This is a genomic window from Sphaerisporangium sp. NPDC004334, assembly GCF_053602655.1.
The window spans coordinates 339,797-392,535 of sequence record NZ_JBSGDZ010000004.1; the positions used below are offsets into that span (position 1 = coordinate 339,797).

General features: G+C 70.9%; 50 protein-coding genes and 1 tRNA gene (1 of these 51 cut by a window edge). 20 read left to right on the forward strand and 31 right to left on the reverse strand.

What is annotated here, in order from left to right:
* Both ACWEN6_RS06980 and ACWEN6_RS06985 read left to right on the forward strand, forming a co-directional pair.
* On the forward strand, nucleotides 1-5 hold the 3' end of the coding sequence (locus tag ACWEN6_RS06980) for an HD domain-containing protein (protein WP_354837719.1). 607 nt of this gene lie to the left of the window's left edge; only the last 5 of its 612 coding nucleotides appear in the window; the start codon falls outside the window, past its left edge; its stop codon occupies nucleotides 3-5.
* Between the two features lie 67 nt (nucleotides 6-72).
* A complete protein-coding gene (locus ACWEN6_RS06985; protein WP_452569342.1) occupies nucleotides 73-1,017 on the forward strand; it encodes a Rieske 2Fe-2S domain-containing protein in 945 nt (314 codons plus the stop codon).
* A gap of 24 nt (nucleotides 1,018-1,041) precedes the next feature.
* Here the strand turns inward: ACWEN6_RS06985 and ACWEN6_RS06990 are convergent, their stop codons facing one another.
* From ACWEN6_RS06990 to ACWEN6_RS07005, 4 genes are all read right to left on the reverse strand, one after another.
* Entirely contained in the window at nucleotides 1,042-1,269 is a 228-nt protein-coding gene (locus tag ACWEN6_RS06990; RefSeq protein WP_452569343.1) for a hypothetical protein, read from the reverse strand.
* Nucleotides 1,270-1,299: 30 nt separating this feature from the next.
* Nucleotides 1,300-2,055 (reverse strand): sulfite exporter TauE/SafE family protein, encoded by a 756-nt coding sequence (locus ACWEN6_RS06995; RefSeq protein ID WP_452569344.1) that lies wholly within the window; start codon nucleotides 2,053-2,055, stop codon nucleotides 1,300-1,302.
* 197 nt (nucleotides 2,056-2,252) lie between these two features.
* A complete protein-coding gene (locus ACWEN6_RS07000; protein WP_452569345.1) occupies nucleotides 2,253-3,197 on the reverse strand; it encodes an SPFH domain-containing protein in 945 nt (314 codons plus the stop codon).
* 206 nt (nucleotides 3,198-3,403) lie between these two features.
* Nucleotides 3,404-4,198, reverse strand: coding sequence for an ABC transporter ATP-binding protein (locus tag ACWEN6_RS07005; protein WP_354837709.1), 795 nt, complete (start codon nucleotides 4,196-4,198; stop codon nucleotides 3,404-3,406).
* A 133-nt stretch (nucleotides 4,199-4,331) separates the two neighbouring features.
* On the opposite strand from ACWEN6_RS07005, the gene ACWEN6_RS07010 reads away from it, so the two are divergent.
* Nucleotides 4,332-5,078: a hypothetical protein gene (locus tag ACWEN6_RS07010; RefSeq protein ID WP_452569346.1), complete on the forward strand. Its 747-nt coding sequence runs from the start codon at nucleotides 4,332-4,334 to the stop codon at nucleotides 5,076-5,078.
* A 49-nt stretch (nucleotides 5,079-5,127) separates the two neighbouring features.
* On the opposite strand, the gene ACWEN6_RS07015 is transcribed toward ACWEN6_RS07010, so the two are convergent.
* Together ACWEN6_RS07015 and ACWEN6_RS07020 are read right to left on the reverse strand one after the other, a co-directional pair.
* On the reverse strand, nucleotides 5,128-5,769 hold the full coding sequence (locus ACWEN6_RS07015; RefSeq protein ID WP_452569347.1) for a response regulator: 642 nt from the start codon (nucleotides 5,767-5,769) through the stop codon (nucleotides 5,128-5,130).
* A gap of 169 nt (nucleotides 5,770-5,938) precedes the next feature.
* Nucleotides 5,939-7,096, reverse strand: a complete 1,158-nt coding sequence (locus ACWEN6_RS07020; protein ID WP_452569348.1) for a GAF domain-containing protein — start codon at nucleotides 7,094-7,096, stop codon at nucleotides 5,939-5,941.
* A gap of 125 nt (nucleotides 7,097-7,221) precedes the next feature.
* On the opposite strand from ACWEN6_RS07020, the gene ACWEN6_RS07025 reads away from it, so the two are divergent.
* The 3 genes from ACWEN6_RS07025 (at nucleotide 7,222) to ACWEN6_RS07035 (ending at nucleotide 10,206) form a co-directional block, all read left to right on the forward strand.
* Nucleotides 7,222-7,965, forward strand: a complete 744-nt coding sequence (locus ACWEN6_RS07025) for an SDR family NAD(P)-dependent oxidoreductase (protein ID WP_452569349.1) — start codon at nucleotides 7,222-7,224, stop codon at nucleotides 7,963-7,965.
* Entirely contained in the window at nucleotides 7,962-9,098 is a 1,137-nt protein-coding gene (locus ACWEN6_RS07030; RefSeq protein WP_452569350.1) for an S-adenosylmethionine:tRNA ribosyltransferase-isomerase, read from the forward strand. Before ACWEN6_RS07025 ends, ACWEN6_RS07030 begins: the two co-directional genes overlap by 4 nt.
* A 451-nt stretch (nucleotides 9,099-9,549) precedes the next feature.
* On the forward strand, nucleotides 9,550-10,206 hold the full coding sequence (locus ACWEN6_RS07035) for a hypothetical protein (RefSeq protein WP_452569351.1): 657 nt from the start codon (nucleotides 9,550-9,552) through the stop codon (nucleotides 10,204-10,206).
* 118 nt (nucleotides 10,207-10,324) lie between these two features.
* Here ACWEN6_RS07035 and ACWEN6_RS07040 read toward each other — a convergent pair whose 3' ends face one another.
* Together ACWEN6_RS07040 and ACWEN6_RS07045 are read right to left on the reverse strand one after the other, a co-directional pair.
* The gene (locus tag ACWEN6_RS07040) at nucleotides 10,325-11,203 is read right to left on the reverse strand and encodes a lysophospholipid acyltransferase family protein (protein ID WP_452569352.1); all 879 of its coding nucleotides are present in this window, start codon (nucleotides 11,201-11,203) and stop codon (nucleotides 10,325-10,327) included.
* On the reverse strand, nucleotides 11,200-12,261 hold the full coding sequence (locus ACWEN6_RS07045) for a GNAT family N-acetyltransferase (protein ID WP_452569353.1): 1,062 nt from the start codon (nucleotides 12,259-12,261) through the stop codon (nucleotides 11,200-11,202). Before ACWEN6_RS07045 ends, ACWEN6_RS07040 begins: the two co-directional genes overlap by 4 nt.
* A gap of 106 nt (nucleotides 12,262-12,367) precedes the next feature.
* On the opposite strand from ACWEN6_RS07045, the gene serB reads away from it, so the two are divergent.
* Complete coding sequence (gene serB, locus ACWEN6_RS07050) at nucleotides 12,368-13,615, forward strand: phosphoserine phosphatase SerB (RefSeq protein ID WP_452569354.1); 1,248 nt, start codon at nucleotides 12,368-12,370, stop codon at nucleotides 13,613-13,615.
* A gap of 183 nt (nucleotides 13,616-13,798) precedes the next feature.
* On the opposite strand, the gene ACWEN6_RS07055 is transcribed toward serB, so the two are convergent.
* The 4 genes from ACWEN6_RS07055 to ACWEN6_RS07070 form a co-directional block, all read right to left on the reverse strand.
* Nucleotides 13,799-14,281, reverse strand: coding sequence for a SixA phosphatase family protein (locus ACWEN6_RS07055; RefSeq protein ID WP_452569355.1), 483 nt, complete (start codon nucleotides 14,279-14,281; stop codon nucleotides 13,799-13,801).
* A 135-nt stretch (nucleotides 14,282-14,416) separates the two neighbouring features.
* Nucleotides 14,417-16,753, reverse strand: a complete 2,337-nt coding sequence (locus ACWEN6_RS07060; RefSeq protein WP_452569356.1) for a sodium-translocating pyrophosphatase — start codon at nucleotides 16,751-16,753, stop codon at nucleotides 14,417-14,419.
* Nucleotides 16,754-17,747: 994 nt separating this feature from the next.
* Nucleotides 17,748-18,218: an ATP-binding protein gene (locus tag ACWEN6_RS07065; protein WP_354837686.1), complete on the reverse strand. Its 471-nt coding sequence runs from the start codon at nucleotides 18,216-18,218 to the stop codon at nucleotides 17,748-17,750.
* A 2-nt stretch (nucleotides 18,219-18,220) separates the two neighbouring features.
* Nucleotides 18,221-18,571: an STAS domain-containing protein gene (locus ACWEN6_RS07070; RefSeq protein ID WP_114029683.1), complete on the reverse strand. Its 351-nt coding sequence runs from the start codon at nucleotides 18,569-18,571 to the stop codon at nucleotides 18,221-18,223.
* Between the two features lie 155 nt (nucleotides 18,572-18,726).
* Here ACWEN6_RS07070 and ACWEN6_RS07075 point away from each other — a divergent pair, with 155 nt between their 5' ends.
* Nucleotides 18,727-21,093, forward strand: a complete 2,367-nt coding sequence (locus ACWEN6_RS07075; RefSeq protein WP_452569357.1) for a DEAD/DEAH box helicase — start codon at nucleotides 18,727-18,729, stop codon at nucleotides 21,091-21,093.
* Nucleotides 21,094-21,383: 290 nt separating this feature from the next.
* Here the strand turns inward: ACWEN6_RS07075 and ACWEN6_RS07080 are convergent, their stop codons facing one another.
* From ACWEN6_RS07080 to ACWEN6_RS07115, 8 genes are all read right to left on the reverse strand, one after another.
* A complete protein-coding gene (locus ACWEN6_RS07080; protein ID WP_452569358.1) occupies nucleotides 21,384-21,764 on the reverse strand; it encodes an Rv3654c family TadE-like protein in 381 nt (126 codons plus the stop codon).
* A 455-nt stretch (nucleotides 21,765-22,219) separates the two neighbouring features.
* A complete protein-coding gene (locus ACWEN6_RS07085; protein WP_452569359.1) occupies nucleotides 22,220-22,708 on the reverse strand; it encodes a TadE family type IV pilus minor pilin in 489 nt (162 codons plus the stop codon).
* Between the two features lie 3 nt (nucleotides 22,709-22,711).
* Nucleotides 22,712-23,008, reverse strand: a complete 297-nt coding sequence (locus ACWEN6_RS07090; protein ID WP_452569360.1) for a DUF4244 domain-containing protein — start codon at nucleotides 23,006-23,008, stop codon at nucleotides 22,712-22,714.
* 551 nt (nucleotides 23,009-23,559) lie between these two features.
* Nucleotides 23,560-24,588, reverse strand: coding sequence for a type II secretion system F family protein (locus ACWEN6_RS07095; RefSeq protein ID WP_452569361.1), 1,029 nt, complete (start codon nucleotides 24,586-24,588; stop codon nucleotides 23,560-23,562).
* A 334-nt stretch (nucleotides 24,589-24,922) separates the two neighbouring features.
* Nucleotides 24,923-25,642, reverse strand: coding sequence for a type II secretion system F family protein (locus ACWEN6_RS07100; RefSeq protein ID WP_452569362.1), 720 nt, complete (start codon nucleotides 25,640-25,642; stop codon nucleotides 24,923-24,925).
* 66 nt (nucleotides 25,643-25,708) lie between these two features.
* Nucleotides 25,709-26,866 (reverse strand): TadA family conjugal transfer-associated ATPase, encoded by a 1,158-nt coding sequence (locus tag ACWEN6_RS07105; RefSeq protein WP_452569363.1) that lies wholly within the window; start codon nucleotides 26,864-26,866, stop codon nucleotides 25,709-25,711.
* 166 nt (nucleotides 26,867-27,032) lie between these two features.
* The gene (gene ssd, locus ACWEN6_RS07110; RefSeq protein WP_354837673.1) at nucleotides 27,033-28,073 is read right to left on the reverse strand and encodes a septum site-determining protein Ssd; all 1,041 of its coding nucleotides are present in this window, start codon (nucleotides 28,071-28,073) and stop codon (nucleotides 27,033-27,035) included.
* A gap of 1,457 nt (nucleotides 28,074-29,530) precedes the next feature.
* Nucleotides 29,531-30,460 carry an oxidoreductase gene (locus tag ACWEN6_RS07115; RefSeq protein ID WP_452569364.1) on the reverse strand — a complete coding sequence of 310 codons (930 nt, stop codon included), beginning with the start codon at nucleotides 30,458-30,460 and terminating at the stop codon, nucleotides 29,531-29,533.
* A 407-nt stretch (nucleotides 30,461-30,867) separates the two neighbouring features.
* On the opposite strand from ACWEN6_RS07115, the gene acs reads away from it, so the two are divergent.
* The 4 genes from acs (at nucleotide 30,868) to ACWEN6_RS07135 (ending at nucleotide 35,417) form a co-directional block, all read left to right on the forward strand.
* Nucleotides 30,868-32,844: an acetate--CoA ligase gene (acs, locus tag ACWEN6_RS07120; RefSeq protein ID WP_452569365.1), complete on the forward strand. Its 1,977-nt coding sequence runs from the start codon at nucleotides 30,868-30,870 to the stop codon at nucleotides 32,842-32,844.
* Between the two features lie 391 nt (nucleotides 32,845-33,235).
* Nucleotides 33,236-33,832 (forward strand): phage holin family protein, encoded by a 597-nt coding sequence (locus tag ACWEN6_RS07125; protein ID WP_452569366.1) that lies wholly within the window; start codon nucleotides 33,236-33,238, stop codon nucleotides 33,830-33,832.
* A gap of 8 nt (nucleotides 33,833-33,840) precedes the next feature.
* Entirely contained in the window at nucleotides 33,841-34,767 is a 927-nt protein-coding gene (locus tag ACWEN6_RS07130; RefSeq protein WP_452569367.1) for an alpha/beta fold hydrolase, read from the forward strand.
* 44 nt (nucleotides 34,768-34,811) lie between these two features.
* Nucleotides 34,812-35,417 carry a DUF309 domain-containing protein gene (locus tag ACWEN6_RS07135; protein WP_452569368.1) on the forward strand — a complete coding sequence of 202 codons (606 nt, stop codon included), beginning with the start codon at nucleotides 34,812-34,814 and terminating at the stop codon, nucleotides 35,415-35,417.
* A gap of 27 nt (nucleotides 35,418-35,444) precedes the next feature.
* Here the strand turns inward: ACWEN6_RS07135 and ACWEN6_RS07140 are convergent, their stop codons facing one another.
* Nucleotides 35,445-36,635, reverse strand: coding sequence for a MarP family serine protease (locus ACWEN6_RS07140; RefSeq protein WP_354837661.1), 1,191 nt, complete (start codon nucleotides 36,633-36,635; stop codon nucleotides 35,445-35,447).
* Nucleotides 36,636-36,696: 61 nt separating this feature from the next.
* Here ACWEN6_RS07140 and ACWEN6_RS07145 point away from each other — a divergent pair, with 61 nt between their 5' ends.
* Complete coding sequence (locus ACWEN6_RS07145; RefSeq protein ID WP_452569369.1) at nucleotides 36,697-37,344, forward strand: HEAT repeat domain-containing protein; 648 nt, start codon at nucleotides 36,697-36,699, stop codon at nucleotides 37,342-37,344.
* 63 nt (nucleotides 37,345-37,407) lie between these two features.
* Here ACWEN6_RS07145 and ACWEN6_RS07150 read toward each other — a convergent pair whose 3' ends face one another.
* The gene (locus tag ACWEN6_RS07150; protein ID WP_354837657.1) at nucleotides 37,408-38,055 is read right to left on the reverse strand and encodes an NUDIX hydrolase; all 648 of its coding nucleotides are present in this window, start codon (nucleotides 38,053-38,055) and stop codon (nucleotides 37,408-37,410) included.
* Nucleotides 38,056-38,133: 78 nt separating this feature from the next.
* A complete protein-coding gene (gene nth, locus ACWEN6_RS07155; protein ID WP_452569370.1) occupies nucleotides 38,134-38,856 on the reverse strand; it encodes an endonuclease III in 723 nt (240 codons plus the stop codon).
* 127 nt (nucleotides 38,857-38,983) lie between these two features.
* Between nth and ACWEN6_RS07160 the strand changes: the two genes are divergently transcribed.
* Nucleotides 38,984-39,664, forward strand: a complete 681-nt coding sequence (locus ACWEN6_RS07160) for a Crp/Fnr family transcriptional regulator (RefSeq protein ID WP_354923040.1) — start codon at nucleotides 38,984-38,986, stop codon at nucleotides 39,662-39,664.
* Nucleotides 39,665-39,824: 160 nt separating this feature from the next.
* Here ACWEN6_RS07160 and ACWEN6_RS07165 read toward each other — a convergent pair whose 3' ends face one another.
* From ACWEN6_RS07165 to ACWEN6_RS07180, 4 genes are all read right to left on the reverse strand, one after another.
* A complete protein-coding gene (locus ACWEN6_RS07165) occupies nucleotides 39,825-40,631 on the reverse strand; it encodes an MBL fold metallo-hydrolase (RefSeq protein WP_452569371.1) in 807 nt (268 codons plus the stop codon).
* A complete protein-coding gene (locus ACWEN6_RS07170; RefSeq protein WP_452569372.1) occupies nucleotides 40,628-41,521 on the reverse strand; it encodes an NUDIX hydrolase in 894 nt (297 codons plus the stop codon). The genes ACWEN6_RS07165 and ACWEN6_RS07170 overlap by 4 nt, the downstream gene beginning before the upstream one ends.
* Before the next feature lie 72 nt (nucleotides 41,522-41,593).
* Complete coding sequence (locus ACWEN6_RS07175; RefSeq protein WP_354837647.1) at nucleotides 41,594-42,055, reverse strand: RidA family protein; 462 nt, start codon at nucleotides 42,053-42,055, stop codon at nucleotides 41,594-41,596.
* On the reverse strand, nucleotides 42,052-42,207 hold the full coding sequence (locus tag ACWEN6_RS07180) for a DUF4177 domain-containing protein (protein WP_248962398.1): 156 nt from the start codon (nucleotides 42,205-42,207) through the stop codon (nucleotides 42,052-42,054). Before ACWEN6_RS07180 ends, ACWEN6_RS07175 begins: the two co-directional genes overlap by 4 nt.
* A gap of 183 nt (nucleotides 42,208-42,390) precedes the next feature.
* On the opposite strand from ACWEN6_RS07180, the gene ACWEN6_RS07185 reads away from it, so the two are divergent.
* Nucleotides 42,391-43,395, forward strand: coding sequence for an ArsA-related P-loop ATPase (locus ACWEN6_RS07185; protein WP_452569373.1), 1,005 nt, complete (start codon nucleotides 42,391-42,393; stop codon nucleotides 43,393-43,395).
* A gap of 139 nt (nucleotides 43,396-43,534) precedes the next feature.
* Nucleotides 43,535-44,635: an ArsA family ATPase gene (locus ACWEN6_RS07190; protein WP_380830000.1), complete on the forward strand. Its 1,101-nt coding sequence runs from the start codon at nucleotides 43,535-43,537 to the stop codon at nucleotides 44,633-44,635.
* Nucleotides 44,636-44,766: 131 nt separating this feature from the next.
* Here the strand turns inward: ACWEN6_RS07190 and ACWEN6_RS07195 are convergent, their stop codons facing one another.
* Nucleotides 44,767-45,063 carry a WhiB family transcriptional regulator gene (locus tag ACWEN6_RS07195; protein ID WP_114029663.1) on the reverse strand — a complete coding sequence of 99 codons (297 nt, stop codon included), beginning with the start codon at nucleotides 45,061-45,063 and terminating at the stop codon, nucleotides 44,767-44,769.
* A 269-nt stretch (nucleotides 45,064-45,332) separates the two neighbouring features.
* Between ACWEN6_RS07195 and ACWEN6_RS07200 the strand changes: the two genes are divergently transcribed.
* On the forward strand, nucleotides 45,333-47,597 hold the full coding sequence (locus tag ACWEN6_RS07200) for a transglycosylase domain-containing protein (protein WP_452569374.1): 2,265 nt from the start codon (nucleotides 45,333-45,335) through the stop codon (nucleotides 47,595-47,597).
* Nucleotides 47,598-47,833: 236 nt separating this feature from the next.
* Here ACWEN6_RS07200 and ACWEN6_RS07205 read toward each other — a convergent pair whose 3' ends face one another.
* Nucleotides 47,834-48,289: a GatB/YqeY domain-containing protein gene (locus ACWEN6_RS07205; protein WP_380829999.1), complete on the reverse strand. Its 456-nt coding sequence runs from the start codon at nucleotides 48,287-48,289 to the stop codon at nucleotides 47,834-47,836.
* Between the two features lie 153 nt (nucleotides 48,290-48,442).
* Here ACWEN6_RS07205 and ACWEN6_RS07210 point away from each other — a divergent pair, with 153 nt between their 5' ends.
* Both ACWEN6_RS07210 and ACWEN6_RS07215 read left to right on the forward strand, forming a co-directional pair.
* Entirely contained in the window at nucleotides 48,443-49,348 is a 906-nt protein-coding gene (locus tag ACWEN6_RS07210) for a metallophosphoesterase (RefSeq protein ID WP_452569375.1), read from the forward strand.
* A 97-nt stretch (nucleotides 49,349-49,445) separates the two neighbouring features.
* Nucleotides 49,446-49,519: transfer RNA gene (locus ACWEN6_RS07215), tRNA-Pro, on the forward strand.
* Between the two features lie 79 nt (nucleotides 49,520-49,598).
* On the opposite strand, the gene ACWEN6_RS07220 is transcribed toward ACWEN6_RS07215, so the two are convergent.
* Both ACWEN6_RS07220 and ACWEN6_RS07225 read right to left on the reverse strand, forming a co-directional pair.
* Nucleotides 49,599-49,781 carry a hypothetical protein gene (locus ACWEN6_RS07220; RefSeq protein WP_452569376.1) on the reverse strand — a complete coding sequence of 61 codons (183 nt, stop codon included), beginning with the start codon at nucleotides 49,779-49,781 and terminating at the stop codon, nucleotides 49,599-49,601.
* A 463-nt stretch (nucleotides 49,782-50,244) separates the two neighbouring features.
* The gene (locus ACWEN6_RS07225; protein WP_452569377.1) at nucleotides 50,245-50,685 is read right to left on the reverse strand and encodes a type II toxin-antitoxin system PemK/MazF family toxin; all 441 of its coding nucleotides are present in this window, start codon (nucleotides 50,683-50,685) and stop codon (nucleotides 50,245-50,247) included.
* Nucleotides 50,686-52,061: 1,376 nt separating this feature from the next.
* Here ACWEN6_RS07225 and ACWEN6_RS07230 point away from each other — a divergent pair.
* Nucleotides 52,062-52,457 (forward strand): hypothetical protein, encoded by a 396-nt coding sequence (locus ACWEN6_RS07230; protein WP_452569378.1) that lies wholly within the window; start codon nucleotides 52,062-52,064, stop codon nucleotides 52,455-52,457.
* Nucleotides 52,458-52,739 lie beyond the last annotated feature (282 nt).

Sequence of the window (52,739 nt, forward strand, 5' to 3'; positions counted from 1 at the left end):
CGTAGCCGCCTCCGCGGTGTTCTCCACGGCTCAAGGGGGGTAGGTCCCCCCTAAGGGCGAGAGGGGGCGAAAGTGGAGGAAACTTCGAAGTCCATCAACTCGCGAGGCCGGACGCTCCGGCGATCCCTGGGGCTGGCGCGGATGTCCCTGCCGGTGGGGATCACCGATCGCATCGAGCACATGCGGGCCCTCGATCGCGTCGTCGTCCCGCTGGCCAAGCTGATCAGGCGCAGGCTGCCACTGGGAAGCCCGACGCGGGACGTCCTGCACGGCGTGCCCACCGGCCATCCTCTCCACCCTCCGCTGGCCACCGTCAGCCTGGGGTGCTTCACCGCCACGGCGGTGCTCGACGTCATCGACGTGGACCCCCGCGCCTCGCAGGCCGTGCTGGCCACGGGCCTGGCCGCCGCGGTCCCCGCCGCCGCCGCGGGGCTGACCGACTGGTCGGTGCTGCACCTGGAGCAGCAGCGGGTCGGCCTGGTCCACGTGCTGGTCAACATGGCCGCCATCGGCCTGTACTCGGGGTCGCTGATCCTGCGGCTGTCGGGCCGGCACCGCACCGCGCGGGCGCTCGCCTTCGCCGGACTCGGCGCCGCGGGCATCGGCGGCAACCTCGGCGGGCACCTGGCCTACCGCATGGCGGCCGGCCCGAGCCACGCCGAGCAGACCACCCACCTGGTGCCGCTGGGCTGGCACGACCTGTGCCGGCTGTGGGACCTGCCCGACGGGCGCCCCGTGTCACGCCGTCTGGGTTACATCCAGCTGTTCGTGCTGCGCCACGGGACCAACGTCACGGTCCTGGCCGACCGCTGCTCGCACCTCGCCGGGCCGCTCCACCAGGGACGGCTGGTCATGGACGACGACGAGCCCTGCGTCGTGTGCCCGTGGCACGGCAGCACGTTCCGGCTGGAGGACGGCGGGGTCGTGCACGGCCCGGCGACCGCGCCCCAGCCGTCGTTCGAGGTCAACGTGCGGGGCGACGGCGTCGTCCAGGTGCGCCCGCGCGAGCTGACCTGAGGCGCGCGAGCCGGCGCGGCCGGCTCAGTCCTTCTCACCGTCGGCGGCCGGGTGCTCGACGAGGGCGAGGATGCGGCTGGCCATGAAGCGGGCGGTGCGCACCGGGGTGCCGCTCCTGGTCACCTCGCTGACCTCCACGAGCCCTCTGCGGGTGGCGACGTCGACGCGCCTGCCGGCCTTCGTCGCCACGATCTCGTAGATACGCGGATTGCCTCCCGCGTCTATGACGATTTCGACCCGGTCACCCTTCATGACCAGGTAAATACCCACATATGGCAATGGCTACCCGTACACCAGTTTGATAATCGCGACGATCCCGACGCAGACGATCACCGCGCGCAGCACCCGGGCGGGCAGCCGGCGGCCGACCCTGGCCCCGAGGAAACCGCCGAGCATGGAGCCCAGCGACACCAGCAGCACCGCCCACCAGTCGACCGGGGCGATGAGAACGAACACGACGGCCGCCGTGGAGTTGACCAGCAGCGACAGCATGTTCTTGGCCGCGTTGACCCGCTGCAGGTGCTCCTCCAGGAAGATGCCGAGCAGCCCGATCAGCACCACCCCCTGCGCGGCGCCGAAGTACCCGCCGTAGACGCCGGCGCCGAACACTCCCAGCCACAGCCACGGCCCTCCGTGCGGGTGCTGGGTCCCCTGCCGCTGGGACAGCCAGGCGTTGAGCCTGGGCTGGACCACGACGAGCACGCAGGCCAGCGCGATGAGCACGGGGACGATCATCTGGAAGGCCTTGGCGGGCAGCTGGAGCAGCAGCAGCGCCCCGGCGAGCGAGCCGAGCACCGAGGCCGCGCCGAGCCGCAGGAGCCGCTGCCGCTGCCCCCTGAGCTCGTCCCGGTAGCCGAGCACGCCGGTCACGCCGCCGGCCACCAGCCCGACGTTGTTGGACACGTTCGCGACGATCGGCGGATAGCCCAGCGCCAGCAGCGTCGGGAAGGTGATCAGCGAACCCGATCCGACGACGGCGTTGATGCCTCCCGCCGCGACCCCGGCCACCAGGACCGCGACGACCTCCCACGGAGTCAAGACCCCACCTTTCGTACGGCTGCGCCCGATGTTAGGCGGCAACCGTACCCACCCTGCGCCGTGCCGCTCACCGCCCGCCCCGGACGGAGCGCCGCGTCACCGGCGTGGAGCCGGCCGACGACGGTCAGTGCGGCTAGGGCCGGCGAGGTCAGTGCGGCTCGGGCCGAGGACGGTCGGTGCGGCTCGGGCCGGCGAGGTCAGTGGGGCTCGGGGGCCGAGTTCCGGTTGGCGGACGGAGCATCCCTGCCCGGGCCGAACAGGCTGCCCAGGCCCTCCAGAGCCTTGCCCATCTCGGACGGCACGATCCACACCTTGTTGGCGTCGCCCTTGGCGATCTCGGGCAGCGTCTGGAGGTACTGGTAGGCCAGCAGCCGCTGGTCGGGATTGCCCTCGTGGATGGCGCGGAACACCATGGCGATCGCGTCCGCCTGGCCCTTGGCCCGCATGGCCTGGGCCTCGGCGTCGGCCTGGGCGCGCAGCACGGCGGCCTCCGCCTCGCCGCGCGCCTTGAGCACCGCGGCCTGGCGCTCGCCCTCGGCCGTCAGGATCGCCGACTGCTTCTGGCCCTCGGCGGACAGGATGGAGGCGCGCTTGTCGCGGTCGGCCCGCATCTGCTTCTCCATCGAGTCTTGGATGGACGCGGGCGGGTCGATGGCCTTGAGCTCCACGCGGTTCACCCGGATGCCCCACTTGCCGGTGGCCTCGTCCAGCACCCCGCGCAGCTCGGAGTTGATCTCCTCGCGGGAGGTCAGCGTGCGCTCGAGGTCCATGCCGCCGACGACGTTGCGCAGGGTGGTGACGGTGAGCTGCTCGACGCCGGTGAGGAAGTTGGCGATCTCGTAGGTCGCGGCCTTGGGATCGGTCACCTGGAAGTAGATGACGGTGTCGATCGACACCACGAGGTTGTCGGAGGTGATCACCGGCTGCGGGGGGAAGGAGACCACCTGTTCCCGCAGGTCCACCATGGTCTTCACCCCGTCGATGAACGGCACGACGATGTTCAGGCCCGGAGTGAGGGTGCGGTGGTAGCGCCCCAGCCGCTCGATGATGAACGCCTGCGCCTGGGGGACGATGCGGATGGTGCGGTACAACGCGAACCCCGCGATGGCTACCACGATCATGGCGACGACGAGCTGTGTCATGAGCCAACTCCGACCCGAAGAAACCGATGAGCCCCGGCCGGAATGCTATTTGGTTTTCCCTTTACGCGGTCGTGAACCGCGCGGAGCGGTCGATATCAATCACAAATCGCCCCTCGTGCGCCGCTTTCGCCGCTCAGCCTGGAAGGGCACGCTCTGTGCCGCTTCGTCGATCACTCCGGTAGGGCCCGTCGTGTGCCGCTTCGCCGTCACCCCGGGAGGGCGCGGGCGTACCAGCGGCCGTCCATGCTGCGCTCGAGGCTCAGCGGCACGCCGAAGGTGCGCGAGAGGTTGTCGGCGGTCATGACGTACTCGATGGGCCCCTGGGCCACCACCGAGCCGTGCCGCAGCAGCAGGACGTGGGTGAACCCGCTCGGCACCTCCTCGACGTGGTGGGTGACCAGCACCATCGTCGGGGCGGTGGCGTCGTAGGCCAGCGCCGACAGCCGGCGCACGAGGTCCTCCCGGCCGCCGAGGTCGAGGCCGGCGGCGGGCTCGTCGAGCAGCAGCAGCTCGGGATCGGGCATGAGGGCACGGGCGATCTGCACGCGTTTGCGCTCGCCCTCCGACAGCGTGCCGAACTTCCTCCTGATCAGGTGGGCGCACCCGAGCTGGTCGATGAGCTCGACGGCGCGGGTGACGTCACCGGAGTCGTACTCCTCGTTCCACCGCCCGAGAATGGCGTAGGACGCGGTGAGCACCAGGTCGATGACCTTCTCGTCCCCGGGCACCCGCTCGGCGAGGGCCGCGCTGGCCAGGCCGATGCGCGGGCGCAGGTCGAAGACGTCGGTCTGGCCCAGCCGCTCGCCCAGGATCTCGACCGACCCCTCGCTCGGATAGAGGAGGGAAGCCGCGACCTGAAGCAGGGTCGTCTTCCCCGCGCCGTTCGGGCCGATGACCACCCAGCGCTCGTCCTCCTCGACGGTCCAGTCGATGCCCCGCAGCAGGGCCGCGCCATCTCTGCGGACGGCGACGTCCTGGAGCCGAAGCACCTGACCACCCATCCCGGATACCTCCTGACATGATCGTCCGGAGCGCCCCCTCGATCGGGACCGCCCCGGCTTCACCGGGCGGGTCGCCCCGCCCAGTGTCCCTCCAGACCAAACCTATTGCAGCATCAGCGCATATCGTGGATCGGTGCACCCCGATTCACCGATCTCCGCCACCTTGGTCGCATGGGGCAACGCCTGGCTTGCCGGACATGTCGGTCTGGACGAGGCCGTCGACCGGCTCGAGCGCGCCGCGGGACCGCAGGTCGTCTCCGGCGTGGTGACCGAGGTCCCCCTTCGCCGGTTCCTCGCCGACCTGCGCGCGGAGGGCGTCAGCGCCCTGCGCCTGTCGTTGCCCGTCGCGGGCGACCCCCTCGGCCTCACAGGGCCGCTCCCCTTCACCATGGCCGCCGTCGAGGCCGGGCAGGCCGCCACCGCCGTGCTGCGCGACCGCTGCCTCGGCCTGGTCCCCTCGTCCGACCGCCGCGGCTCCTCCTACTCCGGCGTCCTGTGGACCGCCATGGAGGCCGAGGCCACCCCTCCGGACGTCCCCGGCCTGGCCGAGGCCGAGCACGCCCTCACCTCCGCCATGCGCTCGGCCACCGACGCGCTGTCGCGGGTCGACGGGCCCGGCAGGGGCCAGCCGTCGGTCGGGGGCGCCGACGACGGCCTCGCCCCCGGATACCCGGCCCGCGCCCACCGGGTGGCCGCGCTCACGGCGCGGCTGGCCTCGGTGCTGCGTCTCGCCGACGAGCGCGGACTCACCGCCGACCAGGTCGCCGTCCGCGGACAGGCCCTGCGCGACCTCGACCGCGCCGTGCGCCGTGCCCGGGTGGCCGCCCACAACGCCATCGTCGAGGCCCGGCACCAGAGGGACGCCCAAGCCAGGCCATGACGCACGGCGTGGAGCGGCGCCTGAGTGCGATCCCGCACGTCGGTGACGCTCACGCCAGGCCATGACGCACGGCGTAGAGCGCCGCCTGCGTGCGATCCTGCACACCGAGCTTCATCAGGACGTTCGAGACATGGGTCTTGACGGTCTTCTCGGCCACGACGAGATGCCGGGCGATCTCCCTGTTGGACCGGCCGGAGGCGATCAGCGCGAGCACCTCCCGTTCCCGGTCGGTCAGCACCGCGACCGTCCCGGCGGCGGAGCCGTGGTCCTTGCCACCTGGGGGCTGGGAGAGGACGGCCTCGGCCGCCTCGGGCGCCAGCACCACCTGGCCGCCGCGCACCGAGCGGACGGCCTGCACGAGGGCCGCCGGCTCGACGTCCTTGTAGAGGAATCCCGCGGCGCCCGACCGCATCGCGGGCGCCACGTCCTGCCCGTCGCTCACCGACGTCAGCACGATCACCCGTGCCCTGAGTCCGAGGGCGGCCATCTCACGCAGCGCGCCGAGCCCGTCCAGCACGGGCATCCTCAGGTCGAGCAGCACCACGTCGGGGTCGAGCGCCCCGGCCATGGCCACAGCCTCGGCTCCGTCCGCGGCCTCCCCGACGACCTCCAGATCCCCCTGCAGGTCGAGGAAGGTGCGCAGGCCCTGGCGCACGACGGGATGGTCGTCGGCGACGAGCACGCGGATCACCGCCGTCCTCCCGCCCCGTCCCGGCCTACCCGAACAGCCGCGGCCCGACGGTCGTACCGGCTCATGCGGGCAGCTCCAGCCCGACAGGCGAACCGGCTCACGTGGGCACCTCCAAGCCGACAGGCGAACCGGCTCACGTGGGCACCTCCAAGCCGACAGGGGAACCGGCTCACGTGGGCAGCTCCAGCCGGACGGTCGTGCCGGCGCCCGGGTGTGATTCCAGCGTCAGCGTCCCCCCGGCCGCCTCGGCCCGGTCGCGCATCGACGCCAGCCCAAGGCCGCGGGAGGGTGGCGAACCGACCGGCAGACCACGCCCGTCGTCCCTGACGGCCAGCCTGACGCGCGTTCCGTCGGACTCCAGGCGTACCTCGACCAGGGAGGCCTCCGCGTGCCGGAGGGCGTTGTGCAGCGCCTCCTGGGCGACGCGCAGCACGGCCACCTCGGTCTCGGGCGGCAGGTCGCCGAGCGCGTCGGCGGTGAAGGCGACCTGCACCGGATGGAGCCGGTCGAGCACGGCCACGTGCTTGCGCAACGTCTCTGCCAGCCCGTGGCGGTCCAGATCGGCCGGGCGCAGCTCGACGATCACCGCCCGCAGCTCCACGAGCGCCTCCCCGGCCAGCCGCTGCACCCGGTCCAGCTCCGCCGCCGCCCGCTCGGGATCGGCCCTGACCAGCGAGGCCGCGGCCTGGGCGGTGAGCCGCAGCGAGAACAGCTTCTGGGTCACGGCGTCGTGCAGCTCGTGCGCCATGCGGGTGCGCTCCTCCACCACCGTCAGCTCACGGCCCCGCTCGTACAGGCGGGCGTTGGTGAGCGCGATCGCCGCGTGCGCGGCGAAGAGCGTGAGTAGTTCCTCGTCCTGCCGGTCGAAGCCGCCCGGCGCGCGCTTGTTGGACAGGAAGATGATGCCGAGCACCTGGTCGCCGTCGCGGATCGGCACCCCGATGAAGTCCTTGAGCACCGGGTGGGCGCTCGGCCACCACTCGAACCGGGGATCCTCGCGGATGTCGGGCAGGCGCACCGGCTCGGCATCGCGGAGCATCGCGGCCAGCATGCCGTGCTGGCGCGGCAGCGGGCCGATGGCCTCCCACTGCTTGTCGCTGACGCCCTCGGCGACGAACTCGGCGAACGAACCGTCGTCGTCGGGCACGCCCAGCGCGGCGTACCGGGCGTTCAACAGCTCACGGGCGGAGCGCACGATCACCTGGAGCACCTCACGCACCGACAGATGCCGGGTGACGGCGAGCACGGCCGAGCTGACGGCCTGCAGCACGGCGTCGCGCCGCTCGCCACCTGCGCCGCCGCCGGAAATGACCGGTTCCGTCGTCACGCCCACACTGTAAGGGGACGCGGGGGCCGCGCGGCTCGGTCGATGGTCCTAGGCCGATGTGCCCGCGCGCGGATGGGTCCCCGGGCCGATGCCCGCCGCGTCCTCCGCTTCCTAACGTCGCCCCCATGGCAGACGACCCCCGAACCCCAGCGCCCCCACCCTCCACCACCACCGCCACCCACTCCGCCGCCACCCACTCCGCCGCCGCGACGCGCACCGCTCTGGTCACCGGGGCCTCGCGGGGGCTCGGACTGGCCCTGACCCGCGCCCTGGCCGCCGAGGGGTGGCGCCTGGTCATCACCGCCCGCGGCGCCGCCGGCCTCGCCGAGGCCGCCCGGGAGACCGGCGCCACCGCGCTCGCGGGCGACGTGACCGACCCCGCCCACCGCACCCGCCTGGCCGAGGCGGCGCACGAGCTGGGCGGCCTGGATCTGCTGGTCAACAACGCGAGCACGCTCGGGGCCGTCCCGCTGCCGCCGCTGGCCGCCTACCCTCTGGACGCGCTCGGCGAGGCCCTGGCCGCCAACGTGGTCGCGCCCCTCGCCCTGATCCAGGCCACCTTGCGGGGGCTGCGCGAGCGCAGGGGCGCGGTGGTCAACATCTCCTCCGACGCGGCGGTCGGCGCCTACGAGGGGTGGGGCGGGTACGGACTGAGCAAGGCGGCGCTGGACCACCTGTCCAGCGTGCTCGCCGTCGAGGAACCGGACATCGCCGTCTGGTGGGTGGACCCCGGCGAGATGCGCACGCGCATGCTCGCGGACGCCCTCGGCGAGGAGGAGGCCGCGCAGGCGGCCGACCCGGCCGCCGTCGCGCCGTTCCTGGTCGATCTGATCAAACGGCGGCCGGGCAGCGGACGGGTGATCCGGTGATCGCCTTCGACCTCCCCCCGCTGCGCGAGGCGCACGAGCCGCCGGAGGCCCGGGGGCTGGCCCGCGACGCCGTCCGCCTCATGGTCAGCGAGAAGGACGGCGAATCGTCCACCAGGAACGGCAGCAGAGCCACCCCGCATACGGTCGGCGAGAATGCGGGCGGACCGGCCACCCATGCGGTCGGCCGGCACGGCGGCGGGTCGATCACACGTACGGTCGGCGAGAACGGCGGTGGGGCGATCACCCATCACGCCTTCACCGACCTGCCCGGCCTGCTCGACCCCGGCGACGTGCTGGTGGTCAACGACTCCGCGACGCTGCCCGCGGCCGTGCCGCTCGACCGGCTGGCCGTCCACTTCTCCACCGAGCGCGAGGACGGCTCGTGGCTGGTGGAACTGCGGCGCCGCACACGGGGCACGACCGCCCCGTACGCGGGCGGCGAGCCGGGCGAGTGGCTGCCACTGCCCGGCGGCGCCACGCTTCGCCTGCTGGAGCGCGAGACGCCCCGGCTGTGGCGGGCGACGCTGGACCGCGACGTGCCCGCCTACCTGGGGACGCACGGCGTGCCGATCCGCTACGCCTACGTGGGGCACGACTGGCCGCTGTCGGACTACCAGACGGTCTTCGGGGTGCGCCCTGGCAGTGCCGAGATGCCGAGCGCCGGGCGGCCGTTCAGCCACGAGCTGGTCACCGCCCTGGTCAGCCGGGGCGTCGTCATCGCTCCCATCACCCTGCACACCGGCGTCGCCTCGCCGGAGAAGGACGAGCCGCCCTACCCCGAGCGCTTCGCCGTCCCGGCCTCGACCGCCCGCCTGGTCGCCCAGGCCGAGGGACGCGTCATCGCGGTGGGCACCACCGTGGTGCGAGCACTGGAGACGGCGGCCGCGGGGGGTGGCGTGGTGCGCCCGGCCGAGGGGTGGACCTCGCACATCGTCACGCCCGCCACGGGGGTGCGGGCGGTGGACGGCCTGATCACCGGCCTGCACGAACCGAGATCCAGTCACCTGCTGATGCTGTCGGCCATCGCCGGGGAGGACCTGCTCGCCCGGTCGTACGAGGAGGCACTGCGCGAGGGTTATCTATGGCATGAATTCGGCGATCTCCACATGATCACGCCGCGTCGATTCCCCTGAGGTGAGGCGCGAGATCGCTTTGGCCCGCAGGAGGCGCATGCCCATGACGGGCATGCGCCTCGGCCTCCTCCGGCGCCGAACCGGTGTCGCGGCCTCAGGAGGTCACCTACCCGCGCGCCGGTGCCTCCGCCTCGTCCGGCCGGCCGTTCCTCACCCCCGCACCGATGTTCTCGTGCTCAACACCTGGTGTTCCTGTGTGCGATACCAAGGGTTTCCCGTCATCGCTTCGGCGGATAGCACAGAGCGCCGAGCGACGTGAATGGCAGCCTTTGTGACCATATCGAAATAAAACGGATATAAGTGGAACGCGGCAATCGATCAAGATAGAACCACTGATCTATCCGCGAACCCGTGTTCTCCGCTCCGCGACGGGATGGCCTCCCGTCCAGGGGGACCTGATCCCCACCTTCGCGTGCGAGGACGCCCCTGCATGCCCGCAGGGACGGTTCGCGTGCCCATCGGGGACCGCGCCCGTCCCACGGCGCCGCGCGTCCCCGTCCTCTCCCCGACTCTGGAGACGTGCATGCGCCACCCCCTCGGCAAAATCGCGACCGCGCTCGCGACCGCCCCGCTCGCGGGCGCCCTGCTGCTCGCCGCCACCCCGGCCTCCGCCGCCCCCGCGTCCGCCACAACGGCCTCGGGCGCCACGGCCCACACCTCCGCGCGCACCAGCGCCGCCGAGCCGTACTCGTCCTTCGCCGTCACGGTGAAGGGCCCCAAGAAGATCAAGCGCGGCGGGACGATCGTCTACTCCATCAAGGCGGTCAACAAGGGCCCCTGGGTGGCCGACGCCTACTTCCTCGGCGGCACCCTCCCCAAGGGCCGCACTGGAACGGTGTACTTCGACGGCCCCAAGGGCACCGAGTGCGACTTCTACCCCGACGGCTTCTGGTGCTGGTCGCCCTACGAGCTGGAGAAGGGCGACCACGACTGGCTGACCATCGAGGTCAAGCTGAAGAAGAGCGTCAAGGGCAACGTGACCGCGAAGCTGGGCGTCAACTCCTTCGACGTCCCGACCGGCGCCGAGGACCTGAGCCGGGCCGAGCTCGACCGTATCGGCGTCAAGAGCTGGTACTTCACCAAGAAGGCCACCACCAAGGTCGGCTGATCCCACGCACCGCCCGCGCCGGGTCGCCGACCCGGCGCGGCGCGGCCCGCGTGCCCGTCCACGAGCACCACGGCGCCGTACCGCGGCGCGCGACCCGGCGCGGTGCGACCGGATACGGCTACGCGGCGACGGCCAGGTGTTCGTCGTGGCGAAGGTGGTCGCCCAGCACGGTGGCATGGGCCAGGCCGGCGAGGGCGCGTCTGTCGACCCCGCTCGTGTGCGGGATGAGCGGGAACGTCGTCACCTCGACGACGAGCCCCCTGGCCGACACCACCCTGACCAACGAGGCCAGCAAGGTGTCCTCGCCGACGAACGACGGCCCGGTCGCCAGGTGGCCGGCGCGGTCGCGGAACCGCAGCGTGATCGGCCGCACCGGCGCGCCCGCGTCGATCGCCGCCTGGAAGACCGCACGGCGGAACGGCCCCCCGCCCCTGCCGCACCAGGTGGTGCCCTCGGGGAACGCCACGACGGACCGGCCGGCGCGCAGTGCGTCCGCGATCGCCCGCACGGTCCCGGGCAACGTCGACAGGCGCTCCCTGTGGATGAAGATCGCACCTGACCCTGCCACGAGCGAGCGGATCAACGGCCACGCCGCGATCTCGCTCTTGGCCAGCGCCAGGCACGGGGTCGTCGCCGCGACCACGAGCGGGTCCAGCCAGGAGACGTGGTTGGCGACGAGCAGCGCCCCCGCACTCTCGGGCTCCTCCTCCACCACCCGCATCGGCGCCGCCGCGCCGCCCAGCACGGTGAACCCCTGACGTACCTCCAGCCGCAGCCCGAGGACGCGCAGGAAGGTACGGGACCAGGCCATCGCCAGCGCGTCCGCCCGCGACCCGCCGAGCGCGCGGGCGGCCCACGTGCAGGGAAGACCGGCCAGCACGACCACGACCGCCCCCACCAGGCGCGCCACCCGCCGCAGCGGCCCGGTGAGCTCCGTCGGGGCCGCGACGCACGAATCCACCGTGCACGGGGCCACGGGCAGCCAGCCGCCGCTCATTCCGCCACTCCGAGGAAGTGCCGCAGGTAGCGGGTGTCGACGTTGGCCAGCGAGAGCAGGACGAAGAAGTCGGCCGTCCCGAACATCGGATCGTGTGCCGGCATCCCGCAGATCCACGCCCCGAGCCGCAGATAGCCGCGCAGCAGCGGCGGCACCACGAACCGGTCGGGCCTGGCCACGCCCTCGCCCGTCCAGGGGTCGTGCGGCGTCACGCGGTACCGCTCCGGGCCGAGGCCGATGCCGTCCAGCACCCCCGCGGCCGCCCTGCCCCCGTCGTCCAGCGGCACCGAACAGCAGCCGCCCAGCCACGTGTAGCCGCCCGCGACCATGTACCGGGCGATGCCGGCCCACATGAGCCCGATCACCGTTCCGCCGCGGTGGTCGGGGTGGACGCAGGTGCGCCCCACCTCGACCATGCCACCACGGATGCCGGCCAGCGCCGACAGGTCGAACTCCCCTTCGGAGTACAGCCGGTCGGACCGTCCTGGCGCGAGCATGCGGTAGGTGCCGACCACCGTGTCGCCCGAGCGCACCAGCAGGTGGTCGCAGTAGGCGTCCAGACGGTCCACGTCCAGGCCGGAGATCGGCGAGTCGAGGTGGGCGCCCATCTCCTCGGCGAACACCTCGTAGCGCAGCCGCTGAGCCGCCCGCATGTCGGCGGCGTCCTTGGCCAGTTCGACGGTGTAGCGACCGCGCGCGTCGGTCAGCGTCCCCTGGCCGAGCCCCGGCCGGGACTGGACCTCCGTGACGATCCGCCCGGCCTCAAGCCTGGCACGGGAGCTCGCCTCCGCGAGACGCGTACGGGGGCCCGCCGCCTCCAGGTGTGCCCTGGGACTCGAACCCTCCAGGTGTGCCCGCGGGCTCGCCTGCTCTGAGCCCGGGTCGGGACGCGGATGGAGGAGCGGCTGCTCCTGACCGGCGCGCGGGCCTGGAGGCGCCGCGCCGGGGTGGACGAGAGATTTCTCCGGCCCGGCACCGGGCCGCGCATCGGACCGGACGAGGGATTCGTCGACGCTTCCGCCACGGACCTGACTGGCGAGCACCTCGGTCATGGGCATGCCTCCTCCTGTGCACACCCATGAAGACATGGGGACATGGCCATCTGCCGTCCGTATGGTGAACCGCTTGCACGCGCACTCTGAGCGGTCGGTAGCGTTGTCCGCGATGAAGCAGCGCACGCTTTTGATCACGCTGACCGGCCCCGACCGACCCGGAGTGACCTCCCGGTTGTTCACCGTGCTGGCCTCCTTCCCCGTCACCGTCGCCGACGTCGAGCAGGTCGTGATCCGCGGCCGGCTGGTCCTGGGCGTCCTGGTCGCCTACGCGGGCGGCCCTCCCACCGGCACCGGCGGCACGCTCGGCGCCATGTGGGCCGCCGTCGAGCGCGTCGCCGAAGACCTCGGCATGGAGGTCGAGCTCACGACCGGCACCGACCTGAAGGAGAAGCGCCGCCGCGGGCGCCTCCACGTCACCGTCCTGGGCAACCCGCTGCAGCCGGCGGCCCTGGCGGGCATCGCGGGCCGCATCGCCGCCGCCGGCGCCAACATCGACCGCATCGAACGGCTCGCGCACCTGCCGGTCACCTGCATCGAGCTGGCGATCTCGGGGGCCGACCCCGACGCGCTGCGCACCGCGCTGACCGCCGAGGCCGTGCTGCAGCAGGTCGACGTCGCGGTGCAGCGCTCCGGCCTGCACCGCAGGGCCAAGCGGCTGATCGTCATGGACGTCGACTCCACGCTCATCCAGGGCGAGGTCATCGAACTGCTGGCCGCGCACGCCGGGTGCATGGACGAGGTCGAGAAGATCACCACGGCGGCCATGCGAGGTGAGCTCGACTTCGCCGCCTCACTGCGCGAACGCGTCGCCCTCTTGGAGGGCCTGCCGGAGGAGGTCTTTGAACGGGTCCGCGAGGAGGTCGTCCTCACCCCCGGCGCCCGCACTCTCGTGCGAACCCTGAAGCGGCTGGACTACCGCTTCGCGATCGTCAGCGGCGGCTTCACCCAGATCACCGACTCGCTGGTCACCGAGCTGGGCATCGACTACTCCGCGGCCAACACCCTGGAGGTCGTGGACGGCAGGCTCACCGGGCGGGTCATCGGCGAGATCGTCGACCGTCCCGGCAAGGCACGGGCCCTCGAGCGGTTCGCCCAGCAGGCGCGCATCCCGATCAGCCAGACCGTGGCCATCGGCGACGGCGCCAACGACCTCGACATGATCGCGGCCGCGGGGCTGGGCATCGCGTTCAACGCCAAGCCGGTCCTGCGGCAGGCCGCCGACGCGGCGGTGAACGTCCCGTACCTGGACGCGATCTTGTACCTGCTCGGCATCTCCCGCGAGGAGGTGGAGGCCGCCGACGCCGAAGACGGCCTCACCGCTCCCCCAGACGGCCTCACCGCTCCCCCCGCCACCTGACGGACCCGGCCCCCCGGCTCGCGGGCCCTCGGCGCCCCTGCCGCGGCCGTCCCCGGCCTCACGCCCATGGCACCTCGCGGGGCCCTCGGCGCCCCTGCCGCGGCCGTCCCCGGCCTCACGCCCATGGCACCTCGCGGGCCTTCGGCGGCCTCCGGCTTCGAGCGGACGGCCTGCCGGCGGCGTTCAGTGCCCTTTGGGGGTCCAGCGGCCGACCACGCGGCCGTCTCCGGGCCCCAGGTCGGCCCAGGGGCCGGTTTCCAGCACCGCGAACGCTCCCGGCGGGAACCCCTCGTCGTCGTGCGTCAGCGAGAGGTTCAGGACCAGCTCGTGAACCCCCGGGTTGTGACCCACCAGCAGCAGGGTGGACACCTCGCCGTCCGTACGGCCGATCAGTTCCAGCAGTTCGTCCGGATACGCCTCGTAGATCTCGGTCTCGATGTGGATGGGGGCCTCCGAGGCGAGGCCGGCCAGCGCCAGTTCGGCGGTGCGCCTGGTGCGGATCGACGGCGAGCACAGCACCAGCTCAGGACTCAGCCCGAGCCGCCTGAGCGTCTCGCCGGCCCGCTCGGCGTCCCGCTCGCCGCGATCGGTGAGGGGACGCTCGCGGTCGGCCAGCCCGGGCACGTGCGCGGCCTTGGCATGTCTCAGCACGATGAGCGTGTTCACTCCCCCAACTATCCCATTACACGCGTGCGGCTACCGCCCTCCTCGGACGGTAGCCGCACTCTCACCTCTGGCCGCCCGCGGGCGCCGGCCGTTCAGGCCGGCGCCGCGCCGTGCGGCACCGGATGCCGTCGGTCGTCAGCTCGACACCTTCTCGGTCTCGACCTTCTCGGCCGGGGTGCCGCCCGTGGGGGCGATGCTCGTCGAGCGCCGCTTGGAGACGACGATCGCGCCGACGACGATCGCGACCGCGACCACCGTGACGCCGACGCGCACGACGGCGTTGTCGGCGTAGGTCACGACGGCCGGGGCGATGAGCAGGGCCACGAGGTTCATTACCTTGATCAGCGGGTTGATCGCCGGACCGGCGGTGTCCTTGAACGGGTCGCCGACGGTGTCGCCGATGATGGTGGCCTCGTGGGCCTGCGACCCCTTGCCGCCGTGGTGGCCGTCCTCGACGAGCTTCTTGGCGTTGTCCCAGGCGCCGCCCGAGTTGGCCAGGAAGACCGCCATCAGCGTGCCCGCGGCGATCGCGCCCGCGAGGTAGGCGCCGAGGGGCGCGTACCCGAAGGCGAAGCCCACCGCGATCGGCGTCATGACGGCCAGCAGGCCCGGCGTGGCCAGCTCGCGCAGCGAGTCGCGGGTGCAGATGTCTACGACGCGGCCGTAGTCGGGCAGTTCTTCACCGGTCATGATGCCCGGCTTGGTGCGGAACTGCTCGCGCACCTCGAACACGACCCGTCCCGCCGCGCGGCCGACGGCGCTGATCGCCAGGCCGGAGAACAGGAACACGACCGCGGCGCCGATGATGAGACCGACGAGCACGTTCGGCGAGTCGACGCTGAGGCTGAAGGAGCTGAAGGAGCCCAGTGCGTCCTTCACCCCGGCGCTCGCCGCGGCGAGCTGGCTTTCGACGGCGGTGCGGAACGAGCCGAACAGCGCGGTCGCCGCGAGCACGGCCGTCGCGATCGCGATGCCCTTGGTGATCGCCTTGGTGGTGTTGCCCACCGCGTCGAGGGAGGTGAGGATGCGGGCGCCCTCGCCCTCGACGTCGCCGGACATCTCGGCGATGCCCTGCGCGTTGTCGGAGACCGGACCGAAGGTGTCCATGGACACGATGACGCCGACGGTGGTGAGCAGGCCGGTGCCGGCCAGGGCCACCGCGAACAGCGCCACGGTCACGTTGCCGAAGCCCAGCAGGAACGCCCCGTACACCGCGCCGCCGATGAGCAGCGCCGAGTAGACCGCCGACTCCAGGCCGACGGAGATGCCGGACAGGATGACGGTGGCCGGGCCGGTGAGCGAGCTCTCGCCGATCTCCCTGACCGGGCGGCGGTTGGTCTCGGTGAAGTAGCCGGTGAGCACCTGGATGGCGCTGGCGAGCACCAGGCCGATGAGGACGGCGCCGATGGCGATCAGCCGCGGGTCGGAGCCGAGGCCGGCGATCGCCGGGCTGACGTCGGTGAGCTGGGAGAACGAGCCGGGCAGGTAGAGGTAGGCGGCCACGGCCACCAGGACGGCGGAGATCGCCGCCGAGATGAAGAAGCCGCGGTTGATGGCCGCCATGCCGTTGCGGTCACCGCTGCGGGGCGCGGTGGTGAAGATGCCGATGATCGCGGTCAGCACGCCGATCATCGGGACGATGAGCGGGAAGACCAGGCCCTCGGTGCCGAAGGCCGCCTTGCCCAGGATGAGGCTCGCGACCAGCATGACCGCGTAGGACTCGAACAGGTCGGCCGCCATGCCGGCGCAGTCGCCGACGTTGTCGCCCACGTTGTCGGCGATCGTGGCGGCGTTGCGCGGGTCGTCCTCGGGGATGCCCTGCTCGACCTTGCCGACCAGGTCGGCGCCCACGTCGGCCGCCTTGGTGAAGATGCCGCCGCCGACACGCATGAACATCGCCAGGAGCGCCGCGCCGAACCCGAAGCCCTCGAGCACGCTCGGAGCGTCGCCCTTGTAGATGAACACGACGATCGCGGCGCCCAGCAGGCCGAGCCCGACGGTGAACATGCCGGCCACGCCACCGGTACGGAACGCGATGCGCATCGCCGGCTTCTCACCCGCCTCGCGGGCGGCGGCCGCCACACGGACATTGCCCCGCACAGCCAGCCACATGCCCATGAAGCCGGTCAACGCGGAGAATGCCGCACCGACCACGAAGAAGACGGAGCGTCCGATGGCGACGCTGGTCGACTCCGAGGGCAGGAGAAGCAGCAGGAACGGGATGAGCACCACAAAAAGTGCAAGCGTTCTGAACTGTCGCGTTAGATACGCGGCGGCGCCTTCCTGGACCGCTCGCGCGATGTTCTGCATTCGCTCTGTGCCTTGACCTGCGGCGAGCACCTCGCGGACGAGACCGCCCGCTACGGCGAGCGCCAGCAGCGCCACGGCGGCCACCACGATCACGATTGTGAGGTGGGAACCGCTAAGAGATACCGCTGCGGCGTCGTCAGCGGCGAGATTGAGCCTAGACATCCGTCCTCCTCGGCCAGACGGGTAGGTCCATGCCCAGACCGCGCTGCGAGTCAGTCGGGGGGCGGCGCGCATCCGAGCTGGATTGGCAGTGCCGCTTCCGGTAACGTCCGCAGACCTTCCCGCAGGGCGACGTTGATCTGCGGGGACAAAACCTTGGCCGGTGCCGGGAGTCTACGCAGGCACAGGCCAGATATGAAGCCTCTTCCACCAGCCAATTAGGGCCCAGTCCAGTAAGGTGCGGGGCTTTGCCCAGTAACAACGCGGTTTTCCGGGTGTCAGATCGATCGACGGCCGGGTTACGGACAGACGTTCATTGCCTAATTATTATGTCCGTAAACCCGCACTGACGTGCGGCGACGCCCCAACCCCCTCACCCGCACCACCATGAACACCCCTCCGCCGACGCCACCCTCCACCCCGGCCTTCAGCGGCCCGTTGGCCCTCACCAGGACGGTCGGATGCTGACGGCACGAGGACGGATCGCGCGAACATGTCGGCAGTCCTCCTCTGCCGGCCTCAGGACGCCCCTTCCTCTGACGCCCGGCCGGCCACACCCCAGAGCGGCCCGGCCACGACGTAGCAGGGTTCCGACCAGCGGCGCGTCGTAAGGCGCGCGATCATGCGGCAGCCCGTCGCGACGCGACGACCGGCACGGCGCGACGACCTCGGTGGCGCGGCGCCGCCCTGCCAGGATGCCCGGGCAGAGGGCGCCTGTACGGAGGTGAGCAGGATCAGGACGGCCAGGCCGGCAGCGCGCGGCCGACGCCCGCGGCGCGACCACGCGTCGGGACGGCGCCGGTCAGGCTCGCGTCGCACGACCGGGAACCGACCGGCGCGATCCCTGCACTCAGGATCGACGGATCCCGGGCGGTGGGCCGGACCATGCCTGGCCGGGGCGAGCGGGCCCGACCAGGTCGATCCGGGTCACCCCGACGAGATGGAACCGAAAAGACGACCCCGTGGCCCCGCTGGAAGACAGCCCCCGTGGCCACTCTCAGGCGGTGGCGAACCCGGCGGCGGTGGCGGGCCAGCTCATCCTGATCCGCAGCCCCTTGGCACTCGGATACACCTCGACGTCATCGGCCAGCGCGGCGATGACGGCGATGCCGAACCCGGACATCAGCGTGTCGGCGGGGAGCAGGCTGGCCAACTCGGTGCCGTTGACGGCCGTCGGCAACTCGTCCTCGTCCTTGTACGCCTGTTCGAGATCGTCGCTCGGTGCCGAGTCGGTGACGGTGACCTCGAAGCGCCCTGAGTCGTCGCACAACTCGATGCGGATGGGCTCGCCCGGGCAGTGGACGCGGTGTGCCTCCACTGCCCGTGAGCAGGCCTCACCCACAGCGAGCCGCACCTCGTCCAGCAGGTCCTCCGCGACCCCGGTGCGCCGCGCGATGGCCGTTGCGACCAGCCGCGCGGTGCGCACGTGAGCCGGAAGAGCACTGAACGTCAGCTCGACGGTGGCCATGACTACTTGTCTCGGCCGTGAGCTTCCTTGGCCTCTTCGACCGAGGCGTAAATCCCGAAGACCTTGGTCAGACCGGTGATCCGGAAGATCTTCAGGATGCGCTCCTGCGTACAGACGAGCTCCAGGGAGCCGTCGTGCGCCCGAACGCGCTTGAGCCCGCCGACCAGGACACCGAGCCCCGTGGAGTCCAGGAAGTCCACCTTCTCCATGTTGACGAGAAGGTGGAAGTTGCCCTTGTTGACCAGGTCGATCAGCAGCTCACGCAGCCTCGGCGCGGTATAGACATCGATCTCACCCTCGACTTCCACGATGGTGAGTCGGTCTTCAGTGTGGTGGTCCAACTTCAGATCCACAGATCCTCCAGCGCCTTGCCTGCTGAGTCCACGACGAGGGGTCTGACATGCTGGGACCCCAAGTCCCAGCGCGCAATACCCTGACGCGCGGCATTCAACCACGCCCCGCCTTCGTGTCTATACGAAATCACGACTCCGGGCGACTCTCCCCCAAGATGCCAAACTGGAAACCAGTGACTCCGACTACATCACCCTCACGGCGAGCGGACCCGATCCTTGCTCGTCTGCTCGGCGTACCCGCGCGCCGTGAACGCATCACACACGTAGAGTACGTCGCCGCACGTCAGGCAGGTAAGGCGACCTGGCCTTCATGGGTCGACGAGCTGCTCGTCAGCCGTCTGCGAAATCTCGGCGTCGAGGGTCTCTGGGAGCACCAGGCCACCGCCGCTGAGCTGGTACATCGTGGCCAAAACGTGATCATCGCGACAGGCACCGCGTCGGGAAAATCTTTGGCCTACTTGGTGCCGGCCGTGTCCGAGATCCTGTCCGGGGGCTCGGTCCTGTACCTGACGCCGACCAAGGCACTGGCCGCCGACCAGTTGCGTTCGGTGCGCGATCTGAAGCTCGCCCAGGTGCGCGCCGCCACCTACGACGGGGACACTCCGCCCGACGAGCGTCAATGGGTGCGCAAGCATGCGAACTACGTGCTGACCAACCCCGACATGCTCCACCGGTCGATGCTGCCCCACCACGCGGCCTGGTCGTCGTTCTGGCGCCGGCTGAAGCTGGTCGTCGTGGACGAGTGCCATGGGTACCGGGGTGTCTTCGGATCACATGTGGCCCAGATCTTGCGCCGCCTCCGCCGGATATGCGGAAAATACGGCTCCCATCCGGTATTCATGCTGGTCTCCGCCACGGTCAGCGACCCCGCCGCCGCCGCGATGCGCCTGACGGGCCTTGAGATGGCCGAGGTGACCACGGACGCCTCTCCCCGGGGTTCCACGACGTTCGCCCTGTGGGAGCCGCCTCTGACGGATCTGCGGGGCGAGGGAGGCGCCCCCGTCCGGCGCACGGTGACGGCCGAGGCCGCCGACCTGCTCACCGATCTGGTCATCGACGACGTGCGCACCCTCGCTTTCGTCCGGTCGCGGCGCGCCGCCGAGACGATCTCGCTGATCGCCCGGGAGAACCTCGAGGAGATCTCGCCCGAGCTGCCCGCCAAGGTGGCGGCCTATCGCGCCGGGTACCTCGCCGAGGACAGGCGCGCCCTGGAACGGGCGCTGCGCTCCGGCCAGATCACCGGCCTGGCGACGACCAACGCCCTGGAACTGGGCATCGATGTGTCGGGACTGGACGCCGTCCTCATCGCGGGATGGCCCGGCACGCGCGCCTCCCTGTGGCAGCAGGCCGGACGCGCGGGCCGCGACGGCCAGGACGCCCTCGCCGTGCTGATCGCGCGCGACGACCCGCTGGACACCTACCTCGTCCACCATCCGCAGGCCCTGTTCGGCCGGCCGGTCGAGGCCATCGTGCTCGACCCGGACAACCCGTACGTCCTGGGCCCGCACCTGTGCGCGGCGGCGGCCGAGATCCCGCTGACCGAGGCGGACCTGCCGGTGTTCGGCCCGTCCACGGAAGAGGTGCTCGACGACCTCGTCCAGCGCGGGATGCTCCGGCGCCGCCCCCAGGGCTGGTTCTGGACACGCCGCGAGCGCGCCGCCAATCTGGCCGACATCCGGGGCTCCGGCGGGCCGCCGATCGAGGTCGTGGAGTCCTCCACGGGGCGGCTGCTCGGCACCGTCGACGAGCCGTCCGCCCACACCGCCGTCCACACCGGCGCCGTGCACATCCACCAGGGCGATACCTACCTCGTGGAGGAACTCGACCTGGACGCGGGCGTCGCCCTGGTGTCGGCGTCCGACCCTGACTACTCCACCTTCGCCCGGGACGTCACCGACATCTCCGTGCTGGAATCCCTGCGGTCGCACGCCTTCGGGCCGGGCGAGCTGCACTTCGGGACGGTGGAGGTCACCCGGCAGGTCGTGTCCTTCCTCAAGCGCCGCGTCAAGACCGGCGAGGTGCTCGGCGAGGAACCCCTCGACCTGCCACCCCGCACCCTGCGCACCCGCGCCGTGTGGTGGACCCTCCCGGACGCCGCCGTGGCACCGCTGCTCGCCGAGGGCCTCGACCTCGGCGGCGCGGCGCACGCGGCCGAGCACGCCTCCATCGGCCTGCTCCCGCTGTTCGCCACCTGCGACCGCTGGGACATCGGCGGAGTCTCCACCGAACTGCACCCCGACACCGGCCTCCTCACGGTCTTCGTCTACGACGGCCACGAGGGCGGAGCCGGCTTCGCCGAGCGCGGCCACGCCCGCGCCCTCGACTGGCTCACGGCCACCCGCGAGGCCATCGCCTCCTGCGAGTGCGAACGCGGATGCCCCTCCTGCATCCAGTCCCCCAAATGCGGCAACGGCAACGACCCCCTCGACAAACAAGGTGCCATCCGCCTCCTCACCACCCTCCTGACCAAACCCACCACCCCCTCACCACCACGCGATGAAAGCCACCAACCCCCCACCTGACGCAGTTCACCGGCGCGGCCACCACCGCCCGAACGCAAGACGCAGCTCCTCACCACCCACCCGACCGAAGCCACCAGCCCTCACCACCCACCTGACGGAGTTCACCGGCGCGGCCACCACCGTCCGAACGGGAGACGCAGGCTCCTCACCACCCTCCTGACGGTGGCCACCAGGTCGGTCTGATGGGCAGGCAGGCTCGGCGCCTGGGAAGCGCCGGTGAGTGAGCACTTCCACCACCTGGGCCGTCGTTCACTTCCTGGATCCAGGAACGCGGATCTTCGTACGAGTGGTCATCTGGGACCGGCGCGCGCTTCGGCGGAGGCGTGGCGATCGCCGATCCATGGGAGCCGCAATGGGACCTCGACCCGCACGACCACCACGGCTCCCTCAACACGGCACTTCGTGATCGAAGCATCGTTGGCCGAGGCGAGATCGCGCGCGTGCCGACACGCCGTCTCCGGCGATGCCATCGCCTGGCGCGCCGCGGCCAGGGCGCTGAGATCGGCGGCCGACTGAGCATGGTGCCGGGCTGTGCGCGCGACCCCTACCAGCATCAACGCGCCCGCGGTGAACCAGATCAACGTCATGAGCGCGACGACCCAAACAGTGCCCGCCCCCCGATCGCTCCCCACCCGTCGCCCCGCCTCGACGACCGACCACGCCTTCACCATGGACTCCCACCCCGTCGACGTTTCGACCTGCCCCCACGGCCCATCCCTCGCATCGACGCCTCCCCTCATCAGCCCCTCGACCCGCCTCAGCAGATCTCGACCTGACGCCACGAGCCAAAGCCTCCTTCGGCGATTCCACCCACCCCCAACAGCCCGTCACCCCCCCATCAACGCCCCCTCCAGCGGCTCCTCGACCCGCCGGGACAGACTTCGACCTGACGCCACGAGCCAAAGCCTCCTTCGGCGATTCCACCCACCCCCAACAGCCCGTCACCCCCCCATCGACGGCCCCTCCACCGGCTCCTCGACCGCCGGAACAGACTTCGACCTGCGGTCATGAGCCGGTGCCTTGTTCGGGGGGCGTGAGGCGGTGGCCTGGTGTCATGGGCAGGCGGAGTGTTTCGGCGGTCCGGGGGGGTGATCTCTGCTGTTCTCAGGGCGTCGGCAGTGTGCCGTCACTCGGGCTCGACACCGGTCGGCGCCCGTCGTGCTTCCATGACCAAGTCGTCGACTCCCCGCTCGGTGGCGGAGGTCGCGGTGGCGGCCACGTGGACCGGCGGCATTCCGACGGCCCAGCTCGGGCGGATGGCGGCGGAAACGGTCACCCGGCTCAGTTCCGCGTCGCGGGTGATGGAGACGACCGCACCCGGAGGGGCCGCACGACCGGCGAATCGCCGAACGACCTCCAGCGCCTCGCCGCGGGCGGCCGCCCTGGCGCCCGCCCGTGCCGCATCGACACATTCGAGTCGAGCACCGACCGCGGCGATGGCCCAGAGAGCCGCCCCCAGCACCAGGGCCAGCGATGGGAGCGCGACGGCCGTCTCCGCCGTGACCGACCCCGACTCCGGCTCAGACCGCGGGAAACCCGGACGTCGTGTCCACCGCCTCGGCCGTGACCGCCGGCTCCGCGTCCGCCCCGGTTCCGCTGCGTCCACGTGGGCCACCGGTCAGCCCGCGAGTCTGAGGGCCCGGCTGATGATGTCGGACAGCATCTTCCGCACCTCGGGACTGCTGACGATTTTGAACAGGAGGCCCGCGAAGGCACAGGCGGCGATCGTGCCCACCGCGTACTCCGCGGTGGACATCCCTGCCTGCGCTCGTATGCGCGCCACCTTGACGCGCGTGCTCGCGGAGGTCTGAACGCGCACCCGCAGCCGCTGGAAGCGATGATGCAGCCCTGCCCCCTTTCCGTCCCCAATGACCTTGAGCGCGTGCCGCCCCCGTCGACGGATCCACCTGCGCATCGGACCTCCCCTTGAGTCGTCATCGTCGCCGTGTGGGTGACCACCCGGACCTTGACCAGCGAGGACAGCTTCGCCGAGCGGAGGGGGCCACTTCTGGGCCGAACGTCATTCTGTGGACAACCCGCCGATCCCGCGCCAAGCCTGTGGATAAGTCGGCCGATGCCAGGCCCCACTGCGGAGATGCCATTCATTGCGACCTATGCACGGACAGCCGCCATGCCGCCCGAGCCTGCGTACCGACCATCGGCGCTCCGTCCGGGCTCCGTCCCGAGGCTGTGGACGGTTCGCCACCCACCACGCCTGGAGGACTCCCGTCCGTGACGCCTCGCGACGGCCAGGACCGGCCAGGGCGGCTCACGTGGGCCGTGCGCGACAGGGAAGTGACCGGCCGATCGGCGGGGTCATTCCGATGTCCTCGTGACGTCGGCGCGGCTTGCGCCGAGGTCACGGGTCTGATCTCGCTCGTCGCCCGCCGGTCGTCGGCCGATCGTCGGCGCTCAACGGCCGCTCGTCAGCCGCTCATCAGCCGCTCATCGACCGGTCAACGGCGGTCAACGGCCGAAGACCTGGCCTGCCAGACCCGCGACCACGGGGATCACTCCCACGAGCACGAACGCCGGCAGGAAACACAGTCCGAGAGGCGCGACCGCCTGAACGCCCACCCGTCGAGCCGCAGCGGAGGAGGCGGCCCGAGCGTCCTGCCGCGCGTCATCCGCGAGTCTGGACAGCACATCGGCCACCGGCGCCCCGCTGAGGGCCGCGCGGACCATGCCACGCGCCATCGCCGCCAGTGGCCGGTCCTTCTCCAGCGCCGACCAGGCATCCTCAGGGCGGGCACCAAGCCGCAACTGGCCGTTCACCCATGCCAGGCGCTCGCCGAGTGGACCACCGATCGCGTTCGCGGCCGTCTGCACCGCGGCGCTCACCGGCCGGCCCGCCCGCAGACAGGCCACCATGAGATCGACCGCGAACGGAAGATCGGCCGTGATCCGCGCCTGGCGCCGGCGTGCCTCGCGGGGTTCCGCGCGGTGACCGATCACCAGCGTCAGCACACCCGCGCCGACTCCGCACACCACTCCAGGCACACCACCGACGAGCGCGATGCCTCCGGTCGCGACCAAGACCGGCGGAAGCGCCTTCCGGAACGTGTACGCGCCGAGGCCGTATCTGGCGAACCGCCCCCTCAGCCCGGAAGCACCACCAGAGGCGGAGACGCCCGACACGCCGTTGATGCCGTCGAGGCGCTCAACAGCGCTCGAATGCCTGACTGCCGCTGGGCGATCGACACCGCCCCAGCGTTCGCCGCCCCCTGTATGTGCAAGGCCGCCCAGGCGTTCGCTGCCGCGTCTGCCTCTGTAGACGGGCGTCGCATGGGAGTGTCCGGCCCGCGCCGGCTCGTACGGCGGGCGAGCTTTCGCATGAACCATCGCTCGCGTATCGCAGCCATGCCCAGGGCGTGCCTCCGCGTTCAGCCGCATGTGGAACATGGGGATCTTGGCCAGACGCTCGCCCGGATCCCACGGAGTCAACCAGAGCCACGCGGAGAGCCCGACGAGGCCGGTAGCGAGCAAGATGCTCATAAGTCCTCCGAGCGTTCCTGTTGTGGGACCGAACGGGTAGGGCGGGCACTCATCTCACGGAACAACCCCGCCTGGTTCATCGCCTTGAGCTGGTCCAGAGGCGCGGGTGTCGTCGTCAGAGCGGTGTAGGTGTGTGGTGTAGCTCACCGTCTGGCTCAGGGCGCGTACACGTCGTCGGACCAGCGCGTCGGACCAGTCACTGAACTCGAATGCGCGATGTCAGCCGCCAGGTAGGGCCCTACCTGCACAGACGGCCCTGCATGAACCGCCATCTTCCAATGATCATCATTAGTCGTACAGCCGTCGCGTGGACACGCGTCTGTCTGGTTCACGGTCATGTGCCCCGCTCTTGGGCGTGGGAGACGAGCCGGTTCATCCACCACAGGCCCGCGACGTCCAGCAGCCCACCGGCGCCGAGACACGCCACGCCTGCCGGGCCACCGAGTAAGAAGTCCAGCGGACGCAGCCCCAGCCCGGCCGCGAGCAGGATTCCGAGCAGGGGGAGCCCCGCGAGCAGCCGAGCGGTGGAACGGGGCCCGGCCAGTTGGGCCGTGACCTCAGAACGGTGAGCCTCGGCCTCCCGCAGAGAGCAGCCCACCCTTTCCACCAGAGCGGTCAACCCCGCGCCCGACGTCTGGCTGACGCGCCAGCAGGCCGCGAGGCGCACCAGACCTTCTCCACCGTGATCAGGAGCGGCTCGCTCGAGGGCCGAGGCCACGTCACCACCGTCGCGGGCTATGGCGACGACAGGACGAAGGGAGGTGGGATCGGGCAGGACGAGACAGGACACCGCCCGCGCCAGCGCGTCTCCCGGCGGCCGCCCCGTCGCCAGCTCGGCGACCAGAGCTTGGCTGAGTTCGATCGAGGACCTCCTCCATGCGGCGGCCTGCCGTACGGGACTTCGCCGGAGGGCGACACGCGACAATCGGGCGATGCTCGCCCATCGCGCCTGGTCTCGAGGACGCGTCAAGGCGAGCAGCCGAACGGTCGCGGCATCAGGGCTCGTCCAGACCCCCACTGCCACGGCGATCAAAACGACGGCGACCACGAGCATCGAACATCTCCTCCTGCTCGCCGCCCAGAAGGGCTCGGAACTCGGCGGCGGGGCGGGAGAACGGGGTCATTGGAGGACATGAGGAGCGCGGGCGAGGAGGGTGGGCAGGGCCGGGCCGTGTTGGGGTGGACCGTTGGCGGGGAACGTGAGGGCGGGGACGACGCGGACGAGGCCCGATGACTCGCGTTCCATGAGGCATATCTCGGCGACTCTGCGGCGTCCGCCACCGGCGTCGCGGACGAGGTGGATCACGGCGTCGAGGGCCGCGGCGATCTGGCTGTGGACGGCCTCCCTCGAAAGCCCGGCGGCACAGGCGAGCGCTTCCAGCCGGGCGGGCACATCGGCGGGGTTGTTCGCGTGCAGAGTTCCACAACCACCGTCGTGGCCGGTGTTGAGCGCGGCAAGGAGGTCGACGACCTCAGCGCCGCGCACCTCTCCTACGACCAAGCGGTCCGGGCGCATGCGAAGGGCCTGCCGGACCAGGTCGCGGAGGCCTACGCCGCCGGCCCCTTCCAGGTTGGCCGGCCTGGTCTCCAGCCGGACGACATGCGGGTGGATCGGCCGCAGCTCCGAGGAGTCCTCGACGAGGATCAACCGCTCGCCAGGATGAGCCAGGGAAAGCATTTCGGACAAGAGTGTGGTTTTTCCAGTACCGGTTCCACCCGTCACGAGGAAGGCCAGCCGGGAGACCACGATCGCGCGCACCGCCGCAGCCCCAGGGCCTGGCACCAGTTCTTCCAGGGTGAAGGACCTGCGGGGCGGGAGCCGGAGGGACAGGCACGTGCCGTCGGAGGCCACCGGCGGCAGGATCGCGTGCAGGCGTACGCCGCCCGGCAGACGGGCGTCGACGTAGGGGCAGGCGTCGTCCAGGCGCCTGCCCGCGGCTGCGGCCAGCCTCTGGGCGAGCCTGCGCACCTCGTCGTCGCCGGGGAAGACGACCGAGGTGCGCCGCAGGCCGTCACCGGCGTCGATCCAGACGTTACGAGCGCCGTTGACCAGCACATCGGTGACCTCCGGCTCGGCCAGCAAGGGCTCGAGCGGCCCGGCGCCGATGAGATCGGCCCTCAGAGCACGGGCGACCTCGAGGACCTCGGCGTCCCCCAGCACCGCGTGCTCGGCCCGGAGCGCGGCGGCCACCTGGGCGGCCGAGGGCTGGGCGCCCGTGCGGGCGAGACGCACCCGGACGGCCTCGACCAGGTCAGGGGACACCACCAGACGATTCATCGGCGGGTGTCCGCGGCCAGGGAGGGCGTGACGGGCGTGGGCGGCTGAGGGGTGGACGGGATGGGGCGAGAAATAGACGGGGTGGAGCGAATCGGCCGGGTGGGGCGAATCGACCCGGTGGGGTGAACGGGCCGGGTGGAGTGAACGGACCGGGTGGGGTGAGGGGTCATCGGGGCTCCAGGGTGGTGAGGAAGTCGGCGCAGAAGCGGCCGAGAGGAGTGCGGTCGCCGAGGGGTGGGGCATCGCCGCGGTTGAGAACGTCGGCGAGGCCGCGCTGGTCTTCGAGTACCCCGACACAGGACACGCCGAGGGATCGGGTGATCACCTCGGGGAGCAGGACGCCGTCGCGCGCCACGACTCCGATGTCCGAGGTGTGCCGGCTTATCTCGATCAGGAGTTGGGAGGCGGAAAGCACGCCTCGCACGTCCGCGGGCACGAGCAGCAGGGTGGACCCCGCTCGCGAGAGCGCCTCGCCCGCCGCGGGCCCGACATGTCGCGGGAGGTCGACGACGATGAGATCGCACCCTCTGTGCGCGGCCTCGAGGACGGCCCGCATGGCCTCCGCGGGGATGGGTGGGGACTCTCCGCGATGCCACGACAGCACGGTGAGCTCGCCCATCGTCGGCAGGGCGGCTTGCAGGGCCGTGAAGCTCACCCGGCCCTCACGCTCGACGATGTCGGGCCATCGTGCGCCGATGGCGTGCTCTTGACCGAGGATGACGTCGATGCCGCCGCCGAGCGGGTCGGCGTCCACGAGGAGCGTGCGCATGCCACGTCGCGCTCCGGTGAGGGCCAGGGAAGCCGCCAGCACGCTGGCGCCGGCGCCGCCGCTGCCGCCGATGACGCAGACCGTCTCACCGGCCCTGATCACCGGCTCTGACGCCTCGGCGAACTCGTCCACCAGTCGCCGCTCGGCCTGCGGCAATTCCAGAACCGCCTTGGCGCCCACGGCCACGCATCGTCGCCAGACGGCGGGATCGTCGCACGCCCTGGTCACGAGCAGCACGCCCTGCCGCTGCGGTGGCCCCGTCGCGGCCAGGGCGTCGGCCGCGTCCGCCCCCACGACGACGAGCGGGGCGCGCTGCCAGTAAGGCCGGGCATGCGTCGCGGCGTGCGCGACGTCGATCTCCACACCGGCGGCGGCCGCGACCCGCAGGAGATCGTCCAGCAGATCCTGATCTTCGGTGATCACCAGTGGGCGGGGCATGGGGGTGGCCTCCCTGTCGTCTGAGGCCACCACCTTCCAGGACCGGCCACATCGCTCATGGGAGCGAACGGCGTTCTGTGGATAACCCTCTGGCCTGCGAGCGAGACGGGACGGAAGAAGCCCAGACCGGCGGCCCGGCCGCCGTGGATGACAGCCGGCGGTGGGCGAGGCACGTGTCTACGGGACAAGGATCAGCAAGCAACTCGAAGCGGCTGCACGGGACGCCCTGCGACGGACGCCCTGCGGCGGACGCCCTGCGAACCGCTGACAGGAGCGGTGAAGGCATCCGGCGGCGTCCAGCGGCATGCGATGGCGCCACGCGATGGCCGCCACCCAATGGCACCACGCGATGGCGATGCCGGGATGCCCATCGGGGGCGCCTGGCCACCCCGCGCTGTCGGTGCGGGCCGGCGGCACCGGTAGGTGCTCCTGCCGTCCTGAGGCGGTGGAGGCGGGGGTGCGCGGTGGCGAAAGAGGGAGCCGGGTCGCCCGGGGGAAGCTCTGCGCGGCGGCAGGGATGGAGGAGAAAAGGGCGACCCCCGCCGGGGGGGGAGAGCGGGGGTCGCCAACCGGTCCGGCTCCGGGGGGGTAGAGCCGGTCCCGTTTTAGAAGAAAGCTTTCATCGCCGACCACAGCGTGGCAAGGGACTGCAAAAATCTTACCCAGGAACCAACGCCACAGTCATGTGGACACCAACGTATGGTGCCCGATGAACTCAAGTTCCGTCGAGGAGCAATCTCTGATTTCCGCGAGTTTTTTTCCGCCGTAGCGGATCGGCTACTACAAGTATGCGAAAAACGTCCCGAGAGAGACCGATCACGGGCGGTGATCGAAAGGCCTTCACATCCGGCTGTCAGGATCTTCGGGACGGCGCGGCGAGCCCCGTTCGCGGCATGCTCGGATACGCGCCGGTTCGGCGCCCGGACAAGCGAAGGTCGGTAAAGGTCTTGCTCCAAGGGGTTCCCATCAGGCGGGATTCGACGTAGAAAGGTTGCACGGACTGAGTGTTCGAGTGCGACCACCGGGTACCCACGCGCGACCAGCCGCGGGAGGCGCGTCGAGACGGGCTTGACCCGCTACGACGATTTGAGGTGCACGCTTGGTAACCCGGTGTGGCGCACTGGCGGCGGCGTCCCAGACCAGGGGCGCCGTTCGCTTCTGTCCGGAGCCGTATCCCCCCCGCCGTACCGACCGTAAAACCTCGCCCGTCTTGTTCGTTTCAGCGCAAGAATTTCACCGGTTCGGGCAGACGAGGAAGATTTTTTCGCTCAACCTCGTCGATTCTCGTAGGATCTCGCGGTAGTCGCGGCGATCTCCAGCCGGCCGTCCCAGGCCGGCGATCCGCGTCTCGCGAGCCGCGTCCGGCCGGCCGCGCGGCGGAGCCCGTCTGGTGATCTGGATCCGGTGCACCTGACCCCCATCACGGCTCGGGCGAGGCGATGCGACACCGGTGAGGCTCAGCCTCGTTGCAGGGCCTCGCAGATGGCCGTGGCCTCGCGGGCGCCGACCTCCACGGCGGCGGCACAGTGCCGCACCCAGGCCGCCACGCCCTTGCCGGTGCCCTTGAGGTAGCCCCGCAGGCTCTCGGCGTACGCGTCCGCGAGGTCGTGGTGCCCGACCTCGACCGCCACCAGCGACTTGGGGTCCAGCCCGAACTCCACGAGTGTGAGCCGCTCGGCCGCACGCGCCACCAGGCCGTCCGCGGTTCCGAAGGGCCGGACCGCGGCCAGCTCGGCGTGCACGACGGCGGCCAGCACCAGCGCCGGGGCCCTGGTCGGCGTCGTGATCAACGTGACCAGCGAGGTGAGACGCGCGGCCGCGGCCGCGGCGCCGGGAGCCGGGCCGATACCGAGGACGTCCGTGACCGAGCCCGGACGGTCCACGTCAGCGGCGTCATCGGCATCGGCGCCGGGACCCGGGACGACCGCGCCGGCGGCGTCAGGGTGAGTGCGGCCGGCAGCCTGCCCGTCGCGGTGCGCGCCGGGATCGGTCGCCGCCCGGGTGCCGGAGGAGGCGTCCGTACGCGGGCGGCCGAGCAGCGGGTCCGGGATGAGGCCGACGGCGGCCAGCGCGTGAAGGCGGGCGAGGACCTGCCGCGGCGCCGTTCTCCAGGTGGCGCCCAGGCGTCCGATCTCGGCGGACGCGCGCAGCGCCCCTGCCGCGACGAGGGAGTCCGCCCCGCCCGACCGCAGCGTCTCCAGCGCGACGTCGGCGCCTTCGAGCGCGGCGGAGGCGCGCGCGCCGCGCAGGGCGGACTCCGCGGACACCTCGGGGCCGCGGCGGCGCAGCACGCGATGCCCGTACAGCCGGTCGACGGCCGACCGGGCGCTCTGGACGGCGTCCGGGACGCCGGGCAGCCCGGCGATGACAGCCAGTGGGTCGCTCACGCCTCCCGACCCTACCGGCGAGTACGATGCGGGCGTACGGCGGTGAAGGTCAACGGCAGGTCAAGGGGAGTTCATGTCGCGCCCGGCGGAGCGGGCGGAGGTTCACGACGTCGTCAATGGCGCCCCCGGTGCGCGCCGCCGTCGAATGGGGGTGCCGTTCGGCGCGTGGTTCACACCGTTCAACGAGCATGCCGCGAATGGGCCTTCTGTGCTCTCCACTTTTATTGTTGGATATCATTTCCACAACGAATCCGCAGCTTTTGTGACCGCATGTAAAGCCCGTTGTGAACCACGGTGGAGGTGTCCGCCGGCGGGCTTCGCCGGTCCGTCCCCCCTTGTCCCGCCACCTCGGGACTGGTGAAGTGGGACCCAGCCCAATCGAGCCAGGCCATGTGAAGGAGTACGTTGTGGCCCCGGAAACCCCTGGTCGCGAGACCCAGGAGACTCTGTCGAACCTGCTGCACGAGAGCCGGCGCTTCGCGCCGCCGGCGGACCTCGCCTCGTCTGCGAACGTGACGGCCGACGCCTACGACGAGGCGGCGAACGACCGTCTCGGCTTCTGGGAGCGGGCGGCCGACCGGCTGAGTTGGGGGCGGCGCTGGGAGACGACCCTCGAGTGGAATCCTCCCTTCGCCAAGTGGTTCCTGGGCGGCACGCTGAACGTCGCCTACAACTGCGTCGACCGGCACGTCGAGGCCGGCCGCGGTGACAAGGTCGCCTACCACTGGGAGGGCGAACCGGACGGCGACACGCGCACGCTGACCTACGCCGACCTGCTGCGCGAGGTGAGCAAGGCGGCCAACGCCCTGACCGAGCTGGGCGTCGGCAAGGGCGACCGCGTTGCGATCTACATGCCGATGATCCCCGAGCTGCCGATCGCGATGCTCGCGTGCGCGCGCATCGGCGCGGTCCACTCGGTGGTCTTCGGCGGCTTCTCGGCCACGGCGCTCAGCGGGCGCATCCAGGACGCCGACGCCAAGCTGGTCATCACCGCCGACGGCGGTTACCGTCGCGGGGCGCCGAGTGCGCTCAAGCCCACCGTGGACGAGGCCGTCGCCGAGTGCCCGGGCATCGAGCACGTGCTCGTCGTGCGCCGGACGGGCCAGGACGTCCAGGTGACCGACAAGGACATCTGGTGGCATGACATCGTCGACCGCCAGAGCGACGAGCACGAGCCGGCGCAGCACGACGCCGAGGACCCTTTGTACATCCTTTACACCAGCGGCACGACCGGGAAGCCGAAGGGCATCCTGCACACCACGGGCGGCTATCTCACGCAGACGGCCTGGACCCATCACGCGGTGTTCGACCTGAAGCCCGAGTCCGACATCTACTGGTGCACGGCGGACATCGGCTGGGTGACCGGACACTCCTACATCGTGTACGGCCCGCTCGCCAACGGCGCGACCAGCGTGATCTACGAGGGCACCCCCGACACTCCGCACAGGGGCCGCTTCTGGGAAATCGTGCAGAAGTACGGCGTGACGATCCTCTACACCGCGCCCACCGCGATCCGCACGTTCATGAAGTGGGGCGACGACATCCCCGCCAAGTACGACATGTCGTCCCTGCGCGTCCTGGGGTCCGTCGGCGAGCCGATCAACCCCGAGGCCTACGTCTGGTACCGCGAGCACATCGGCGCCGACCGCTGCCCGGTCGTGGACACCTGGTGGCAGACCGAGACCGGCGCCATCATGATCAGCCCGCTGCCCGGTGTGACCTCCGGCAAGCCCGGCGCCGCCATGCGGCCGCTGCCGGGCGTGGTGGCCGACGTCGTTGACGACCAGGCCCAGTCGGTGCCGGACGGCGGGGGCGGGTTCCTGGTGATCCGTGAGCCGTGGCCGTCGATGCTCCGCGGCATCTGGGGTGACGAGAAGCGCTACGTCGACACCTACTGGTCCCGCTTCGAGGGGATGTACTTCCCCGGGGACGGCGCCAAGCGCGACGAGGACGGCGACCTGTGGCTGCTCGGCCGGGTCGACGACGTCATGCTGGTGTCCGGTCACAACATCTCCACCACCGAGGTGGAGTCGGCGCTGGTGTCCCACCCCAAGGTGGCCGAGGCGGCGGTCGTGGGCGCCACGGACCCGATCACCGGCCAGGCCATCGTGGCGTTCGTCATCCTGCGCGGCAGCGCGGAGGAGAGCGCCGACATCGCCAAGGAGCTGCGCGACCACGTGGCCAAGGCGCTCGGGCCGATCGCCAAGCCGCGTCAGATCATGGTCGTCCCCGAGCTTCCCAAGACCCGGTCCGGCAAGATCATGCGCCGCCTGCTCCGCGACGTGGCGGAGAACCGCAGCATCGGCGACGTCACCACCCTGGCCGACAGCTCGGTGATGAAGCTGATCTCCGAGAAGCTGCCGTCCACGTCGAGCGAGGACTGATCGGCGGTCCGAGGTCCACGGAACGCCCATCGTCCACGGATGATCGCCCCAAGGGTGCGGATCGATCAGGTCGCGCAGACCGCCGGTCCGCACCCGCGGCGTTCCAGGCCGGAAGGCCGCCGGGCCGCACCCGGGGCGTTCCGCGGCGTTCGGGGGCCCGAAGGCCACTGGATCAGGCCCACGGTGGGCCGGGCCGCGGCGCCCGCGAGGTCATGCGGCCTCCTGATCGGGGAAGCACCCGGCATGTTCGATACCGCGGGGGGTTCGCGCGCACGGGCGAGTCCGATGCGGCGAACACGGGCGAGTCCGATGCGGCGAACCGGACGGCGAGGCGGGACGATGAACATCACGCAGGATGAATGTGACCGCAACATCCGATAGGAGAGCAGACATGGCCGCTCCGCCCGAGGAGGAATCGCTCGGCGCACTCGTCGCCCAGGCGAGCCACCACATCTCGACCCTGGTCCGCTCGGAGATCGAGCTGGCGAAGGCCGAGCTCAAGTTCGACGCCAAACGGGTCGGCACGGCGGCCGGGCTGTTCGGTGTGGCCGCCTTCATGCTGCATCTGTGCCTGATCCTCGCCTCGTTCGCGATCGCTTACGGGCTGGTGCAGCTCGGGATGATGCAGTGGCTGGCGTTCACGATCGTGACGGTGTTCTACCTCGTCGTGGCGCTGCTGCTCGCCTTCGTCGGCTACCGCAGGCTCAAGGGCCTCACCGGCATGAAACGCACCGCGCGGAGCCTGAAGGGCCTCAAGGACGTCGCCAGGCCCGACGGGGACGATGCCGCCGTCCCGCCTGCCTCCCCTTCCCGGCCGGTGCCCGAGCCGTACCGCGGCCCGACGGCGGGCGAGGTGGGCCACCACCGCGTGCCGCTGGCCGGCTCGTCGGCCGCGGCGTCCGGCGGCCCGGCGGGGACGTCCACCGGGTCCTCGGGCGGCCCGGCCGCCGGCGACCTCGACGCCGGGCGCACGAGCCCGAACCCGTGAGTCCGGCCATGAGCGCACGTCCCGACGAGTCGCTGGCCCGCATCCCCGGGCCCTGGACCCATCGTTCCGTCCACGCGGGCAACGGCATGTTCCATGTCGTGGAGGCCGGCGAGGGGCCGCTGGTGCTGTTGCTGCACGGCTTCCCGCAGTTCTGGTGGACCTGGCGGCACCAGCTGGAGTCCCTGGCCGGGGCCGGGTACCGGGCCGTCGCGGTGGACCTGCGGGGGTACGGCGCCAGCGACAAGCCGCCCCGGGGGTACGACCTGCCCTCGCTCGCCGGGAGCATGGCCGGGCTGATCCGCGCGCTCGGCGAGACGTGCGCCGTGGTCGTCGGCCACGACTGGGGCGGCCTGGTGGCGTGGACCATGGGCGCGACCGACCCGAAGGTCGTGCACCGTCTGGTCACCGTGTCCGCCCCGCACCCGCTGCGGCTGCGCCAGGCCGTCCTCGGCAACCCGTTCGGGCGGCCCAAGGCCGGCAGGCACCTTCTGGGGTACCAGCTTCCCTTGCTTCCGGAGCGGCGGCTGACCAAGCACGGCGCCGCGCAGGTGGGGCGGCTGCTCGACGCGTGGTCGGGTCCCGGCGGGTTGCGGGAGGAGGTCACGGCGACCTACCGCGACGCCTTCAGCATCCCCACGGTGGCCCACTGCGCCCTTGAGTACCACCGCTGGTTCGTCCGCTCCCAGCTGCGGCCGGACGGCATGCGTTATCGCAAGCTCATGCGCACCGAGCTGGAGATGCCGACGCTGCAGCTCCATGGCGCGCTCGACACCTGCATGCCGCCGCGCACCGCGCAGGGGTCGAGCCGGTACGTCGCCGCGCCGTACCGCTGGCGGCTGCTGGAGGGTGTGGGACATTTCCCGCACGAGGAGCGTCCTGAGCAGTTCGACGCCGAGCTGCTGGGCTGGCTGGGGGACCCCGAACCCGACAGATAACGATATTTCGTACTGTGGGGTCATAAACCCAGGAGGGACGGACGGTGAGCGGCCACCAGACGGGACAGAACGACCACCACACGGGCCCGCACGCCCACACGGACGCGGACGCGCGAGAGACGACTCCGGCCGACCGCGACGCGGGCGCGGCGGGACGGGACAGGGATCCGGCGGGACGGCCGCGCAACGCCCGGCCGCGTGACGCGCTGGGCCGCCCGCTCCCCAAGGGCGCGCCGGGCGTGGAGCGCGTCCCTGACGACTACGCCCCGGACGCCGGACGGGCCGTCGCCGACGCCCTCGCCTACCTGGTGGAGGAGCGCCCGTTCCACGCCCACGAGGTGCTGGAGGCGCGCTGGAAGACCGGTCCGCAGGACGAGCGCGAGCTGTGGCAGGGGCTGGCCCAGATCTGCGTCGGTCTGACCCACCTCCAGCGGGGCAACACCCGGGGCGCGGCCACGCTGCTCGACCGCGGCGCCGACCGGCTCGCCCGGTACGACGCCGGGACCGCCGCCACGCACCGTCGTCCTGTCGACCTCACCGCGGCGGTGCGCGCCGCCCGCGAACTCACCGAGCATCCGGCGACCCCTGCGGCCGAGGCCATCGCCCAGGTCGCGGACGCCTTCAGAGCCTCTCCCGCCGACCGGCCCTGACAGATGCCCGGCCTCGCGCCGGGGAGGTCAGTCGCAGTCCTGGGTGTCGACGCGGGCGACCGAGGCGCTGCCCTCGTCGGCGTCGGGACGCACCTCGGCGGCGGTCAGCGCGTATCCGGTGTCCGGCTGGTCGGTCGCCGCCGCGAAGATCACGCCGTAGACCTGGCCGGTCGGGGTGAGCAGCGGACCGCCGGAGTTGCCCGGCTGCACCAGCCCCCGGATGGCGTACACCTCGCGAGTGACGGTCTTGCGCGAGTAGATGTCGGAGGCCTTCGCGTTCTGCTTGACGCGGATGCGGGCCGGCCGAGTCGTGAAGCCCTTGCCCTTCGGGAAACCGGCGATGATCGCGTCGTCCTGGCCCTCGGCGGTGAAGTCGAACTTCAGCGGCGGGACGTCCAGGTCGGGGACGTACAGGATGGCGATGTCCCGGTCGGGGTTGTACAGCACGACCTGGGCGTCGTGCCTGATGCGGTTCTCGTCGGTGACCCGCAGCTCCTGGGTGACACCGGCGACCACGTGCGCGTTGGTCATGATGCGGTGCGGGGCGAAGACGAAGCCGGTGCCCTCGATGAGCTTGCGGCAGGCGGGAGCCGTCCCCTGCACCTTGACGATCGCCCGGCGGGCCCGCTGGAGCTGCGGGCCGCGCACCACGCTGGCGTCCGGCGGCGGCACATCGACGAACGTGCCGCCGCCGATGGCGTTGAACACCTGCGGGAACTCGGAGTTGTCGACGAACTCCTTGAAGGAGAGCTGCCACTCCTTGGCCTTCTCGGGCATCGCCGCGTCGACGGTCCGCAGGAGCAGCGAGCCGTTGGTCTGCTGGTTGAGCCACGGAAAGGGCGCGACGGAGAGCAGCGAGCCGATCAGCCAGGCGATGATCAGGACCGACAGCGCGCTGGTGAAGGTGCCGCCGAGTGCGTCCACGGTGCGGGCGGGCTCCCAGGTGACGTGGCTGCGGACGACCGCGCCGATCGTCGAGGAGGCGAACTGGCCGATCACCGCACCGAGAAAGACGATCACTATGGCGAGCAGGGCCTGCTCGGTGGAGGCGCTCACGACGGCGTGCGCGATCGGCGGCGCGATCAACACCCCGAGGACACCCCCGCCGACGAAGCCGAGGAAGCTGAAAGCCCCGATGATGAACCCCTGCCGATAGCCGGACACGGCAAAGGCGATCACGAGAACAATCAGGATGAAATCGAGGAGATCGCCGCTCACGCCTCAACGGTATCCAGCGCGGCCACGAGCCGTGCACTCGTTGGCTCGATATCGTTGCGGCATGGTATCGATCGGGGGGTCGAACGACGGGCGAGCGGACGGGCGCCCCGCCACGGGCGCCACCGTGCCCGACGGCAGGCCGCAATCCTGGGTCCGCAACCTCCGCTGGATGCGCGCGGACGCGGGCGTGTCTCCGGAGCTGGCGAAACTCGGCGTCGATGAGCTGATCGCCCTCGCTTTGGAGGACGACGACCCTGACGGCCCCCGTAGGTGGAAGGCCGTGGACGCGCTGCACGCGCGAGGCGATCTGGAGACCTTCACCGAGGCCCGGCGGCTGTGCGCGAGCGATTCCCGCGTCGAGCGCGTGCTGGGCGTGGACATCCTGGGCGAGCTGGGCACTCCGCTGCGGCCCTTCGTCGACAAGACGCTGTCGGTCCTGCGTTACCTGGCCGCCTCGGACGACGATGTCCGCGTGCTCCACGCCGTGCTGATCGCGTTCGGGCACCTGCGGGACGGACGAGCCCTCCCGTCGGTCATCGAGTTGTCCACGCATCCGGACGCGACCGTCCGCTACGGCGCGGCGTACGCGTTGTCGCACGTCGTCGGCCGTCCACCGGACCCGGCCGGGCTCGCGGCGCTCCGCCGGCTCGCCACCGACCCCGACGAGGACGTCGCCGACTGGGCGGCGCTGGGCCTCATCCTGCCGTGATCGTCGCCATCCTGCCGTGGTCGTCGCCGCTCCCGCTGGGACGGCCCGCAGAGGCCGGCCGGCCTAGCGGCGGGCGAGGCGGAGCATCTCGGGGGGCAGTTCCTCGACGCGGCCGCCGTCCCAGGGACGCTCGAACCCGGTGGCGGCCAGCAGGTCGTTCAGAATGCCCGCCGTGAACCCCCACACCAGCATTCCGCGCACCTTGAACGCGGGCCCCGCGAAGCCGCCGGGCAGGCGCAGCCGCAGCCGGTTGCCCGGGTCGACCAGTTCGGCGATGGGCACGCGTGCCACGGCGTCGACCTCGTCCGGGGAGGCCGCGTGGACGGCGCAGGGCGTGTGCCACCAGCCGAGCACGGGGGTGACCCTGTTGTCGCTCCGCCAGACGTAGAGCTCGGGAAGCGTGCCGACCACCTGCACGCCGCCGGGTTCCAGACCGGTCTCCTCCTGCGCCTCGCGCAGCGCCGCGCCGACCGGGCCGCCGTCGCCCGGGTCCACGCCCCCGCCGGGGAACGCGGGCTGGCCGGCGTGGTTGCGCCCCTTCGCGCTGCGCTGGATCAGCAGGACGTCGGGGCCGAGCGCCGACTCCCCGAACAACAGCAGGACGGCCGCGGCACGCCCTCCGACGGCCGGCGGGCGCAACGCCGCGGGAACGGGGTGGTGGACGGCGTTCGCCGCGAGATCGTTCAACCAGCCGGGCACGGGAGCAGTCATGCCATACCTCCTTGCGGGGAGCAACATCGGCCGCATGCGGCAGCTTCCCGCTTCCCGTGCGAAACCTCGGAACCGGGCCTAGGAGAACGGGCCGGGGCGGACGAGCTTGGCCGCCTGCTCCGGATCGGTGGGGCCCTCGCCGAAGGACGGGCAGAGGCTCGCCAGCGGGCACACGCCGCACGCGGGCTTGCGGGCGTGGCAGATGCGGCGCCCGTGCCAGATCAGATAGTGCGACATGTCGGTCCACTGGCTCTTGGGGATCAGCTCGCCGACCGCGTACTCGATCTTCACCGGGTCGGTCTCGGTGGTCCACTGGAAGCGCCGGGTGAGGCGCTGGAAGTGGGTGTCGACCGTGATGCCGGGCACGTCGAAGGCGTTGCCGAGGACCACGTTGGCGGTCTTCCTGCCGACTCCGGGCAGTGTGACCAGGTCTTTCAGCTTGCCGGGCACCTCGCCGCCGTAGCGGTCGCAGACGGCCTGTGCCATGCCGAGGATGCTGTTGGCCTTGGCGCGGAAGAACCCTGTCGACCGGATGATCTCTTCGAGTTCGGCCCGGTCGGCACCGGCATAGTCGGCTGCGGACCTGTATTTGGCAAAGAGTACTGGAGTAACCATATTGACCCGTTTGTCCGTACACTGCGCTGAGAGGATCGTCGCGACCAGCAGCTCGAGCGGGTTGCCGAAGTCGAGTTCGCAGTGGGCGTCGGGATAGGTTTCCGCCAGGATTCGAGTCATCCGTCGGGCTCGGCGTACCAGGGCGAGCCGGGACTCCCCGGCGGAGGTCACTTTGCGGGGCACCACGTCAGCCTACGCGGACGGGCTCCATGCGACCCCCTTGATGCAGTACGTCACAATGTCTAGCAGCGAGCGCGATCCCCAAGTGTGGCGCGCTGTCGTGGTGGCGCGGCCACTGGACGAGGAGGGCACCGTGAATACCGACGACGTGCTAGGTAAGGCCCCTTTGTTCGCCGCGCTCGACCGCGAGAGCGCCGCCGCGCTCCGCACGGGCATCTCCGAGGTCGAGCTTCACAAGGGGCAGACCCTCTTCAGCGAGGGCGAAACGGGTGATCGGCTCTACGTCGTGCTGGACGGAAAGATCAAACTGATCCGCACCGCGCCCGACGGCCGCGAGAACCTGCTCAGCGTGCTCGGCCCGAGCGAGATGTTCGGCGAGCTCTCGCTGTTCGACCCCCGGCCCCGCACGGCGAGCGCCATCGCCCTGACCGACGTCCGGCTGGCCGGGTTAGGGCATGACGACCTGCGCCCCTGGCTCACCGGACGGCCCGAGGTCGCCCTGCACCTGCTCCGCGCCCTCGCCCAGCGGCTGCGCCGCACCAACGACGTGATGGCCGACCTGGTGTTCACCGACGTGCCCGGCCGCGTCGGCAAGGCGCTGCTCGACCTCGCCGAGCGGTTCGGCCAGCGCACCGAGGATGGCCTGCGGGTCCACCACGACCTCACCCAGGAGGAGCTGGCGCAGTACGTGGGCGCCTCCCGCGAGACCGTGAACAAGGCCCTGGCCGACTTCGCGCAGCGTGGCTGGCTCCGCATCGAGGCCAAGGCCGTCGTCATCATGGACGCCGACCGCCTCCAGGCCCGCTCGAGGTAACCGCGAGAACGCTCGGCCCACCCCACCGGGCCCCAGCGGCAGCCCCGGCCAACCCCGGGCGCCGCAAGGGGTGATCGGCGACGGACGGACTGGGCGGCTCCAGGGATCATCGCGACAGAGACCGGGCGAACCGGGCGATGCAGGCCGACCGGGCGATCGGCTACTGGGGTTCCAGCGCTTCCAGGTACGACAGTTGCGCGCGCACCGACATCTCGGCCGCCAGCCACAGGCTCTCGGGGACCTCCGCGTAGACGACCCGCACGATCTCCTCCGGTGTCCGGGCGCCCTCGCGGCGCGCCCGCCGGATCTGGTCCAGGCGCTCACGCCGGTGGGCGATGTAGCCGTCCAGGGCGGTGACCGGCTCGGGGAGCAGCGGCCCGTGGCCGGGCAGCAGCGCCCGTGCCGCCACGATCTCGGCGCCAGCCCGCAGGCGGTCGAGACTGCGCAGGTAGTCGCCCAGGTCGCCGTCAGGGGCGATCACGGTGGTGCCGCGGCCGAGGACGGTGTCCCCGGTCAGCATGGCCGCGTCGGCGGGCAGCCAGAAGCACAGGGAGTCGAACGAGTGGCCCGGCGTGCCGATCACCCGCAGTTCCAGATCGCCGGCCGTGACGACGTCGCCGTCACCGAGCCCCTCGTCCCCCAGAACGTGCCGGGGATCGAGCGCGCGGACCCGCGCGCCCACCATCTCGGCGAACCGGCGGGCGCCGCCGCTGTGGTCCTCGTGGCCGTGCGTGAGCAGGATGGCCTCGACCCGCCGCCCGGCGAGGTGACCGGCCACCCGCCGCAGGTGTGCCTCGTCGTCCGGGCCTGGGTCCACGACAAGGACGCCGGGCGCGCCCGGCTCGGCGATGACCCAGGTGTTGGTGCCGTCGAGCGTCATGGGAGAGGCGTTGGGCGCCAGGACGTTGGTGGCCCGCGCCGTGCCGGCCCCGTCCAGCCCGTCCACGGGGATTGGGAGACCGCTCATGGCAAACGATAATCCTCATCCGGTATGACCAGCCACATCTCGCCGTCCACCTCGGCGGCCCGCGGCTGGAAGGTCACGATCTCGCGCTCGCAGGCCAGGACGGCCTCCACCTCGGCGTAGTCGGACATCTCGGTCAACGTGCGGAAGGTCGGCGGCATCAGCAGGATCTCGCCGTTCCTGGCCCGCTCGATCGCCCCGGCCGGGCGCAGCCACGCGACCTCGTCGGCCTCGCCCCCCACGTCGCGGGTGCGCTGACCGGGCGGCATCGCGGCCACGAAGAAGCGGGTGTCGAACCTCTTGTGCTCGACGTCCGGCGTGATCCAGTGGGCCCAGGGCCGCAGCAGATCGGCGCGCAGGACCAGGCTCCGCTTGTTCAGGAACTCCGCGAGCGACAGGCGCCGATCGATCAGCGCCTCGCGGTCGGCCTCCCAGTCGTCGCCGGTGGTGTCGGCGACCACCGTGTCGGGGCTGGGCCCGGCCAGCAGCACCCCGGACTCCTCGAAGGTCTCGCGCACGGCCGCGCAGACCAGGCCCCGCGCGGTCGTGGTGTCGGCGCCGAACAGCCGGCCCCATGTCTCGGGCGCCGGACCGGCCCAGGCCACGGCCTGGTCGGCGTCACGCGGATCCACCGACCCACCGGGGAAGACGTACGCCCCCGCCGCGAACGCCATGCTCGCCGCCCGCCGCAGCATGTAGACCTCGACCCCACCGGCCGAACCCGCCCCGACCGGACCGCCCACCCCATCGGTGGACGAACCACCGGCGGGCGGGCCGCCGGGGCGGAGGAGGACGACGGTGGCGGCGTCCCTGGCGGGCACCGGGGCGAGCCGCCCGGACAGGATCGCACGGGCGCGCTCGCCGAGCGCTCCAGGGAGCGGGATGCCGTTCATGCCACCTCCGTGGTACGCGGCCGGCTCCATGGCCCAACCGAACGGAACTCGGCCGGACCATGGTGACACGGGCTATCGGACTTCGGCGATGAGCTCCACCTCGACCGGGACGTCCAGCGGGAGAGCGGCGACTCCGACGGCGCTGCGCGCGTGGACGCCCGCGTCGCCGAAGACCTCGCCGAACAGCTCACTGGCCCCGTTGACGACCTTGGGCTGGTCGGTGAAGCCGGGGGCGCTCGCCACGAAGCCGACGACCTTGACGATGCGCACGATGTTCCCCAGCCCGCCCGCGGCCTGCGCCGCGGCCGCGATGCCGTTGAGCGCGCACACCCTCGCCTGCCGCTTGGCCTCCTCGAGCGTCACCTCGGCGCCGACCTTGCCCGTGGCGCCCAGCTTGCCGTCCTCCAGCGGGATCTGCCCCGAGACGTACACATAGTCGCCCGTGCGGACGGCGGGCACGTACGCGGCCAGCGGCTTGACGACCTCGGGCAGGGTGAGCCCGAGCTCCTTCAGACGCTCCTCGGGCGTGCTCATGCCTTCTCCCGCTTCATATAGGCGACGAGCTGCTCCGGGTTGGGACCCGGGATGACGGTGACGAGCTCCCAGCCGTCCTGCCCCCAGTTGTCGAGGATCTGCTTGGTGGCATGGGTCAGCAGAGGGACCGTCGCATATTCGTAGCGCTTCATGGTGGCACTGTAGACGGGCCGGACGAGTCCAGGCGGCCCGGCCGCCACGGTTGTGGACAACTCCGCCGCGGACGGCCACCCCTGTGGACGACCGGCCGCGCGGCAGTGTGACCTGCGTCCCAGGTACGCCCTGAAGAGGGCGGACGGCGAATCGAAAAGTGACCGTTGGGTAGCCTTCGGAGGGTGAGCGCTCGCGACACCGATTGGGACGGCGTACGACTGCACGTCGTCACCGGCAAGGGCGGCACGGGCAAGACCACCGTGGCCGCCGCGCTGGCCCTCGCCCTGGCGGCGGGCGGCAGGAAGGTGCTGCTGGTCGAGGTCGAGGGACGCCAGGGCATCGCCCAGGTCTTCGACATCCCGCCCCTGCCGTACGAGGAACGTAAGATCGCCGTGGCCCCGGGCGGCGGTGACGTGTACGCCCTGGCCATCGACCCCGAAGAGGCCATGCTCGAGTACGTCGAGATGTTCTACGGGATGCGCAGGGCCGGCAAGGCACTCAGCAAGATCGGGTTGGTCGACTTCGCGACGACCATCGCCCCCGGGCTGCGCGACGTGCTCGTCACCGGCAAGACCAGCGAGGCCGTGCGCCGCCGCGACAGGGCCGGCAGGCGCGTGTACGACGCCGTCGTCATGGACGCGCCGCCCACCGGGCGCATCACCCGCTTCCTGAACGTGACCACCGAGGTGGCGGGGCTCGCGCGCATCGGCCCGGTGAAGAACCACGCCGACCTGGTCCGCGGGGTCGTCGCCTCGCCCGAGACGGCCGTCCACTTCGTCACCCTGCTGGAGGAGATGCCGGTCCAGGAGACGCTGGACGGCATCGAGAGCCTGCACGAGGCCGAGCTCCCCGTCGGCGGCGTCTTCGTCAACATGGTCCGGCCCGAGCTGCTGCCCGAGGCGACCCTGGACGTCGCGGCCGACGGAGGCGTCGATCCCGGCGAGCTGGCCCTCGGGCTCAAGGCCGCCGGGCTCGCCGAGGGCGGCGCCGGCGCGTCCGAGATCGCCGAGGCGCTGGCCGTCGAGGTGACCGAGCACGCGCGGCGCACCGCCCTCGAACGCCGCGAACGGGAGTCCCTGGCCCTGGCCAGGACCCCGCAATACGAGCTGCCGCTCCTGCCCGACGGCGCCGACCTCGCGGGCCTGTACGAGCTGGCCGAGGCGCTGTGCTCCCAGGGAGCGGCGTGAAACCCTCTCCGGGCACCTCGGCCAATGCCTGCGCACCTGTGAACTCTCGCCCAGGGGGGACCCTCACATGACCGCCTCCACCGCGGCCGCCGCCGGCCATCCCGGGGACGCGCCGCGCCACACCTCGCCGGTCCTGCACATGGACGCCGTCCTGGACGATCCGCACACGCGCATCGTCGTGTGCTGCGGCTCGGGCGGCGTGGGCAAGACCACCACGGCCGCGGCCCTCGGCCTGCGGGCCGCCGAACGAGGCCGGCGCGTCGTCGTGCTGACCGTCGACCCGGCGCGCCGGCTGGCGCAGTCGATGGGGCTCACCGAGCTGGACAACACCCCGCGCCCGGTCGCCGGCGTCGAGGGCCCCGGCGAACTGCACGCGATGATGCTCGACATGAAGCGGACGTTCGACGAGATCATCGAGGCGCACGCCGACCCCGAGCGCGCCCGGCAGATCCTGACCAACCCCTTCTACCAGTCTCTGTCGTCCAGCTTCTCCGGCACGCAGGAGTACATGGCGATGGAGAAGCTCGGCCAGCTCCGCCGGTCGGACGAATGGGACCTGATCATCGTCGACACGCCGCCGTCCCGGTCGGCACTGGACTTCCTGGACGCCCCGGAGCGGCTCGGCCGCTTCCTCGACGGGCGGCTCATCAGGATCCTCATGGCCCCGGCCAAGGCGGGGGGCAGGAGCGCGTTCAAGCTGCTCAACGCGGGGTTCGGCCTGGTGGCGGGCGCGATGACCAAGATTTTGGGGGCGCAGTTCCTCAAGGACATCCAGACCTTCGTCGCCGCCCTCGACGCCGTCTTCGGCGGGTTCCGGCAGCGAGCGGAGCAGACCTACCGTCTGCTCCAGGCTCCCGGCACCGCGTTCCTCGTCGTGGCCGCGCCCGAGCGGGACGCGATGCGGGAAGCCTCGTACTTCGTGGAGCGGCTGGCCGAAGAGAGCATGCCCCTGGCAGGTCTGGTGATCAACCGGGTGCACCGCTCATCGGCGCCATCCCTGTCGGCCGCACGGAGCACCGCGGCCGCCGAGGACCTTGAATCGCGCGGCGAGCATGAACTCACGGCCGCCGTGTTGCGGCTTCACGCCGGACGCATGCAGCTCGCCGCGCGGGAGCACCGGGAGCAGGAGCACTTCGCGTCGGCCCACCCCACGGTGCCGATCGCCGAAGTGCTCGCGATGCCGGAGGACGTGCACGACCTCGCGGGCCTGCGCGAGATCGGCGAACTCCTCGCCTCCTGATGTCATCCGGCGGCGTGCTCCACGACCGTCCGGACGACGCTTCGATCGCCCCCGATGAGATGACTGAGGGGGGCCGTGACCAGCCCCCCGGCGCCCTGGTGGGCCCGGGGCGACCGCCCCGGCCCCTGAACTCAGCCGGCGATCAACTCGTTGGTCCGCTCGTACTCTTCCTTCGCGACCTCCAGGAGGTCACGCCATGAGGTGACATCCGGCCGGCGCCTGAGCAACGCACGCCGCTCTCGCTCGGTCATCCCGCCCCAGACCCCGAACTCGATGCGGTTGTCCAGTGCGTCCGCGAGGCACTCCGTACGGACCGGGCACCCTCGGCAGATGAGTTTCGCCCTGTTCTGGGCGGCACCCTGCACGAACAACGCGTCAGGATCCGCACCTCGACAGGCGGCACGGGAGGTCCAATCCGTGATCCACATTTCGACCCCACTCCCCTATAGGTGGTCAGTCGTCACTTGGCGGCCGACGGGCGCGGGCGTCGAGCCTCCTTATTCAGTTGCCGCAGAGGAGAACGTACGCAACCAGACGTTGGGACCGACAGACCCCGGGCGGGTCAATTTCCCGCATGGTCATGTCAGGCCATGTGGCCGGGAATGACTAGTCCTCCCCTCGCCGGGTAGCGCCCGAGTCAATGCGAAATGGACTTTGGGTACCTATTGAGTCAGTGGTTCGACATACCCTTGGTCTCGTGCGAGCTCAACGCAAGGGTCTGGGATCCGTAGTAGCGAACCTGGTGCGGCTCATCGCGGCCGCCGTCGCCGCGGGCGTGCTCGCCGCGGCCGTCGCGCTGCCCACCGTCGGCGGGGCCGGCATAGGGGTCAAGAGCGCTTCCGACGTGCTCAATCTCAAGCCCGAAGACCTCAAGGAGCCCGATCTCCCGGAGAAGACGGAGATCAAGGACTCCAAGGGCAAACTGATCGCACAGTTCTACTACCAGAACCGCGAGTCCGTGCCGCTGGACAAGGTGGCCCCGGTCATGCGGCAGGCGATCATCTCCATCGAGGACTTCCGCTTCTACGAGCACGGCGCCCTCGACCTGGAGGGCTTCGCCCGCGCGATGATGAAGAACTTCCAGTCGGGCGGCGTCTCCCAGGGCGGCTCCTCGATCACCCAGCAGTACGTCAAGCAGGTGCTGCTGAACAAGGCGGAGACCAAGGAAGAACAGCTGGCGGCCATCGCGCCGACGGTCTCGCGCAAGCTCAACGAGCTGCGCTACGCCATGGGCATAGAGAAGAAGTACACCAAGGACGAGATCCTCGAGCGCTACCTCAACATCGCCTATTTCGGCGCCAGCGCGTACGGCATCCAGGCCGCGGCCAAGCGGTTCTTCGACAAGCCCGCCTCCAAGCTGAACCTCGAAGAGGCCGCCACGCTCGCCGGGGCGGTGCAGAACCCCAACGCCACCGACCCGAACCTCGGCAAGCAGCACAAGGCGGCCCTGCTGGCCCGCCGCAACACCGTCCTGGACCGCATGCTCGAGCTGAAGAAGATCACGGCCGAGCAGGCGACGGAGGCCAAGGCCAGGAAGCTCGTCTTCAAGGACAAGGACATCCCCGGTGGCTGCGAGGAGAGCAAGTACCCGTACTTCTGCATGTACGTGCAGAACGAGATCCGCAACGACCCGCAGTTCGGCAAGACCCAGAAGGCCCGCGAGGAGTTCCTCAACCGCGGCGGCCTGACCATCAAGACCACGCTCGACACCAAGATGCAGAAGGCCGCCGACAAGGCCATCAAGAAGTGGGTCTTCGCCTCCGACAAGCCCGTGGCCGCCGAGGCGCTGGTCGAGCCGGGCACCGGTGAGATCAAGACCATGGCCGCCAGCCGCAAGTACGGCCGGAGCAAGAAGAAGAACCAGTCCACCTACAACCTGGTCGCCGACGCCGCGCACGGCGGCGGCACCGGCTTCCAGGCCGGTTCCACCTTCAAGGTCTTCACCCTCACCACGGCGCTCAAAGAGGGCATGAAGTTCCACGACGGCATCAACTCCGGCAGCAGCTTCCAGGCCAACGGCTACAGCGACTTCAAGAACTGCAAGGGCGAGAACGTCGGCGACCCGAGCCACGTCGCGCACAACGCCGAGGGCGGCGGCGGCTTCAGGACGCTCCAGACCGGCACCTGGGGGTCGGTCAACACCTTCTTCCTCGCCCTCGAGCGCAAGGTCGGCCTCTGCGACGTGGTCAAGACCGCCAAGGACCTCGGCATCAAGCGCTCCGACGGCGGCAAGCTCCAGGAGGTCGAGACCTTCACCCTCGGCGTCAACGAGATGGATCCCGTCACCGTGGCCAGCGCCTACGCCGCGCTCGGCGCCCGCGGCAAGTACTGCGAGCCGATGGCGATCACCTCGATCACCGACCGCACCGGCAAGACCACCGACTTCAAGCCCTCGTGCAAGCAGGCCATCGACGAGAAGGTCGCCGACGCGGTCTCCGACATCCTGTCCGGCGTGTTCACCAAGGGCACGATGAAGGGCGTCGGCGGCATCGGCCGGGACGCGGCCGGCAAGACCGGCACCACCGACGGGGAGATGACGGCCTGGTTCGCCGGATACACCCCCGACCTCGCCGGCGCGGTGAGCCTGGGCGACCCGCGCGGCTCCTACACCCACCCGCTGCGCAGCATCACCATCGGCGGGCGCTACTACAGCGAGGTGTTCGGCGCGACCATCTCGGGCCAGATCTGGAAGGCCACGATGCTCGACGCCCTGTCCGACATCGCGCCCTCGTCCTTCACCCCGCCGGACATGAGCCGCTTCGGCGGCTGCAGTGGCGGCTGCGCGCCCAAGCCTCCGAAGGATCCGATCGAGAACAACGGCACCGGCTACCCGGTGCCCGACGACCACAAGCCTGACCCGAACCTCGGCGGCCCTGACAACAACCGCGGCAAGGGCAAGCGCGGCGGCGGCAACCGCGGGGCCGACATCACCCCCGTCACCCCCGTGCTCCCCGGCAACTGAGCCGCCGGCGATCTCTCGAAGCGCCCTCCCCGGGTCACCGGCGGAGGGCGCTTCTCATCTCAGGGCTCAGAAGGTCGGCCACGGAGCCCCAGGAGGTCGCCCTTGAGGACCCAGGAGGTCAGACCTGCGGCTCAGGAGGTCAGACCTCAGGCTCGCGAGGTCAGACCTCAGGCTCGCGAGGTCAGACCTCAGGCTCGCGAGGTCAGACCTCAGGCTCAAGAGGTCAGGCCTCAGGCTCAGGAGGCCAGCCGGGCGCGGACCGCCTGCGCCACCCGGCCGCCTTCGGCGCGGCCGGCGACCTTCGGGTTGAGGACCTTCATGACCTGCCCCATGGCCTTCGGACCCTCGGCCCCGCTCTCGGCGATGGCCTCCTGGACGAGCCGGTCGAGCTCCTCGTCGCTCAACTGCGCCGGGAGGTACTCCTCGAGCACGGCGTGCTCGTCCTGCTCCGCCCGCGCCTGCTCGGCCCGGCCGGCGCCCGCGAACGCCTCCGCGGCCTCCCGGCGCTTCTTGGCCTCCCTGACCAGGACCTTCACCACTTCGTCGTCGCTGAGCTCGCGCGCCGACCTGCCCGCGACCTCCTCGGTGCTGACGGCGGCGAGGGCCATGCGCAGCGTCCGGGTCCGCACCTCGTCACGGGCCTTCATCGACGTCGTGAGGTCGGCCTTCAGCTTGTCCTTCAAAGCACTCATGAGCACCATCTTGCCGTGTCCCCGCACCACGATCACCGCCATTTCCCCGCTCACCCCCGTCAAGCCTCGCCCTGCACGGACCACCACGGTCGATCACGGTCCGCGCTCGGACATCAGCGAGCACCAGGGACCGGGCTCGGGCATCATTGAGGGGTGAGGAAAGCTGCCGCGGTACCCCTGTCCCTGCTCGGTCTCGGCGTCGCCGGGCTCGGCTACGCCTCGGTGATCGAGCGCAACTGGTTTCGGCTCCGCCGTTTCGACGTGCCGGTGCTCGCCCCCGGCCAGCGGCCGGTACGCATCCTCCAGATCTCCGACCTGCACCTCACCCCAGGGCGCACCCGCCTGATCAACTGGGTCAGGTCCCTGGACGCGCTCAACCCCGACCTCGTGGTGAACACCGGCGACACCCTCGCCCACCCCGACGCCGTCCCCGCCTACCTGAGCGCCGTCGAGCCCCTGCTGTCGCGCCCAGGCCTGTTCGTCTACGGGTCCAACGACCTGTACGCCCCCCGGCCCAAGAACCCCGCCCGCTACCTCTGGAGCTCCTCCAAGGGCCCGAAGCAGTCAGTCCCCAACCTCCCGTGGCCCGAGCTCGGCGCGGGCATGACCGCCGCGGGCTGGCTCGACATGAACAACACCACGGCGCGGGTCAAGGTCGGCGACCTCGACGTGCACGTGGGCGGCATCCACGACTCCCACATCAACCGCGACCGGTACGACGAGATCGCCGGCCAGGCCCCCGCCGACGCCGACCTCCGCCTCGGCGTGATGCATTCCCCCGATCCCGCCAACATGTCCCGCTTCGCCGCCGACGGCTACCAGCTCCTGCTGGCGGGCCACACCCACGGCGGCCAGCTCTGCATCCCCTTCTACGGCGCCCTGGTGACCAACTGCGGCATCGACCGCGCCCGGGTGAAGGGCCTGCACCGCCACGACTCGGCCTGGCTGCACGTCTCGGCCGGCCTCGGCACCTCCCCCTACGCCCCGGTCCGCTTCGCCTGCCCCCCCGAGGCCACCCTGCTCACCCTCGTCCCCCAGCGCCGCCCCGCCCGCTCCTGATCTTTCAAACCCCCTGCCCGCTCGGCCGGATCTGGATGACGCACCCATAGCCAAAGTCCGCTAGACTCATGCGAGCACGAACAACCCGCTCGTGCACCGGGGTGTAGCGCAGCTTGGCAGCGCGCTTCGTTCGGGACGAAGAGGCCGTGGGTTCAAATCCCGCCACCCCGACCCAGATCGAAGGCCACTTGCGATCATCGCAAGTGGCCTTTTTGATCTCCGTACAGCAGCGAAGTACAGCGACGCCGCCCTACGACCCGTCGAGGGTCTTCCCCAGCCGCTTGAGCGCCTTCCTCGTGGCCTCCGACGTCGCCTCCGTGTAGACGTTCATGGTGACGTCGATCTGGCTGTGCCGGAGGATCCGCATCGCCACCCGGGGATGAACGTCGAGCGCCGCGAGGAGCGTCGCACAGGTGTGCCGAGTGTCATGCACAGTGATCCTCCGCACTGACCGTGGTCTCGATCAGCCCAGCAGCGTGATCGCTCCGCCTGAAAGCGAGGGTCGCCTCGCTCGCAGCCTGGTCAGCGAATACGGGACATGTGCGGGATGATCTTTCGAGGCCCACAAGCCACCAAAGCTGTTCGCACAGCTCACGCTAGACGAGTCAGCCGCACGACCACCGCTCTTCTCGAGCGGGTGCCGTAGGTTCGGATCCTGCCGGAGGCACTCTTATGGGCAGGCATTACACCCCTCGACCAGCGCATTCCTTGATCGCCGGTGGTTGATCCGACGCAGGCGTAGACCGCTGTACGCAGCCGTAGGTCAACGATCGCGAACCATGCGCGAACCAGTCCCCGACAACGTTTCCGCATTCCTCTTGAACGTGAGGCACGGCTTCCTGTTCGTGACCTTCAACCTTAAGCCGAGGCCCGCCCAGTGATCATTTGGCCGGGTTCTATGCGAACGGCCAGCCATAGCGTTGGTGCAGGACCGTGGCGACACGGGCGAACCTGGCCCGGTCAAGGATGGAGCCCTCACGGCGGATGCCGTCCTCGTCGAGTTCGAAAACCCGGTCCACGCGCAGGTAGGAGACCCGACCCTCGCGATCCCAGGTGCCGGAGCCAAGCTCCAGCCAGTCATCCCGGTCGAGGCCGGGGTCGCGACTGGACAGCAGCATGCCCAACAGCCGGCGCCTATGGCGGCCGACGAGCAGCAGGGGCCTGTCCTTGCCGCGTGTGGCGTCCTCCTCGTACGGCACCCAGGCCCATACGATCTCGCCGGGATCGGCCAGGCCGTCCAAGTTCGGGGAGTATTCCAGGGCCGCCGCCCCCTCGATGTCGTACACCTGCCGTACCACGCCGCGAACAGGGCGCGGATCCTCGCCAAGATCACGCATGCCTGCAGCCTAACGCCATGCCTCGCCTCGCCTATGTTCGGCCTCCCACTCCAGCGCCCCCGCTCCGCCAGGGCCGGCCGAGGCCGTCGATGCCTACGCGATCTCACAAGTCGAGGGGATGATCGAGCCCGGTCCTCCGGTGACGGTGACAGATCTGTTCCTTGAGCGTCCTTCGGCGAAAACGAGCGTGGACGCATTCAGCGCTCTTCGCGCGTCTTGCTGTACAGCAGCGCATTCAGCAACACTCCCGCACAGTCCCGATCTCGGCCTGGCATCACCACATGCTCAGCCAGGCTGTCAGCACTGCTCTGCCGGTGGTTCGGAACGGAGAGGCCGTGGGTACAGATCCCGCCACCCCGACCCAGCTCAAAGGCCACTTGCGATCATTGCAAGTGGCCTTTTTGATTCGCCGCGCTGCCGGCCAACGGCCTGGCATATGACGAACCGGCGAAGACCTTCTACCTCACCGACTCGGTCCTCGGCTCCATCGTCACGGTCCCCCTGCACGGCGGCTCCGCCCGGGTCTGGTCGTCGGCACCGGAACTCGCCGCGGCCGGATTCCTCGGCGCCAACGGGATCAAGGTACGGCACGGCGCGATCTGGGCCACAAATCTCGACCGGGGCACCCTGCTCCGAATTCCGATCAGGCAGGGGCGCCCCGGACCTGTCCAGGTCAAGGCCACCGGCCTGGCCGGCATCGATGACATCGCCTTCTCCGGTGGAGAGGACGACGAGGTCATCGCGGCCATCAACGCCCCGAACAAGGTGGGCGCATCGGCACCGACGGCCGAGCCGTCACCCTTCTCACCGCCGGACTCCAGAACCCCACCTCGGTGGCGGTACGCGGCCGGACCCTCTACGTGCTCAACGCCGCCTACATCACCGCCACCGACCCCAACCTGATCCTGGCCACCATCGGAGCGTCCCATGCATGAGATCGAGTTCGGTGACGTCACCTGGGGCCGCCATTTGTGAACCGGCCAGGCGGATGGCCGACTCCGTCATCACCACCCAGTCTGCGGAGAGTCGAACCTTCTGATCTCCGCGCACGTGGTTGATCGGAAAAGATGGCACGAAGCTGTTGAGATCGCGCCGGACGACAGCGCGGCTCATCATCAAGAAAGCTGGGTATGCGCATGAAGCGTTCGCTGGCACGGGCCGGAATGCTGCTGTCGGTGACGGTGGCGGCGTGCGGCGGTCAAGGCTCGACGAGCACGCGGACGGGTCCTGCCCCATCGGCATCCCATCCGGCGCCATCGACATCTCGGCCTGCCCCATCGACCTCTCGGTCGGCCGCCACTCCCGCGAGGGGCTATTCGTACGAGCTACGGAAGAGCGACATTCCTTGGCATGGCGCCGGAGATCCGTACAACGCCATGGTCGGACTGGGCGACGGGCGGCGGGTGGCCATGCACTACCGGCGTGGCAAGGGGCTCTATGAGCAGCACTCCGACCCGCAGGCCGGCGGGTGGACGAGGCCGAGCCTGATCTACGGCACGACCACCGAGGCGTGCCAGGGGATCTCGCTGCGGGCCTTCGGCGGGACCGTCACGGCCACGGCGGACTTCGGTCACTACTGTTCGGACGGCGAGCCGCCGATGGAGTCGATCGCGGCCGTGGGGGTGGGGAACCTGCGCAGGTGGGACCACCATGTGACGAGGAGCTTCGACGGCTGGGAGAAGGTCTCGGCGGGCGATGGCGGGAAAGAGATCACCTTCAGACGCGGGTCCTCCACGCTCCGCTGGAGCAGATCCACCGGGTTCTCGAAGTGAGAGGTCGGGTCGGGGCTGCGTGGATCGGGCGGGCTCGGTCGTGTGCCGAGCCCGCCCGTCCAGTTCCATGCGGGTCCTGAGGGCGTGCCGTGGTGAGGCTCACCGCCAAGGCGCGTGCCTTGGCGGTGAGCGTCCGAGAGCACTCGGCCGGACCGGTGTCAGGTGGTTACCGCTGGAGGGTCAGCAGGCCCGGGCGGTAGGGCAGCAGGCCGTAGTCGACGCCGTTGGAGCTGGGGCTGCGGCCTTGGTAGAGCAGTTGCAGGTTGCAGGGGTCGACGGTCT

Excerpts from the sequence above, each read along its gene's own strand:
- ACWEN6_RS06990 (WP_452569343.1), bottom strand. The coding sequence starts at position 1,269 with ATGAAGGGTGACCGGGTCGAAATCGTCATAGACGCGGGAGGCAATCCG.
- ACWEN6_RS07000 (WP_452569345.1), bottom strand. The coding sequence starts at position 3,197 with ATGACACAGCTCGTCGTCGCCATGATCGTGGTAGCCATCGCGGGGTTC.
- ACWEN6_RS07005 (WP_354837709.1), bottom strand. The coding sequence starts at position 4,198 with ATGGGTGGTCAGGTGCTTCGGCTCCAGGACGTCGCCGTCCGCAGAGAT.
- ACWEN6_RS07025 (WP_452569349.1), top strand. The coding sequence starts at position 7,222 with ATGGCAGACGACCCCCGAACCCCAGCGCCCCCACCCTCCACCACCACC.
- ACWEN6_RS07040 (WP_452569352.1), bottom strand. The coding sequence starts at position 11,203 with ATGAGCGGCGGCTGGCTGCCCGTGGCCCCGTGCACGGTGGATTCGTGC.
- ACWEN6_RS07045 (WP_452569353.1), bottom strand. The coding sequence starts at position 12,261 with ATGCCCATGACCGAGGTGCTCGCCAGTCAGGTCCGTGGCGGAAGCGTC.
- serB (WP_452569354.1), top strand. The coding sequence starts at position 12,368 with ATGAAGCAGCGCACGCTTTTGATCACGCTGACCGGCCCCGACCGACCC.
- ACWEN6_RS07060 (WP_452569356.1), bottom strand. The coding sequence starts at position 16,753 with ATGTCTAGGCTCAATCTCGCCGCTGACGACGCCGCAGCGGTATCTCTT.
- ACWEN6_RS07065 (WP_354837686.1), bottom strand. The coding sequence starts at position 18,218 with ATGGCCACCGTCGAGCTGACGTTCAGTGCTCTTCCGGCTCACGTGCGC.
- ACWEN6_RS07075 (WP_452569357.1), top strand. The coding sequence starts at position 18,727 with ATGCCAAACTGGAAACCAGTGACTCCGACTACATCACCCTCACGGCGA.
- ACWEN6_RS07080 (WP_452569358.1), bottom strand. The coding sequence starts at position 21,764 with ATGGTGAAGGCGTGGTCGGTCGTCGAGGCGGGGCGACGGGTGGGGAGC.
- ACWEN6_RS07090 (WP_452569360.1), bottom strand. The coding sequence starts at position 23,008 with ATGCGCAGGTGGATCCGTCGACGGGGGCGGCACGCGCTCAAGGTCATT.
- ACWEN6_RS07095 (WP_452569361.1), bottom strand. The coding sequence starts at position 24,588 with ATGAGCATCTTGCTCGCTACCGGCCTCGTCGGGCTCTCCGCGTGGCTC.
- ACWEN6_RS07100 (WP_452569362.1), bottom strand. The coding sequence starts at position 25,642 with ATGCTCGTGGTCGCCGTCGTTTTGATCGCCGTGGCAGTGGGGGTCTGG.
- ACWEN6_RS07105 (WP_452569363.1), bottom strand. The coding sequence starts at position 26,866 with ATGAATCGTCTGGTGGTGTCCCCTGACCTGGTCGAGGCCGTCCGGGTG.
- ssd (WP_354837673.1), bottom strand. The coding sequence starts at position 28,073 with ATGCCCCGCCCACTGGTGATCACCGAAGATCAGGATCTGCTGGACGAT.
- ACWEN6_RS07125 (WP_452569366.1), top strand. The coding sequence starts at position 33,236 with ATGGCCGCTCCGCCCGAGGAGGAATCGCTCGGCGCACTCGTCGCCCAG.
- ACWEN6_RS07130 (WP_452569367.1), top strand. The coding sequence starts at position 33,841 with ATGAGCGCACGTCCCGACGAGTCGCTGGCCCGCATCCCCGGGCCCTGG.
- ACWEN6_RS07145 (WP_452569369.1), top strand. The coding sequence starts at position 36,697 with ATGGTATCGATCGGGGGGTCGAACGACGGGCGAGCGGACGGGCGCCCC.
- ACWEN6_RS07150 (WP_354837657.1), bottom strand. The coding sequence starts at position 38,055 with ATGACTGCTCCCGTGCCCGGCTGGTTGAACGATCTCGCGGCGAACGCC.
- ACWEN6_RS07165 (WP_452569371.1), bottom strand. The coding sequence starts at position 40,631 with ATGAGCGGTCTCCCAATCCCCGTGGACGGGCTGGACGGGGCCGGCACG.
- ACWEN6_RS07170 (WP_452569372.1), bottom strand. The coding sequence starts at position 41,521 with ATGAACGGCATCCCGCTCCCTGGAGCGCTCGGCGAGCGCGCCCGTGCG.
- ACWEN6_RS07175 (WP_354837647.1), bottom strand. The coding sequence starts at position 42,055 with ATGAGCACGCCCGAGGAGCGTCTGAAGGAGCTCGGGCTCACCCTGCCC.
- ACWEN6_RS07180 (WP_248962398.1), bottom strand. The coding sequence starts at position 42,207 with ATGAAGCGCTACGAATATGCGACGGTCCCTCTGCTGACCCATGCCACC.
- ACWEN6_RS07190 (WP_380830000.1), top strand. The coding sequence starts at position 43,535 with ATGGACGCCGTCCTGGACGATCCGCACACGCGCATCGTCGTGTGCTGC.
- ACWEN6_RS07195 (WP_114029663.1), bottom strand. The coding sequence starts at position 45,063 with ATGTGGATCACGGATTGGACCTCCCGTGCCGCCTGTCGAGGTGCGGAT.
- ACWEN6_RS07205 (WP_380829999.1), bottom strand. The coding sequence starts at position 48,289 with ATGAGTGCTTTGAAGGACAAGCTGAAGGCCGACCTCACGACGTCGATG.
- ACWEN6_RS07225 (WP_452569377.1), bottom strand. The coding sequence starts at position 50,685 with ATGCGTGATCTTGGCGAGGATCCGCGCCCTGTTCGCGGCGTGGTACGG.
- ACWEN6_RS07230 (WP_452569378.1), top strand. The coding sequence starts at position 52,062 with ATGGTCGGACTGGGCGACGGGCGGCGGGTGGCCATGCACTACCGGCGT.